General features: G+C 67.7%; 35 protein-coding genes (1 of these 35 cut by a window edge). 11 read left to right on the forward strand and 24 right to left on the reverse strand.

All coding sequences use genetic code 11. The features are described 5' to 3' along the window. Both BLT60_RS14225 and BLT60_RS14230 read right to left on the reverse strand, forming a co-directional pair. Positions 1 to 93: the beginning of a hybrid sensor histidine kinase/response regulator gene (locus BLT60_RS14225; RefSeq protein ID WP_090877111.1), read on the reverse strand. Its footprint begins 2,658 nt before the window's first position; only the first 93 of its 2,751 coding nucleotides appear in the window; it begins with the start codon at positions 91 to 93; its stop codon lies off the left edge, out of view. Further along, positions 90 to 836: a Tll0287-like domain-containing protein gene (locus BLT60_RS14230; RefSeq protein WP_090877112.1), complete on the reverse strand. Its 747-nt coding sequence runs from the start codon at positions 834 to 836 to the stop codon at positions 90 to 92. The genes BLT60_RS14225 and BLT60_RS14230 overlap by 4 nt, the downstream gene beginning before the upstream one ends. 499 nt (positions 837 to 1,335) lie before the next feature. Here BLT60_RS14230 and BLT60_RS14235 point away from each other — a divergent pair, with 499 nt between their 5' ends. The 3 genes from BLT60_RS14235 to BLT60_RS14245 all read left to right on the forward strand — a co-directional run bounded on the left by BLT60_RS14235 (position 1,336) and on the right by BLT60_RS14245 (position 4,407). Continuing rightward, entirely contained in the window at positions 1,336 to 2,322 is a 987-nt protein-coding gene (locus BLT60_RS14235) for a substrate-binding domain-containing protein (RefSeq protein ID WP_175478439.1), read from the forward strand. 79 nt (positions 2,323 to 2,401) lie between these two features. Continuing rightward, positions 2,402 to 3,559: an ABC transporter permease gene (locus tag BLT60_RS14240; protein ID WP_090877114.1), complete on the forward strand. Its 1,158-nt coding sequence runs from the start codon at positions 2,402 to 2,404 to the stop codon at positions 3,557 to 3,559. Next, positions 3,556 to 4,407, forward strand: coding sequence for an ATP-binding cassette domain-containing protein (locus BLT60_RS14245; RefSeq protein ID WP_090877115.1), 852 nt, complete (start codon positions 3,556 to 3,558; stop codon positions 4,405 to 4,407). Before BLT60_RS14240 ends, BLT60_RS14245 begins: the two co-directional genes overlap by 4 nt. Before the next feature lie 13 nt (positions 4,408 to 4,420). On the opposite strand, the gene mocR is transcribed toward BLT60_RS14245, so the two are convergent. Next, entirely contained in the window at positions 4,421 to 5,884 is a 1,464-nt protein-coding gene (mocR, locus tag BLT60_RS14250) for a rhizopine catabolism transcriptional regulator MocR (RefSeq protein ID WP_244521266.1), read from the reverse strand. A 113-nt stretch (positions 5,885 to 5,997) separates the two neighbouring features. Here mocR and BLT60_RS14255 point away from each other — a divergent pair, with 113 nt between their 5' ends. Beyond that, a complete protein-coding gene (locus BLT60_RS14255; RefSeq protein ID WP_090877116.1) occupies positions 5,998 to 6,864 on the forward strand; it encodes a ChbG/HpnK family deacetylase in 867 nt (288 codons plus the stop codon). Positions 6,865 to 6,911: 47 nt separating this feature from the next. Here BLT60_RS14255 and BLT60_RS14260 read toward each other — a convergent pair whose 3' ends face one another. From BLT60_RS14260 to BLT60_RS14320, 13 genes are all read right to left on the reverse strand, one after another. Beyond that, positions 6,912 to 8,183 carry a DegT/DnrJ/EryC1/StrS family aminotransferase gene (locus tag BLT60_RS14260; protein WP_090877117.1) on the reverse strand — a complete coding sequence of 424 codons (1,272 nt, stop codon included), beginning with the start codon at positions 8,181 to 8,183 and terminating at the stop codon, positions 6,912 to 6,914. A gap of 174 nt (positions 8,184 to 8,357) precedes the next feature. Next, positions 8,358 to 9,866: an ABC transporter substrate-binding protein gene (locus tag BLT60_RS14265; protein WP_175478440.1), complete on the reverse strand. Its 1,509-nt coding sequence runs from the start codon at positions 9,864 to 9,866 to the stop codon at positions 8,358 to 8,360. A 67-nt stretch (positions 9,867 to 9,933) separates the two neighbouring features. After that, positions 9,934 to 10,785 carry an ABC transporter permease gene (locus tag BLT60_RS14270; protein WP_090877119.1) on the reverse strand — a complete coding sequence of 284 codons (852 nt, stop codon included), beginning with the start codon at positions 10,783 to 10,785 and terminating at the stop codon, positions 9,934 to 9,936. Beyond that, entirely contained in the window at positions 10,782 to 11,726 is a 945-nt protein-coding gene (locus BLT60_RS14275; RefSeq protein ID WP_090877120.1) for an ABC transporter permease, read from the reverse strand. Before BLT60_RS14275 ends, BLT60_RS14270 begins: the two co-directional genes overlap by 4 nt. After that, the gene (locus BLT60_RS14280) at positions 11,726 to 12,793 is read right to left on the reverse strand and encodes an ABC transporter ATP-binding protein (protein WP_090877121.1); all 1,068 of its coding nucleotides are present in this window, start codon (positions 12,791 to 12,793) and stop codon (positions 11,726 to 11,728) included. The genes BLT60_RS14275 and BLT60_RS14280 overlap by 1 nt, the downstream gene beginning before the upstream one ends. Further along, positions 12,790 to 13,788: an ABC transporter ATP-binding protein gene (locus BLT60_RS14285; RefSeq protein WP_090877198.1), complete on the reverse strand. Its 999-nt coding sequence runs from the start codon at positions 13,786 to 13,788 to the stop codon at positions 12,790 to 12,792. Before BLT60_RS14285 ends, BLT60_RS14280 begins: the two co-directional genes overlap by 4 nt. 83 nt (positions 13,789 to 13,871) lie before the next feature. Next, positions 13,872 to 15,419 (reverse strand): gamma-glutamyltransferase family protein, encoded by a 1,548-nt coding sequence (locus tag BLT60_RS14290; protein ID WP_175478441.1) that lies wholly within the window; start codon positions 15,417 to 15,419, stop codon positions 13,872 to 13,874. A 247-nt stretch (positions 15,420 to 15,666) separates the two neighbouring features. Further along, a complete protein-coding gene (locus tag BLT60_RS14295; RefSeq protein ID WP_090877123.1) occupies positions 15,667 to 16,347 on the reverse strand; it encodes a sulfate transporter family protein in 681 nt (226 codons plus the stop codon). A 58-nt stretch (positions 16,348 to 16,405) separates the two neighbouring features. After that, the gene (locus tag BLT60_RS14300; protein ID WP_090877124.1) at positions 16,406 to 16,906 is read right to left on the reverse strand and encodes a formate dehydrogenase subunit gamma; all 501 of its coding nucleotides are present in this window, start codon (positions 16,904 to 16,906) and stop codon (positions 16,406 to 16,408) included. 73 nt (positions 16,907 to 16,979) lie between these two features. Continuing rightward, entirely contained in the window at positions 16,980 to 17,525 is a 546-nt protein-coding gene (locus BLT60_RS14305) for a L,D-transpeptidase (protein WP_090877125.1), read from the reverse strand. A gap of 91 nt (positions 17,526 to 17,616) precedes the next feature. Further along, on the reverse strand, positions 17,617 to 18,285 hold the full coding sequence (locus BLT60_RS14310) for an alpha/beta hydrolase family protein (protein ID WP_090877126.1): 669 nt from the start codon (positions 18,283 to 18,285) through the stop codon (positions 17,617 to 17,619). Continuing rightward, a complete protein-coding gene (locus BLT60_RS14315) occupies positions 18,282 to 19,004 on the reverse strand; it encodes an alpha/beta fold hydrolase (protein WP_090877127.1) in 723 nt (240 codons plus the stop codon). The genes BLT60_RS14310 and BLT60_RS14315 overlap by 4 nt, the downstream gene beginning before the upstream one ends. A gap of 21 nt (positions 19,005 to 19,025) precedes the next feature. Further along, positions 19,026 to 19,844 (reverse strand): lytic murein transglycosylase, encoded by an 819-nt coding sequence (locus BLT60_RS14320; RefSeq protein WP_090877199.1) that lies wholly within the window; start codon positions 19,842 to 19,844, stop codon positions 19,026 to 19,028. Positions 19,845 to 20,054: 210 nt separating this feature from the next. On the opposite strand from BLT60_RS14320, the gene BLT60_RS14325 reads away from it, so the two are divergent. Continuing rightward, the gene (locus BLT60_RS14325) at positions 20,055 to 20,741 is read left to right on the forward strand and encodes an aspartyl/asparaginyl beta-hydroxylase domain-containing protein (protein ID WP_090877128.1); all 687 of its coding nucleotides are present in this window, start codon (positions 20,055 to 20,057) and stop codon (positions 20,739 to 20,741) included. Between the two features lie 195 nt (positions 20,742 to 20,936). After that, on the forward strand, positions 20,937 to 22,229 hold the full coding sequence (hemA, locus tag BLT60_RS14330) for a 5-aminolevulinate synthase (protein ID WP_090877129.1): 1,293 nt from the start codon (positions 20,937 to 20,939) through the stop codon (positions 22,227 to 22,229). A gap of 36 nt (positions 22,230 to 22,265) precedes the next feature. Here the strand turns inward: hemA and BLT60_RS14335 are convergent, their stop codons facing one another. Continuing rightward, entirely contained in the window at positions 22,266 to 23,315 is a 1,050-nt protein-coding gene (locus BLT60_RS14335; protein WP_175478442.1) for an AbrB family transcriptional regulator, read from the reverse strand. A 218-nt stretch (positions 23,316 to 23,533) separates the two neighbouring features. Here BLT60_RS14335 and BLT60_RS14340 point away from each other — a divergent pair, with 218 nt between their 5' ends. Together BLT60_RS14340 and BLT60_RS14345 are read left to right on the forward strand one after the other, a co-directional pair. Further along, positions 23,534 to 25,192 carry a helix-turn-helix transcriptional regulator gene (locus BLT60_RS14340; protein WP_090877131.1) on the forward strand — a complete coding sequence of 553 codons (1,659 nt, stop codon included), beginning with the start codon at positions 23,534 to 23,536 and terminating at the stop codon, positions 25,190 to 25,192. A gap of 136 nt (positions 25,193 to 25,328) precedes the next feature. Further along, positions 25,329 to 26,555 carry a flavin-containing monooxygenase gene (locus BLT60_RS14345; RefSeq protein WP_090877132.1) on the forward strand — a complete coding sequence of 409 codons (1,227 nt, stop codon included), beginning with the start codon at positions 25,329 to 25,331 and terminating at the stop codon, positions 26,553 to 26,555. Here BLT60_RS14345 and BLT60_RS14350 read toward each other — a convergent pair. The 7 genes from BLT60_RS14350 to BLT60_RS14380 all read right to left on the reverse strand — a co-directional run bounded on the left by BLT60_RS14350 (position 26,552) and on the right by BLT60_RS14380 (position 36,280). Continuing rightward, positions 26,552 to 27,502 carry a 2-hydroxyacid dehydrogenase gene (locus BLT60_RS14350; RefSeq protein WP_090877133.1) on the reverse strand — a complete coding sequence of 317 codons (951 nt, stop codon included), beginning with the start codon at positions 27,500 to 27,502 and terminating at the stop codon, positions 26,552 to 26,554. The two genes, BLT60_RS14345 and BLT60_RS14350, sit on opposite strands and share 4 nt — an antisense overlap. Before the next feature lie 7 nt (positions 27,503 to 27,509). Then, positions 27,510 to 29,141, reverse strand: a complete 1,632-nt coding sequence (locus BLT60_RS14355; RefSeq protein WP_090877134.1) for an ABC transporter ATP-binding protein — start codon at positions 29,139 to 29,141, stop codon at positions 27,510 to 27,512. After that, positions 29,142 to 30,314 carry an ABC transporter permease gene (locus BLT60_RS14360; RefSeq protein ID WP_090877135.1) on the reverse strand — a complete coding sequence of 391 codons (1,173 nt, stop codon included), beginning with the start codon at positions 30,312 to 30,314 and terminating at the stop codon, positions 29,142 to 29,144. It lies immediately after the preceding gene. Position 30,315: 1 nt separating this feature from the next. After that, a complete protein-coding gene (locus BLT60_RS14365; RefSeq protein WP_090877136.1) occupies positions 30,316 to 31,422 on the reverse strand; it encodes a microcin C ABC transporter permease YejB in 1,107 nt (368 codons plus the stop codon). 9 nt (positions 31,423 to 31,431) lie between these two features. Next, positions 31,432 to 33,306 carry an extracellular solute-binding protein gene (locus BLT60_RS14370; RefSeq protein WP_244521267.1) on the reverse strand — a complete coding sequence of 625 codons (1,875 nt, stop codon included), beginning with the start codon at positions 33,304 to 33,306 and terminating at the stop codon, positions 31,432 to 31,434. After that, positions 33,303 to 35,159 carry an extracellular solute-binding protein gene (locus BLT60_RS14375; RefSeq protein WP_090877137.1) on the reverse strand — a complete coding sequence of 619 codons (1,857 nt, stop codon included), beginning with the start codon at positions 35,157 to 35,159 and terminating at the stop codon, positions 33,303 to 33,305. The genes BLT60_RS14370 and BLT60_RS14375 overlap by 4 nt, the downstream gene beginning before the upstream one ends. Positions 35,160 to 35,350: 191 nt before the next feature. Then, positions 35,351 to 36,280, reverse strand: a complete 930-nt coding sequence (locus BLT60_RS14380) for a c-type cytochrome (RefSeq protein WP_090877138.1) — start codon at positions 36,278 to 36,280, stop codon at positions 35,351 to 35,353. A 167-nt stretch (positions 36,281 to 36,447) separates the two neighbouring features. Here BLT60_RS14380 and BLT60_RS14385 point away from each other — a divergent pair, with 167 nt between their 5' ends. The 3 genes from BLT60_RS14385 (at position 36,448) to BLT60_RS14395 (ending at position 39,905) form a co-directional block, all read left to right on the forward strand. Continuing rightward, positions 36,448 to 37,185 (forward strand): 3-deoxy-manno-octulosonate cytidylyltransferase, encoded by a 738-nt coding sequence (locus BLT60_RS14385; protein WP_090877139.1) that lies wholly within the window; start codon positions 36,448 to 36,450, stop codon positions 37,183 to 37,185. A gap of 180 nt (positions 37,186 to 37,365) precedes the next feature. Continuing rightward, positions 37,366 to 38,949, forward strand: coding sequence for a serine hydrolase domain-containing protein (locus BLT60_RS14390; RefSeq protein ID WP_090877140.1), 1,584 nt, complete (start codon positions 37,366 to 37,368; stop codon positions 38,947 to 38,949). A gap of 107 nt (positions 38,950 to 39,056) precedes the next feature. Continuing rightward, on the forward strand, positions 39,057 to 39,905 hold the full coding sequence (locus BLT60_RS14395; protein WP_090877141.1) for a prephenate dehydratase: 849 nt from the start codon (positions 39,057 to 39,059) through the stop codon (positions 39,903 to 39,905). Positions 39,906 to 41,076 lie beyond the last annotated feature (1,171 nt).

Raw genomic sequence — 41,076 nt, forward strand, 5'->3', positions numbered from 1 at the left:
CAGCGGGATCGACGGCCGCCGAAGCCAGGCGATCAGGCCGCGCCGCTCGCGGCCGGATGGCAGTCCGCCTTCGGGTGCCGCCGTATCGGTCATTTGAACAGGGTGATGCTGATCGCCGCGCCGAGGTCGCCTTCCTTGCCGCCCTCCTTGGGATAGCCGGTCACGTCGACCTCGCCGGCCGGCTCGCCATGGCAGGAGAGGCAGGAGGCGCCGTAATATTCCGGCACCAGGATGCGGAAGGCGTCGCGGCCCTCGACATCGACGATCTCGGAAAAGGCCATGCCCCTCTCCCAGCCCGGCGCCAGGAAGTCCTCGGCGATGACCGTCTTCTCCCAGTCGTCGGGTCGGGCCTTGCGATTGCGCACCAACTCCGGCGGGGCGGTCACCTTGGCCATGGCGAGATCGCCGACCGCGGCGTTGAAATTCTCGTTGACCAGGCGGGCGAAGACCGCCGGGATGAAGCCCTTGAAGCCGATGCCCGGCGCATTGATGCTCGGCTGGTTCTCCGCCATGACCGCGAGGATCGCGTCCATCTGGGCCTGGAGGAGCTGTCCCTCGCGGCTGGCGGGATCGGCGTCGCGCGGATCCTCGCCGGTCTGTGCTTCGTAGATAAGGATCGCATCGGCCAGCACCTTGTCGCCGGTCAGTCCCTTGTCGCCGACGTCGGGATCGTTGATCAGCGCCTGGTTGTTCGAGATCACCGATCGGGCCGCCCGCAACAGGTTGGCGAGGCGCATGGCGACCTCGGTGTCGTCGTCGGTGGCGGCGCGCGACGCGCCTGTCGGCGACAGTGCTGCCCAGGCGATGGCCATGACGAGCAGAGTGAGGAGCGGCATTCCGAACCAGCGACGGCTGGGTCGGACATGACCGGTCGGCCCTCGTTTCATAGGTCGCATTCCTTCCGCTGAGACCGACTCATCCTAACCGGGAATTGCACTCTCCGCCGACTATTGGACCACAGCAACCTGAACAAACGTTCAACCGACCGCCACCAAATGGCCCTGTCGGAATTGCCCGGACTGGCCCTTTTCGCGGGACACGGCACCTGACAGCTTTCGACGCTGGGCTTGACGGGGGGTCGACCATGGATCGGATCGCACTGGACCGAACCGGCGCTGATGGCGCGGCCGCAAGGCATGGCTTCGCCCCTTTTCCACCACCAGCCCTTTCGCCGCCGACCGGCGACCCGGCCGCTTGTCACGGGCAACGCGGACCGGCCCCGACGGCGGACTTGCCACACCGTGCCACGACGGCAGGAGAACGATCGGCGTCGCCCGCGACGTCCGACGACACGTGCCCGGATGGCCTGCCCGTTTCGCCATGGAGGGACTTGCCATGACCACCGAACGCAACAGATCGACCATCCTGCGGGCTGCAGGAATTCTCGGCGCGGCGCTGTTCGCCCTGCCGGCGATGAATGCCGTCGCCCAGGCGCAGGATGACGACATTAACATCTACTTCGTCGGCTGCGCCGCACCGACCGGGTTTCACGGCTACCTGGCGCGCGGCGCCGAGGAAGCCGGCGACAATCTCGGCGTCAACGTCACCTATATCTATCCCGACAAGCTGACCATTCCGAACCAGGTCCAGAAGATCGAGGAGGCGATCGCCGCACAAGCCGACGGCATCGCCGTCTGCGTCTTCACCGAGGATGCCGCCTATACCGAGGTCGCGGCCGCGGCCAAGGCCGCTGGTATCGCCTTCGGCAGCGCCGCTGCGCCGCCGGCCGGCAAGCAGGTCCGCGATCCCGACGACATCTTCCTGTTCCGCACCGGCTCGGACGAGCGGGCGGCCGGCAAGCTGACCGCACAACGGCTGATCGCCATGGGCGTCACCGGTCGGGTCGTCGTCGGCGACCAGCAGCCGGGCGACGCCACCTGCCGCGACCGCGCCGACGCGCAGATCGAGGAACTCAAGGCCAACGGCATCGAGGCCGACTTCCTCGAGCTGACGATGGATCCCGGCCAGCAGTCCGAGGCGATCTTCAATTATCTCAGGCTGCATCCCGACACCGCGGCCGCGACCAGCGTCTGCGACGTCATCGACGGCTTCCTGTCCGCCAAGGCCGACAGCGGCCGCGACGACCTGATCCTGACCGGCTACGACATCGTCGCCCAGTCGCTCGAGGCGATCCGCGACGGCCGCCAGGCCTTCACCATCGACCAGCAGCAATTCTGGCGCGGCTACATGCCGATCCTGCTTCTGACCCACAACATCAAATACGGCCTGCTCGAAGCGAACTACTTCCTCACCGGCCCGACCATCGTCGACAAGGATAACGTCGAACAGGTCGCCACGCTGGTCGAGCAAGGCTACCGCTAGGCGGTGTCGCGGCGGGGTGCGGTTTTCGCCGCCCCCGCCGCGATCCGACAACTGATGCGCAGTCGACGAAGGATCCTGTATGGCTGACGGTGTCGAACAGTCCACGGCCGAAGCACGGCCGTCCCGCGGCGCCGTGCTTGGCGAGGCTTTCCGGCGCTTCATGCTGCGGCCGGAATCGACCGCGCTCGCCGCGGTCGTCATCCTCTTCATCATCTTCACTGCGCTGTCGCCGCAGCTCTTCCCGACCAAGCTCACCTATATCAGCATCATGGCGGTCGCCGCCGAGCTCGGTATCCTGAGCATCGGCGTCACGCTCCTGATGATCGGCGGGCATTTCGACCTGTCGGTCGGCGCGGTCCTCGGCCTGACCTCCTATGTCGCCGTCGTCCTGATGCGCGATTTCGGCCTGTCGCCGGTCGTCGCGACGCCGGCCGCCATCGCCGCCGGCGCCCTGCTCGGCATGATCAACGGCCTGATCGTCGTCCGCTTCCGCATCCATTCCTTCGTCGTCACCCTCGGCACGATGCTGATCTGGCGCGGCGTCGTCATCGCCCTGACCGGCGGTTTCCCGATGACCGTCGACATCCCGCCGCTGTTCAAGAGCCTGATGGCCGGGCCATTGATCGGCGGCTTCCGGATGTCGATGGTCTGGTTCCTCGTCCTCGGGCTCGCCGGCACCATCCTCCTGACCCGGACGAAATTCGGCAACTGGATCCAGGCCTGTGGGCAGAACCCGCAAGCGGCGCGCAATCTCGGCGTTCCGGTCGACCGGGTGACGGTGATCCTGTTCATGATCGCCTCGGCCGGCGCCGCGATGTCCGGGATTATCCAGGTCGCCCGCTTCGCCTCGGTCGACGCGCTGCGCGGCGAACAGATGGAGTTGCAGGCGGTCGCCGTGACGGTGATCGGCGGCACGCTGCTGTCCGGTGGCTATGGCAGCGTCGTCGGCACCGTTCTCGGCGCCATCACCTTCGGCATGATCCAGGTCGGGCTGGTGCTCGCCGGCGCGCCCGGGCATTTCTTCCGCACCCTCACCGGGCTGATCGTCGTGCTGGCGGTGATCCTCAACACTGATGTCGCCCGGCGGCTGGCCCGTTCGCGGCCGCTGGCCGGCTTCCGCCGCAGCAGCGCCGCCGCCGACGCGGCGATCGCCGGGGCCGCCGACGAAACCGATCCGGACAGGGACGACACGCCGACGCGCGACGGCGTCGCGCGACTCGGGGAGCCAAAGCAATGACCGACAAGCCGATGGATCCCCAGGCCGCCCCCCGCAGCCTGCCGGTCGGCAGCCGCTCCGACGACCTGGAACTCGCCCAGCGCGTCATCCAGCCGATCCCGCCCGACTCGGTGCCGGTGATGGAGGCGGTCAACATCTCCAAGGGCTTCGGCGCCACCACCGCCCTCGTCGACGTCTCGCTCAAGGCCTATCAGGGGCGCATCCTGGCGCTGCTCGGCGACAATGGCGCCGGCAAGTCGACGCTGATCAAGATCCTCTCCGGCGTCTTCCCGCCCGACCAGGGCGAGTTGCGCTTCCAGGGCGAGCCGGTCCGCTTCGCCAATCCCGGCGAGGCGCGCCAGCGCGGCGTCGCCACCGTCTTCCAGGACCTCGCGGTCTGCGAACTCCTGTCGGTGACCCGCAACATCGTGCTTGGCCGCGAACCGCAGAAGGGCGTCGGCCCGTTCAAATTCCTGGACCTCAAGCGCGCCGACACCATGGCCCGCTCCGCGCTGCACAAGCTCGGCGTCCGCTGGGAACGCGGCCTCGACGAACGCGGCATCAACATCTCCGGCGGCGAGCGCCAGTCGCTCGCCATCGCCCGGGCGATGTTCTTCGGCTCCGCGCTGCTGATCCTCGACGAGCCGACTTCGGCGCTGGCGGTAAGGCAGGCCGGCCGGGTGCTGGAGCATATCGCCAAGGCGCGCGACGACGGACAGGCGGTCATCCTCATCACCCACAATTTCCGCCACGCGCTGTCGGTCGCCGACGACCTGACGGTGCTCGCCCAAGGCCGGGTCGCCGGCCACTTCCGCCGCGACGAGATCGAACTCGACGACCTGACCGACCTGGTGGCGCGGGTCGCCTGACCGCGCTCCCCGATCAAACGGCGGTGACATCCTCGAAGGCCTTGCGCAGCCGCGCGATGCCGGCCCGGGTCTGGTCGCGATCGACGCCGGCATAGCCGAGGAACATGCCCTGCTGTGGCTCGGCGAAACGGTAATGCGTCGACATGCGCGAGAAGTCGACGCCGCGCTTCAGCGCCGCGGCGAGTAGCACCCCGTCGTCGATCGGCTCCTTGAACCGGCCCATCACCTGCATGCCCGTATCGGTCTCGCTCACCGTCAGCCACGGGTCGAGACGCTCGCGCGACAGGGCGACGAAGTCGCGCATCCGGCGCGCATAGAGACGCCGCATGCGCCTGAGGTGCGTGGCGAAGAATCCCTGGCCGATGAAGTCGGCGAGTGCGGCCTGCAGCAGCAGCGGCGGATATTGCCCGGTGATGCTCACCGCCGTTTTGAAGCCCTCGACGAGGCTCCTTGGCACGACGAGATAGGCGACCCGGATCGACGGGAACATCGTCTTCGACAGCGTGCCGACATAGATGACCCGGCCGCTGTCATCGAGCCCCTGCATCGCGGGGATCGGGCGACCGCGAAAGCGGTATTCGCTGTCATAGTCGTCCTCGATGATCCAGCTGTCATGGGTCTCGGCGATCTGCAGCAGCTTCAGCCGCACCTCCATCGGCATCACCAGGCCGAGCGGCCACTGGCAGGACGGGGTGACGAAGATCAGCCGTGGCGGCGGGTTGTCCCGCTCGATGTCCCAGCCGTTGGGGCCGACCGGCAGCGGCGCCGGCCTGCCGCCGGCGCTCAGGAAGGCGTTCCAGGCGCCGCCATAGCCCGGATCCTCGATCCAGAAGGTGTCTCCGGGATCCATGAAGGTGCGGCCGATCAGGTCGAGCGCCGCCTGCGCCCCGGCGACGACGATGACCTGCTCGGGATCGCAATTGACCCCGCGCGACACCGCCAGGTATTCGGCGATCGCCGTGCGCAGCCGGGGATGGCCGGCGACCAGGTGATAGCCGTAGAGATCCTCGCGGACGCTGCGCATGTTGGCAGCGACCAGCTTCGCCCAGATCGAGAAGGGAAAGGCCGGGATTTCCGGATAGCCCGGATGGAAGGCGATCTGGTTCGGGATGGTGCGGTCGCGCTGCAGGGTGGTCATCAGCTCGCCGCGTTTCGACAGCCGGGGCAGCGCCTCGGCGCGGTCCTTCGGCCGGGCGCGCGTCGGCCGCTGCGGCAGCGTCGCCACCCGCGTCCCCGATCCGGCGACCGATTCCAGGTAGCCCTCGGCGAGGAGGGCGTCATAGGCGCCGATCACCGTGTTGCGGCTGACATTGAGGTCGCCCGCCAGTTCGCGCGTCGCCGGCAGCCGCATGCGTGGCGCCAGCCGGCCGTCGAGGATGTGCAGTCGCAGGCTTTCGTAAAGCTGGCGGTAGAGCGGCACCGCCGAGGCGCGGTCGAGGGCCAGCATATCGAGGGGCAGTTCCCGCCGGCGCGCCATCAAGTGGTACCTTCCGTTCCTCGATAACCTGATCTTTACAAGGGACTGCGGGACTGGCGATCCTGCCCGGCGACCGGACATGACGGCATCGATTTCAACAAGGGGGCAGGGACATGGTGGCAACCAACGAGGCGGGACGTAAGCGCATCGTCATCCACGAGGACGACGTCGGCATGAGCCACGGGGCGAACACCGCCTTCGTCGAGCTTTCCGGCCTTGGAACCTGCAGTTCCGGCTCGGTCATGGTGCCCTGCCCGTGGTTTCCCGAAGCCGCGGAGATCGCGGCCGCCGACCCCAGCCTCGACCTCGGCGTCCACCTGACCCTGACCAGCGAGCAGACGCCCTATCGCTGGCGGCCGCTGACCGCGCCGCCGCGCTCGGCCGGGCTGACCGACGAATTCGGCTACTTCTGGCCGGACGTGCCCCGCGCCCGCAAGGCAGCGCCCGAGGCTGTCGAGGCCGAAATGCGCGCCCAGATCGAGACCGCCCAGGCCGCCGGATTCGACATCACCCATCTTGACGCCCATATGGGCACCGCCCAGATGCCGGAATTCACCGCCATCACCCGCCGCCTCGGCCAGGAACTCGGCCTGCCGGTGCTCTTCGTCAAGAGCCTCGAGGGCTACAACCCGGCGAGCTATGCCGGCCCGCTCGACACCGCGCCCTACGACGCCGAGATCGCTGCTGCGATCGCCGCCGGCGAGCCGGTCTTCGACATCGTCTGCGAGACCCCCTGGGACCGGACGAGCGATGCCGAAACCGCCTATCGCGAGATCTTCGCGGCGGTTCCCCAGGGCCTGACCTTCTTCTCCATGCATTTCAACGCGCCCGGCGACTTCGAGGTGATCAACCCGGAAGCGGCTCACATCCGCACCGAGGAATATGCCTTGTTCCGCACCGGCAAGATCGCCGAGTGGATCGCGGAATTCGATCTCGAGCTGATCGGCATGCGGGCCTTGCGCGACGCATTGCGCGGCTGAGCGCGCGCCGGCGGGGTGCACCCGCCGGCCATCTCGCATCGAAGGCGCTACGTCGCCTCCGCCGTCTCGTCTTTCGTCGACATGTCGAATTTCTGCGGATCGAAGGAACCGGTCGGCCGCAGTTCGACGTCGTCGGCGCTCATCCCGTCGAGCGCGACGCGGGCCGCCATCTCGATATTGTGGATGATGCCGTCGGTCTCGGCGTCGGTATCCGTCGGGCTGGTCGGCACCATCACCGTGCGGTTGAGGATGTCGAGCGAGCGCGCGCACATGTCCTTGCTGTATTCGGTGCGGCACTCGGCATTGTCGGGGTGGTTATACGGGTTCATCGCCGGATGGGCGGCGCCGATCCCCATCAGCACCTGGTCCCATTCGGTATAGGTGTGGCGGCCGGTCTTGCCGGCGATCACCGCCGGGAACACCTTGACGAAGGTCTGTGCCTGCTCGGCCGTCGGCATCAGGTACATGACATGGGCGGAGCAGTCGTGGTCCGGGCTGTGCGTCGGCGACAGCTTGAGGCCGAGATTGTCGAGCCGCGACGTCGCGGCGACGATCTTCTTCTTCTGCGCCCGCATCTTGGCGATCATGCCGCCGAGCCGGTCAAGCTGGACATTCAGCATCGCGCCCTGAAGCTCCGAGGCCCGCCCGCCGTTACCGGCAAAGGGCTTCATCCCGTCCTCGCGGCCGGTCCAGTAGAAGTGGCAGGGATCGATCGCGCAGCGCGCCCGCTTGGCGAGTTCCTCGTCGGAGGTCGAGATTCCGCCGCCCTCGCCCGAGGTCATGTTCTTGAAATAGTTGAAGCTGAAGGCGCCGATATGGCCGATCGAGCCGAACATCTTGCCCTCGTAGCCGCCGCCGACGCCCTGGCAGGCGTCCTCGATGACGGTCAGGCCGCGGCGCTCGGCGATCTCCATGATCGCGTTCATGTCGCAGGCGGCGCCCCAGATATGGACCGGGACGATCGCCTTGGTGCGCGGACCGATCGCCGCCTCGATCGCCTCGGGTGAAATCGTGATGCTCTCGTCGACATCGACGATGACCGGAATCGCGCCGGTGGTCAGTACCGCGGTCGCCGTCGCCATGTAGGTATGGGCGGGAATCAGCACCTCGTCGCCCGGCCCGAGGCCGACCGCGATCATCGCCGCCGAGAGCGCATAGGTGCCGCTGACCGTCAGCGCGGTGTGATCGACGCCGAGATACTCGGCATAGCGCCGCTCGAAGCGGTCGCATTCGCTCTCCCCCTCGCCATAGCGGAAAAGCTTCCCCGACCGGATCACCTGGGCAAGCGCCTCGATCTCTTCCTCACCGACGACATACATTCTTCTTCTCCACTCTGTCTTTTCGTTCGTTCGCCGACCCTACCATTTCGTGGTTCCTCCCAAAGGGCCACACAAAGCAAAACGACTGGGGCCACTCGCTGTGTGTGACCGACCCATCAGGCCAAATGGAAGGTCGATCGCGGCGGGAAGCACCCCGCCGCGATCGCTGACGGGCTATTCGGCGCTGGTCATGCCCTTGACTCGCATGATGCCGTCCGGGATCGGCGTGAAGCCGTCCAGGTTCGGGTCAAGCCCGAAGAAGCGCTTGTGGTGGTAGACGTAGATGACTGGCAGATCGACCATCCACTGGTCCGCCGCTTCCGTGTAGAGCGCATTCCGCTCGGCGACGTCGCTGACCTTCGCGGCCTGCGAGAGCGCCGCCTCGGTCTTCTCGTTGCAGTATTTGCCAAAATTCTGGCCGCCCTCGCAGCCGAGATAAGTGTAGGCGTTGGCGTCCGGATCGGCACGGCCGCTCCAGGTCGACAGCGCCGCCTCGAACTGGTCGGACTGCATGATGCTGAGCGCCGTCGGACCATCGACGGTCTGCAGCGTCACCTCGATGCCGACATCGGCGAGCATCGACTGGATCACCTGGCCGGCGCGGACGAAGGCCGGCTCGTTGTTGACGATCATCGTGAAGGACGGGCTGTCGATGCCCGATTCCGCCACCAGCGCCTTGGCTTTCTCGGCATCGCCGGCAACGACCGGATGGCTCTTGGCGTAGAAGGGCGAGGTCGGGGCAACCGGCTGGTTGCCGGCGACGAAGTTGCCGCCATAGACCACCTGGTTGACGATGTTGCGGTCGATTGCCGCGTCGATCGCCTGGCGGATCTTTTCGTTCGCCACCACCTCGTTCTTGCCGGCCACGTTGAACTGGATGTGGACATGGCCGAGGCCGGTGATGTCGGCGAGGCTGATCTTCGGCTCGTCCTTCAGCCGCTCGAGATCGCTGGTCGAGACACCCTCGATGATGTCGAGCTGGCCCGACAGCAGGTTATTGAGCCGGACAGTGGCGTCGCTCATCGGACGATAGACGATCTCGTCGAAATGGATGTTGTCCTTGTCCCAGTAGTCGGCGAAGGCCTCGACGGTGACGTGATCCTGGACGACCCGCTCCTTGAACTTGAACGGCCCGGCGCAGACCGGTGCGTTGGCGAAGGTGTTGGTATCCACCGCCGCGACCGCCGTCGGCGAAACCATCATGCCGGCGCGGTCGGCGAGCTGGGCAAGCAGCGGCGCAAAGGGTTCGCTGAGGTTGAGCTGGGCGGTGAGTTCGTCGACCGCGTCGACGCTCTCGATCGCCCGGATATCGCCCTTGCGGGCCGACTCCTCGAGGGTCAGCGACCGTTCGATATTGAACTTCACCGCTTCGGCATTGAACGGCGTGCCGTCGTGGAACATGACGTCCGGCCGCAGCTTCAGGGTGATGGTCAGGCCGTCGTCGGAGACGGTCCAGTCGGTGACGAGCTGGCCGACGATGCCGGCCGTCTCGTCGAGATCGAAGAGCTTGTCGCAGAGGGCGGCGAACATCTGCCGCCCGCCGAAGGTACGGCCCTGATCGGGATCGAGGGTGTCGGTGTCTTCGCTGAGACCGACATTGAGGGTCGCGGCGGTTGCCGGCGACGCCGCCCACACGGCGAGCGACGTGGCGACGGCAAACAGTGCTGGATGATGTCTCTTCATGGTCTTTTCCTCTCTTCTTTGGAACGGCACTTCCAGTGCGTGATGCGGCTGCGATGCCACCACAGCCTCACCGCCTCTCCAGCGACTGGCGCAAGCCATCGCCGAGCAGGCTGAATCCAACGGTTACGAGAAAGATGCAGAGCCCCGGCCAGATCGACAGCCAGGACGCCGTAGCGATGTAGTCCTTGCCAACCGTCAGCATCGATCCCCAGGAGGGAGCCGGCGGCGGCCGGCCGAGGCCGAGGAAGGACAGGCTCGCCTCGGCGATCACCGCGACCGCCATCGCCAGCGTCGCCTGGACGATGATCGGCGGCATGAGGTTCGGGAAGATGTGGACGAAGAGCAGCCGGGTATTGGCGACGCCGACCGACCGGGCCGCCTCGATATAGGGCTCGGCCCGGACCTGAAGAGTGCGGGCGCGCGACAGGCGAATGAAGGCCGGCACCGCGGCAACGGCGATCGCCAGCGTCGCGTTGATCAGGCTGCCGCCGAGAAACAGCGCCAGCGCGATCGCCAGCATGATGCCCGGCACCGCGAGCAGCGTGTCGGTCAGCCGCGAGATGACGATGTCGGCGACGCCGCCGAAATAGCCGGCTGTCATGCCGAGTGGCACGCCGACCGCCAGCGCCACGGCGACCGAGCCGACGGCGGCGAACATCGAGGATTGGGCGCCCCACAGCAGCCGGGAGAGCACGTCGCGACCGAGCTCGTCGGTGCCGAGCAGATGGGCGAGCGACGGCGGCTGGAGGACGGCGCCCCAGTCGCTGGACAGCGGATCGTAGGGCGCCAGCAACGGCGCGGTCACTGCCATCAAGACGAAGAAGATGACGATGACCGCGCCGACCCGTCCGGAGAAGGTCCGCCACAGAAGCCCGGTGACGCTGCGCCGGGCAGCGACTGTTTCGGCCGACGCGCTCATGTCGCCCCCCGTCTGGTGCGGGGATCGAGGAAGACATAGGCGATGTCGGCGAGAAGGTTGAGGGTGATGTAGATGGCGCCCGAGCACAGCACCACCGCCTGCACGATCGGGTAGTCGCGGTTGAACACCGCATCGACCAGCAGCTTGCCGATACCGGGGATGGTGAAGATCCATTCGGTCAGCACCGAACCGCCGAGCAGTTGCCCGAACTCCAGCGCGCCGAGGGTGACGACCGGCACCAGCGCGTTGCGCAACGCATGCTTGATGATGATCCGCCAGCGCGGCATGCCCTTGGCATGGGCGGTGCGCACATAGTCGGAATGCAGCACCTCGATCATCGCGCTGCGGGTATGGCGCATCAGCACCGCCGCAAGCTGGCTGCCGAGCACGAAGGCCGGCATCAGCATCGTCCGGAAGCTCTGCCACGGGTCGACGAAGGGCGACACGTAGCCGGAGGCCGGCAGCAGTCCCCATTGCACCGACACCACCATGATCAGCAGGATGCCGAGCCAGAAATTGGGGATCGAGAAACCGAGGATGCTGAAGACGCCGAGCGTCTGGTCGATCGCCGTCCCGGCGAAGACCGCGGCGATGATCCCGGAGGTGACGCCGATCAGGATGGCGAAGATCAGCGCCATGGTGGCGAGCTGGAAGGTCACCGGCAGCTTGCTCAAGACCAGCGTCGAGACCGGCTGGTTGAAGCGCATCGACATGCCGAGGTCGCCCTGCAGGGCGTTGCCGAGCCAGCGGACATATTGCACCGGGATCGGCTGGTCGAGGCCGAAGCGCTCGCTGATCGCGGCCAGCGTTTCCGGCGAGCGATCCTCGCCGGCGAGGATCGAGGCAATGTCGCCGGGCAGCAGCAGTTGCAGGCAGAAGACGACAATCGACAGCAGGAAGAGCGTCGCGACGATGCCGGCCAGCCGGCTGAGGAAGGGCATCAGGCGTCCTCCCCGGCAAGGAAGCGATCCTGCAGCCGGCGCAACCGGTCCTGCGCCGCCGCCGGCACCGGGCTGACCCCGGGCTCGAAGGGCGTCACCTCGGCGGCGCGGAAGCAGGCGCTGGCATGGTCCGGCCCGACATCGGCCAGCGGCGGGCTCGCCTCGCGGCAATGGTCCGTGACCAGCGGACAGCGGGCGGCGAAAGCGCATCCGGTACCGCTGCCGGCCCCATCGTCCGGTGGCAGCACCCGGTGGGCAGTCCGGGCGCCCGGCCGCGCCAGCGGCATCGCCTCCAGCAGTTCGCGCGTATAGGGATGTCGCGGCTCGCCGAAGACGGTCTTGACCGGCCCCATCTCGACGATGCGGCCGCGATACATCACCGCGACCCGGTCGACGATCTGCCAGACGACGCCAAGGTCGTGCGAGATGAAGACGATCGACAGGTTCGATTCCGCCCGGATGTCGGCGATCAGGTTGAGGATCTGGGCGCGCACCGAAACGTCGAGGGCCGACACCGCCTCGTCGGCGACAACCAGGTCCGGCTCGACGGCCAGTGCCCGGGCGATGGCGATGCGCTGCCGCTGTCCGCCGCTGAACTGGTGCGGATAGGAGTCGGCATGACGCGGGTTGAGGCCGACCCGTTCGAGAAGGGCGGCGACACGGATACGAGCCTCGTCGCGACCGCAGATGCCGTGGACGATCAGCGGTTCGGCCAACTGGTAGCCGATGCTCAGCCGCGGATTGAGCGAGGCGAAGGGATCCTGGAAAACCATCTGCATCCCGCCGCGCCGTGAGCGCAGTTCCGACGGCGGCAGCGTGCTGAGATCCTGGCCGTTCAGCCGGATCGTGCCGGAGGTCGGCTCGATCAGCCGCAACAGCAGCCGCGCGGTGGTCGACTTGCCCGAGCCGGACTCGCCGACAAGGCCGAGGGTCTCGCCGCGCCGCACGGAAAAGGAGACGCCGTTGACCGCCGCGACGGCGCGGATGTTGCGGCCGAACAGGCCGCCCTGCACGCGGAAGACCTTGGTCAGGTCCTTGACGTCGAGGGTGAGCGCCGGCGCGGTCACGGCTGGTCCGGATCGAGCGGCGCGCGCCAGCAGGCGGCTTCGTGAAGGGGGCCGATCTCGGCCAGCGGCGGAATCTCGCTGTTGCAGCGGTCGACGACGAAGGGACAGCGCGGCGCGAAGCGACAGCCGTCCAGTCGGTCGCCGGGCAGCGGCACGCGGCCGCGGATCGGGGTCAGGCGGCGCTTGTCCGACTGCCATTCCGGCGAGGCGCCCAGCAGGCCGATCGTATAGGGGTGCTCGGGTCTGACGAAGAGCTCGGCGATCGGCGAGCGCTCGACGATGCGCCCGGCATACATCACCACCACCTCGTCGGCCATTTCGGCGACCGCGCCGAGATCGTGGGTGATCAGCAGCAGCGCCGTCTTCGTCTCGCGCTGCAACTCGCGCAACAGGTCGAAGATCTCCGCCTGCACCGTGACGTCGAGCGCCGTCGTCGGCTCGTCGGCGATCAGCAGCGCCGGCGAACAGGCCAGCGCCATGGCGATCATCACCCGCTGGCGCATGCCGCCGGAAAAGGCGAAGGGGTAGTCGTCGATCCGCTCCGCCGCGCGCGGGATGCGCACCCGGTCGAGCAACGCGATGGCCCGCGCCCGTGCCGCCTTGCGGTCGAGCTTCAGGTGGAAGCGCAGCACCTCGGCGATCTGCTCGCCGACGGTCATCGTCGGGTTGAGCGAGGTCATCGGCTCCTGGAAGATCATGCCGATGCCGCGGCCACGCACGGACCGGAGGGCCTTGCCGCCCGGCGCCAGCAGGTCGCGGCCCTGAAAGCGGACGGCGCGGGCGGCGATCCGGCTGCGCCGCGCCTCGAGCAGGCCGAGGATCGCCATCACCGTAACGCTCTTGCCGCAACCGGATTCCCCGACCAGCGACAGGGTCTCGCCCTCGCCGATGGCGAATGAAACATCGGAGACGACGCGCGTCGGACCCGGGTCGGTCAGGAACTCGACCGACAGGCCGTCGACGCGCAGCACCGGTTCGCTCGCGATGCCCGTCATGTCCCCCCGCGCAGTTTCATCGGCCACAGTGTCGTCCAAGAGTCTCCTGTCCCTCCATGGGTTCGATGGGTGTCAATGTCCGCCTAGAGCGCCAGGGCGCAGCCATCCTTGCGGGCGTCCGAGCCGCCGGTGAGCACACCGGTCTCCCAGTCGACCGTGATGCCATGGGCGCCACCGACCGCCTGTTCGGCCGGGGCGACCGTGTGGCCGGCCTCTGCAAGGGCCGGGCCGAGGTCGGCAAGCCGTGGCTCGAGGAACAGCGTTCCGTCGCGGAAGAAGCTGCGCGGCTCGTCGATCGCCGCCTGGATATCGAGCCCGCGATCGAGCAGCGCGCTGATGATCCGCGCCTGGCCGATCGGCTGGAACGGTCCGCCGGTGACGCCGAAGGCGGCGATCACCTTGCCGTCGCGCGACACCATGCCGGGGATGATGGTGTGCAGCGGCCGCTTGCCCGGCGCCAGCGTGTTGGGATGGTCCGGCGTCAGCGTGAAGCCGATACCCCGGCAGTGGAAGGCGACCCCGGTCCCGGCATCGACCAGCCCGCAGCCGAAATTCTCGAACAGCGAACTGATCAGCGAAACGGCATTCCGCTCGCCGTCGATGACCGCGACATAGGCGGTGTCGCCCCGCGCGGGATTATCGGCGCGCGTCGCCGGCCGGGAGAGATCGCCGATGCTGGCGGCGATACCGGCGGCGCGCGCCGTATCGAGGAACCGCTCGACCGCGATCGCGCCATGGTCGGGATCGCCGATCGTGCGGTTGCGCTCCTCGAAGGCAAGCCGTGTGGCTTCGGCGAGCAGGTGATGGTAGCGAGCGCCCTCCGGCGGTTCGTCGGCGAAGCCGGCGGCGTCGAGGATGGCGAGCATCAGGAGTGTCGTCACGCCCTGCCCGTTGGGCGGGATCTGCCAGACGTCGCAGCCGTGGTAATCGAGGCTGACCGGCTCGACATAGGTGCCGCGGTGGCTGGCGAAATCCTCGGCGGCGTGATGCCCGCCCTGGTCGCGCAGGAAGGCGACCATCGAGTCGGCGACGGCGCCGGAATAGAAGGCGTCGGGTCCACCCTCGGCAATGGCGCGCAGCGTGCGACCGAGCGTCGGGCAGCGGATCACCTCGCCCGGCACCGGCGGCCGGCCGAGCGGCAGGTAGATGTCGCGCCCGCCTTCGTTGGACTTGAGCTTGGCCTCGGCGCCGGCCCATTCGAAGGCGACCTTCTGGTAGACCGGATAGCCTTCCTCGGCGTAGCGGATCGCCGGTTGAAGCGCCTCGGCCAGCGACAGCGTGCCGTGGTCGGCAAGCAACCGCGCAAGGCCCTCGACGACACCCGGAACCGTCACCGAATGGACGCTGGTCTCGGCGATGCGGTTGAGCGCGGGATCGCCGATCCCGGTTGCCGGCAGCGCCTTCGGCGAGCGGCCGCTGCCATTATAGCCGATCGGCGGGGTCGTCCCGTTCCTGCTGATCAGGGCGAAGCAGTCGCCGCCGATGCCGGTCGACTGCGGCTCGACGACGGCAAGCACCGCCGTCGCCACCACCGCGGCATCGATGGCGTTGCCGCCCGCGGTCAGGACCCGCAGCGCGGCGGCGCTGGCCAGCGGGTGCGACGAGGCAACCGCGCAGTCGCGGCCTGACACCGGAGATCGTCCTGGAAGGTAGAAATCACGCATGGCGCCGGCCCTGGTCGGCGACGATACGCAGGAAGGGCCCCCTGCCCCTCGATCCTGATGATTTCACCCGCCTGCGTCCTCCCCATCCGAGCGCCATTCGCCATCTTCGGATGCGGCTGTCCCCTTAGCTAGGGACAATTATGCGCATATGGATGGGTCCACTTCGCGGACGCCCGAAAGAGCAGGGAATCGAAGGATATCGCGGGGTTGCGGCTCACGCGGGCCGTGTTCGCACCGAACCGCTCAACCGCTTGTAGACGTGGACCATGAAGGCGGCGGCGAACAGCGGCGTGAAAAGGTTGAGGAGCGGCACGGCGAGGAAGAGCGCGATCAGCAGACCGGCAACGAAGACCGTTCCGCCATTCGCCCGCCGGAGCGCCCGCGCCTCGGCGCGACTCATGAACCGCCGGGCGGCCGCCTCGAAATATTCGCGGCCAAGCAGGTAGCCGTTGCCGACGAAGAAGGCGATCAGGTTGACCCCCGGCACCAGCAGCAGCGCCAGCGCGATCAGGTTGACGACGATGACGACGCCGGTGAAGGCGATGGTGTCGGTCAGCGCCGCGGCGATCGACAGGTCCTGCCCCGGCGGATCGGCGGGATAATGCTCCTGCTCGACGAGCGTGGCGACCTCGTCGGTGAACAGCCCGGAGAGAAGCGCCGCCGCCGGGGCGACGAGGAAGCCAAGCCCGATGAAGATTCCGACGCCGGCGATGATGGCGATCACCGTCTCGATCCACGGATAGCTCTGGATGTCGATCACCCAGCCGAGCAGGCCCTGGAGACCGAGCCAGATGACGAGGAGGACGGCGATCGTCAGGCCGAGCGACTTCCACAGCACAGAGCGGAAGGGCGGCGAGAAGATTTCCGAGAGCGCGAGGCGGGCGGCTGAGAACATGGAGCCTTAAGTGGCGATGCCGGTGCCGCCGATCAATGGCGGAAAGCGGCGTTTCGCCCTAGTCGGCAAGATCGGCGAGCAGGCCGTCGAGCGCCGCCTCGTCGAGACGACCGACCAGCCGGCCGTCGACCATCGCCGATGGCGCCACCGCGCAGAGCCCGAGGCAATAGACCGCCTCCAGCGTCACCCGGCCGTCGGCGGTTGTCCCGCCCGTGGCAATGCCGAGCCTCTGTTCCGCACGCGCCGCCAGCGCCTCGCCGCCGGTCGCCTGGCAGGCCTCGGCGCGGCAGAGCCGGACGACATGGCGGCCGGCCGGCATGCGCCGGAAGTCGTGGTAAAAGGTGACCACGCCATGGACCTCGGCGCGGGTCAGGTTGAGCACGGCGGCGATGATCGGCAGCGCCGCCTCGTCGATGTAGCCGTAGGTTTCCTGCAGGTCGTGGAGGATCGGCATCAGCGCGCCGTCGAGATGCTTCAGCGCCTCGGCGCGCGTCCGCACCGCGTCGGCATCGAAGGGTCGCAGGGCGGGCGAAACGACTGGAGACTGATCGGTTTGCATGGGCTTCCATCGGCGGGGACTGTCCGCCCATCGTCGATGGAATGATCGCGCGGGTCAATCCGCTGTGTCGGCCTCAGATGATCAGCACCTGACTGCCGACCGGCACGCGATTATAGAGATCGATGACGTGGTCGTTGATCATCCGGATACAGCCGTTGGACACCGAACGACCGATCGACGCCGGCTCGGTGGTGCCGTGGATGCGCAGCATGGTGTCGACACCGTCCTTGTAGAGGTAGAGCGCGCGGGCGCCGAGCGGGTTGTTCGGTCCGCCGGGCATGCCGCCGGCGTAGCGCGCGTATTTCTGCGGCGCGGTGCGGATCATGGTGTCGGTCGGCCGCCATGACGGCCATTCCGCCTTGCGCCCAACCACGAGCTGCCCCTTGAAGGTCAGCCCGGCACGCCCGACGCCGATGCCGTAGCGCATGGCGAAGGGTGGATCGTCCATCAGAAAGAGCAGGTGGTTACCGGTGTCGACGATGATTGAGCCGTGCGGATAGGCGCGATAATAGACCCGCTGCGGCGCGTATTTGGGATCCACCTTGAACGGCGCCGCCGACGCAAGACGCGGCGCAAGCAAGGCGGCGCATCCGAAAAGCAGCGTCCTGCGGTCGAGCATGTCGGCGGCAACCCGATTCTGGCGTCTGTCTCCCGTTCAAAGGGAGGCGAACGCCGAGAGAATCGCCGGAAGATGGCATTTTCGTGAGGGCTCAGAGGATGCCGTCGATCCACGCCGCGATGGTGGCGATCATCTCCGCGCGGACCTCGGCATCGGTCCGCCCGCTCGCCTTGCGGACGTGGAAGGAATGGTCGCCGTCCTCGAACAGGTGGAGCGTCGCCATGATGCCCAGCCGCCGGCACAGCGGCTTGAGCAGGTCCAGTTCGGCGAAGGTGTCGCGTGTTCCCTGCAGGAAGAGCATCGGCACGGCGACATCGTCGAGATGGGCGGCGCGCTCGTCGGAGGGCTTGCCGGGCGGATGCAGCGGAAAGCCGAGAAACACCAGGCCGTGCACGCCGGGCAGCGGTGCCTCGGCCTGCGCGGTCGAGGTCATCCGCCCGCCGAAGGACTTGCCGCCGGCAAGGAGGGGCAGGCCGGGCAGCCGCTTTCCCGCCTCGATCGCCGCGGCGCGCACTGTCGCGGTCGCCAGCGGCGGTCGGTCGGGGCGGCGGCTCTTCGCCTCCATGTAGGGAAAATTGTAGCGGAGCGTCGCAATCCCCTCGCCGATCAGCCCGTCGGCGATCGACGCCATGAAGGGATGGTCCATGCCGGCGCCTGCGCCATGCGCCAGCACCAGGCAGGCGCGCGGGTCGGCTGGACGGTCGAGCAGCCCCGACACCGAGCGCTCCGCGTCGACCGCGATGACGACCGCCTCGCTCATCCGACGCTGTCCCCGGCGATGATGCGATCGAGAAGATCGGCCAGCGCCTCCGGTGCGGTGATGTTCGGGGTGTGGCCGGCGTCCATCTCGTAGACGCGCCAGCCCGACCGGGCGCGGATCCGCGCGGCCATCGGAGCGAAGGGGTCTTCGTCGGTCTTGCGGGTGCAATGGATGTAGGCGCCGGTGATTCCCGCGCCGCCCCCGGTCAGCCTGAGGCGCTGCAGGAAGGCCTTGAACGGCATCCAGTTGCGCAGCGGGGTCAGCCATTCGGCGTCCTCCGGCGTGACGTCCGGCGCCAGGTCCTGGGGCGGCAGCCGCCAGCCATCGCCGAGGCGGCTGACGATCTCGCGCATCCGCTCGGCCTGGCTCGCCGGGCGAATCTCCAGGACGCTGTCGCCGTCCTCCGGCACGAAGGCGTCGAGATAGATCAGCGACTTGACCCGCTCCGGCGCGCGATCGGCGACCGCCGTGGCGACCATGCCGCCGTAGCTGTGGCCGAGCAGGACGAGGTCGCCGAGGTCCTCATATTCGAGAACGCTGAGGATATCGGCGACATGGGTCTCAAGGTCGATGGCGGGGCTGGCCAGATGGCTTCGCTCGCCGAGACCGGTATAGGTCGGCGTCAGCAACTCATGGCCGCGCGACGCCATCGGCCCGCGCATCCGCTTCCACGACCAGCCGCCCGACCAGGCGCCGTGGCAAACCAGGATTGTCGCCATTGTCCCGTCCCCGACGGCCGCCTAGCCGCCGATCTTGCCGGCGAGCACCGCGATGGTCTGCTGGTAGACCGTTGCCTTGTTCCACTTGCCGAGCACCGCGTAGTTATGCGTGCCGGGCTGGTAGGACTGGCCGGCCTTCCAGCCATAAGCCTTGAGATAATTCGCGGTGGACGCCAGTGCGTCCGGCTTGCTGCGAATCAGGTCGCGGCGGCCGTTGCCGTCATAGTCGACGGCGAATTTGAGGTAGGAGGTGGCGAGAAACTGGGTCTGGCCGAGTTCCCCGGCCCATGCGCCGATCATCTGCGAGGGCGCCATGTCGCCGCGCTGGACGATCTGCAGGGCGGCCATCAGCTCGTTGGTGAAAAAGTCGGAGCGCCGGCAGTCGTAGGCCAGCGTCGCCAGCGACCGGATGGAGCTCTTGTTGCCGGTATTGGCGCCAAAACTGGTCTCCAGCCCCCAGATCGCGACGACGACCTGACCCGGCACCCCGTAGCGCCTCTCGATCCCGTCCAAGAGCTTCCTGTTCTGCTGATAGCGGCTCTTGGCGATACCCTGGAGCGGCGCGCCGCGGCTCGCATAAAACTTATCGAAGGTGAGCTTGAAGTGCTTCTGGTTGCGATCGAGCTTGATGACGCTGGAGTCGTAGGTCACGCCCTGGAGCGCCGAATTGACGACTTTCTGTGAAATCCCGGCCCGCACCGCCTCGCCCTTGAAATCGTTCAGCCAGCGCGAAAATCCGGCGCTGTTGTTGCCGCAGCGCGCGGCATAGGCGTCACTGGCAGCGCCGGCAAAGGCGAGCACAGCGCATGACAGCACCACGGACTTCAAGAACTTCGTCATTATGGCCTCCTCGACCGGCATTCCCCCGCGGCGGGATGGTAGGCGGAGCGCCCTGTCCCGCGCAACCATCCCGCGATGACGCAATTCCGCCGGTGCGGCGCTCCGTGCCATCGGCATGAAGCCCCGATTTCGGTAGTATCCGCCCAAGATTCGCCGTCGGGCCATGATGAGCGTCGTGCAGGCAGGTTCCGGACGGGAGGCGACAACGGTATGACAAAATTCTACGACCGGGCGTCGGATGTCGTCCGCCGCATCTACGAAAAGCGCATCGACGCGCCGGCGGTGCTCGATGCCGACATCGATTTCCCCAATGCGGCGAAGTTCGCCGCGCAGTGGGAAGCCATCCGCGACGAGGCCAAGACCGCCAAGCTCGAGTCGATGCCGCGCTTCCACGACATCATGCCGGAGCAGGCCGACATCTCGGCCAATGACGGCCTCGACTGGCGGATGCTGATCCTCAAGGCCTATGGCGTCGAGGTTCCGGAGAATGTCGCGCGGATGCCGCTGCTGGCAGGCCTTCTGGCCGAATGCCCGGAGGTCAAGTCGGCCACCGTCTCATTCCTTGCCCCGCGCAAGCACATTCCGCGTCACCGCGGCCCGTTCCGCGGCGTCATGCGCTTTCACCTCGGCCTGCAGATCCCCAAGCAGGCCGACGGCAAGCCGGCGACCATCATGATGATCGACGACCAGGAATACCGCATCGCCGACGGCGACATCCTGTTGTGGGACGATACGTTTCCGCACGAAGTGATGAACAACGCCGACGAGCCGCGGATTGCCCTTCTGCTCGACGTCTGGCGGCCGCGGATGCCGGTCGACATGGAGGTGCTGTCGCGAATCATCGTCAGCGCGGTGCAGATCGGCATGCGCTACCGGGGCGTCTCCTATACCGGCTGAACGGAAACCGCGACGAAACGCCTTTTTTCCAGCCGGATCGCCCCGTCTGGGCGGCGGCAGGGCGCAAACACCCGGGGCTCGGGGATATTCGTTTGACAGGGATCAAGTAACTGTGAGGTGCGGCGCGGCAATGTGCCGGTGGACTTGCGTCGCCCCGGCGACTAACTTCGCATCATTCTAATTCAGGGTCGCTTGATGGACTACCAATCGATCTTCTCCGAGGCGATTGCCGCCCTCCACGCTGAGAAACGCTACCGCGTCTTTGCCGACCTCGAACGGATCGCGGGGCGCTTCCCTTTTGCCGTAAGCCATTCGGACGAGGGCGACCGCGAGATCGTGGTCTGGTGCTCCAACGATTATCTCGGCATGGGCCAGCATCCCGACGTCATCGCCGCGATGACCGAAGCGGCCGGCCGGATGGGTGTCGGCGCTGGCGGAACCCGCAACATTTCCGGCACCAACCACCCGCTGGTGATGCTTGAGAACGAGCTCGCCGACCTGCACGCCAAGGAAGCGGCGCTGGTCTTCACCTCGGGCTTCGTCTCCAATGAGGCGGCGATCTCGACCATCGCCAAGATGCTGCCCGACTGCGTCATCCTTTCCGACGAGTTGAACCACGCCTCGATGATCGAGGGCGTGCGGCGCTCCGGCGCGCAGAAGTTCATCTTCCGCCATAACGACCTCGACCACCTCGAGGACATCCTCAAGGCGCAGAGCCGCGTGCGGCCGAAGCTGATCGCCTTCGAGTCGGTCTATTCGATGGACGGCGACATCGCACCGATCGAGAAGATCGCCGATCTCGCCGACAAATACGGCGCGATGACCTATCTCGACGAGGTCCATGCGGTCGGCATGTACGGCCCGCGCGGTGGCGGAATCGCCGAGCGCGACGGTGTCATGGACCGGATCGACGTCATCGAGGGAACGCTGGCCAAGGCCTTCGGCACGCTCGGCGGCTATGTCGCCGCGAGCCGCGTCGTGGTCGACACCATCCGCTCCTACGCCCCGGGCTTCATCTTCACCACCGCGATGCCGCCGGCGCTCGCCGCCGCCGCGACCCGCTCGATCAGCCACCTCAAGGCTTCCTCGGCCGAGCGCGAGGGCCAACAGCGCGCCGTCGCCCGCACCAAGGCTGCACTCACCGCCGCCGGCCTGCCGGTGATGGCGTCGGACACCCACATCGTGCCGATCTTCGTCGGCAATGCCGACCAGTGCAAAAAGGCGAGCGACATCCTGCTCGAGGATCACGGCATCTACATCCAGCCGATCAACTACCCGACCGTGCAGCGCGGCGCCGAGCGCCTGCGGATCACGCCGACGCCGTTCCACGACGATGGCCTGATCGACGCTCTCGCGGTCGCGCTGGTCGATGTCTGGCAGCGCCTCGGCCTGCCCTTCTCGACCGATGGCGAGGCCGATGCGCCGCGTCAGACGGCCACTGCCGCCGGCAACACCCGCGTCGCGGTCTTCCCGCCCGCCGGCGGCTGATACCCGGCTCGTCCCGCCCTTCTTGTTCTGACCTGTTCACGCGTCGTCGCCGCTTGACTCAGCGCGACCGCGGGCCGTCGCGCGCCGCGCCAGCAACGGCAGCGTCAGGGCGATGCCGGCAAAACGGGCAAACTGGTGCGCCGCGACGAAGGCGGTGTCCATGTTGAGGGCCAGCGACAGCGACATCATCGCTTCGAGGCCGCCCGGCGCATAGGCGACGATCGCCTGGTCGACCGGCACGCCGACCACCGTGGCGATCGCCACTGCCATCGCCAGGGCAACCGCCGCGGCGACCAGGAAGGCGCCGACCGAGGCCGCGAGGATGCTGGCGATGAAGCGCAGGTTGGTTCCGGCGAACCGGCTGCCGATCAGGCCGCCGAGCATGACGAAGGCAACGATCACCAGCGGCATCGGCAGCGTTCCGCTGACGACGCCGGCGCCGTGCAGGCTCGCGCTGGCGAGAAAGCTGCCGGTGAGCAGCGCCGCCGGCAGGCCGAAGCGGCGCGCCAGCAGGCCTGCGGCGGCGCAGGCCAGCGCCATGATGCCGAGATCGGCGAGGCTGGCCACCGCCTGGATGCCGGGCGGCGGCGCCTCCGCCTCGACGGCGATGATGATGGCCGGCAGCACCGCGACCAGCAGGAAAATGCGGATGCTCTGGCAGGCGGCGACCTGTCGCAGGTCGGCCTTCGTCTCCGAGGCGACCGCCAGCACGAAGGAGAGCGCACCCGGGACCGCCGAGAAGAAGGCGGTGTCGCGATCCCAGCCGGCGACGCGCATCAGGAACAGCCGCACCGCGACGATGCAGGCGCCGACGGTCACCGCCAGCCCGGCCAGGCTGATCGGCCAGGCCAGCGCCCCTTGCAGCAGTTCCGGCGTCACCCCGGCGCCCAATGCCGCGCCGATCAGGAGAAAGCCCACATCGAGCAGCCGCACCGGCAGCCGCGTGTCCCAGCCGGCGAGCGAAGCCGCCGTCGTCGCGATCATCGCGCCGGAAAGCCACGACGCCGGCAGCCCGGCCAGTGTCGCCAGCCCGCCGCCAAGCACGGCGATCAGGATCGTGCCGGCGAGGCGCAATCGCGTGTCCAAGCGTCCTCCATGGCGGGAAGGGATCGAGGCCGACGGGCCGGGCGGGGCGAATCGCCGGCCCCGCGCATGGCGGCTCCGGCGCTCCATCCTAGCACCGGATTGGCGCGCTCGCCTCCGCCGATGCCCGCCCGGCCTGGTGGATCGATGCGGACCTGCGCATCGCCGCATTCTCCGCTAATCTCGACCGGCATCGTGCCAATCTGGATTGGGCCAAGCGGATGCCCGACACCCGCCTGCCAGGGAAACCGAGAGCACGGGCCGATCTCGCGGCCGGTCGCGAGGCCTTGGCGCGGCGTGCGTGGGACGACGCCTGGCGATCCTTCGCGGCCGCCGACGCGGCCGTACCCCTCGATGTCGAGGATCTTGACCAATGGGTGTGGTCGGCGGGCCTGACCGGGCGCGACGACGACTTCATCAGCATTCAGGAGCGCATCTATCGGGCGCGGCTCGACGCGGGTGAGACACGGCGCGCGGCGCGGGCGGCTTTCTGGCTGGGCCTGCGCCTCTTCTCTCTCGGCGAAACTGGCCGGGCGACCGGCTGGCTGTCGCGCTCCGACCACCTGATCGCCGGCAAGGATTGCGCGGAACGCGGCTACCTCCTGCTGCCGGCCATCTACCGCGACATCGCGGCGGGTGACTTCGACGGCGCCTGCAGCGCCGCGATCCAGGCGGCCGGGATCGGCAAGCGGTTCGACGAGCCCGACCTCGCCGCCTTCGCCGGCTGCCTGCACGGCAGAGCCCTGCTCCGCGGCGGGCAGCCGGCCGCAGGTCTCGCACTCCTCGACGAGGTCATGCTCGCCGTCACCGGCGGCGGCGTCTCGCCGCTGATTACCGGCCTGATCTATTGCAGCGTCATCGCAAGCTGCCAGGAGGTCTTCGCCCTCGATCGCTGCCGCGAATGGACATCGGCCCTTGCGGCGTGGTGCGATGAGCAGCCGCAAATGGTGACCTTCACCGGCGCCTGCCTCGTCCATCGCGCCGAGGTCATGCAGTTGAACGGCGCCTGGACGGACGCGATCAGCGAAGCGCGGCAGGCGACACGGCGCTTCGCCGTCGCCACTGATCCGGAAGCGGTGGCCGGTGCCTTCTACCAGCAGGCGGAAATCCACCGGCTGCGCGGCGAGTACCGCGAAGCCGAGGATGCCTATCGCCGGTCGAGCGCGGCCGGGGGCGACATCCAGCCGGGCTATTCCCTGCTGCGACTGGCCCAGGGGCGTGGCGACGCCGCCGCCAGCGGCATACGGCGGGCGGTCGGCGCGGCGACGAGCCAGGCCCGGCGGATGCGGCTCCTGCCCGCCTGCATCGAGATCATGCTGGCAACTGGTGCGGTCGACGAAGCGGACGCAGCCTCCCGCGAGATCGCCGGGATCGCCTTGACCTGTGACATGGATATCGTCTCGGCGATGGCGGACCATGCCAGGGGCGCCGTTCTGCTCGCTCGGGGCGACCCGCAAGCGGCGCTCGCACCGCTTCGCGACGCTTTCGTCGCCTGGCATCATTTCGGCGCCCCATATCTCGCCGCTCGACTCCGCGTCCTGCTGGGCACCGCCTGCCTCGCGCTCGGCGATGACGACGGCGCAGGCCTGGAATTCGATGCCGCCCGATCGGTGTTCAGCGAACTCGGCGCCGCCCCCGACCTCGCCCGCGTCGCGGCCGTGGCGAAGCCGTCCGCGCTGGCCCGGCCCGACGGACTGACGCCACGGGAGGTCGAGGTCCTGCGGCTGGTCGCGACCGGCAAGACCAACAAGGCGATCGCCAGCGAACTGGCACTGAGCGAACGGACCGTCGACCGCCACCTCAGCAACATCTTCACGAAGATCGACGTGTCGTCGCGGGCGGCGGCGACCGCCTACGCCTTCCAGCACAAGCTGGTCTGAGCCAGCCGCGCTGCTGGGTAAGATCACCCACGATCCACCGTGATGAAGGATGGGGGGTTCCCCCGAAGCGCCGCGCCTCCCACCCGGAATAGCCTTGGGTCCGCGCCGACCCGGCGCTTCGACAAGGGAGGAAGCCATGACCTCGCATCCGTCGCCGTCGCCCGCCCGCAACGGCAATCCCCTCGCCTATCTCGAGGAAGGCGCGGCCTTCGACGACATCGCCGGCCCGGCCGTTTCCGGCGGAGGCGCGCGGCCCCGGACGCGGAACGCGCCGCAACAGGTCGACGTCGTCGTCATCGGCGCTGGCCAGACCGGCCTGTCGGTTGGCTATCACCTCAAGCGGCGCGGCATTCCCTTTGTCATTCTCGACGCCAACGAGCGGATCGGCGACACCTGGCGCCGCCGCTGGGACTCGCTGCGCCTGTTCACCCCGGCCCGCTATAACGGGCTCGACGGCATGCGCTTCCCCGACAATGTCCACGTCTTTCCGACCAAGGACGCGATGGCCGACTTCCTCGAAGTCTACGCGGCGCGCTTCGACCTGCCGGTGCTGACCGGCGTCCCCGTCGACCGGGTTTCAAGGCAGAATGGCCGTTACGTCGTCCGCGCCGGCGCGCGCCGTTTCGAGGCCCCGAATGTCGTGGTGGCGATGGGGACCTTCCAGCGCCCCAAGGTCCCCGCCTTCTCCCGCGACCTCGATCCGTCGATCGTCCAGCTCCACTCCGGCGACTATCGCAGTCCGGCGCAGCTCGGCGACGGTGACGTCCTCATCGTCGGCGCCGGCAATTCCGGCTCTGAAGTGGCGCGCGAACTCGCCGCTGGCGGCCGCAAGGTGTGGATGTCCGGCCGCGACACCGGGCATATTCCCTTCCGCATCGAAGGCTTGCTCGGCCGGCATCTCATGGTCCGGCTGGTCGTCGGCTTCCTCTTTTACCGGGTGCTGACCACCTCGACGCCGGTCGGCCGCAAGGTCCGCCCGAAGGTGCTCGCCGTGGGCGGGCCGCTGATCCGCGTCAAGCCGAAAGACCTCGCCGCGCTCGGGGTCGAGCGCGTCCCGCGCACGACCGGCGTCGAAGACGGCAAGCCACACCTCGAGGACGGCCGTGTGCTCGACGTGAAGAATGTCGTCTGGTGCACGGGCTTCACCCCGGACTTCTCGTGGATCGACGTACCGATCGCTACCGACGGCCACGAACCGGCCCATCGCCGCGGCGTCGTCGCCGATGCGCCCGGGCTCTATTTCGTCGGTCTGGAGTTTCTCTATTCTCTGGCCTCGGCGATGGTGCAGGGCGCCGGCCGGGATGCCCGCTACATCGTCGACCGGATCGCCGAACGAGTGGCCAGCACGGCGACGAATGCTTAATAGCGCGCCGCGCGATCGACGAGATTCTTCAACGGTTTGCCGGCCTCGAAGGCGGCAATCTGGTCGAGGATCTGGCCTGTCAGCGCCTTCGGATCGCTGAAGGCGGCGACGTGCGGCGTGATCACCACATTGTCCAGTCCCCACAGCGGGCTGGCGGGATCGAGCGGCTCGGTCTCGAAGACGTCGAGGCTGGCGCCTTTCAGGACCCCTTGCCCGATCGCGGCGGCAATGTCGGCCTCGACCTGCAGCCCGCCACGCCCGGCATTGATCACCACCGGCCCGCCAAGCGCGCCGTCTCGCGCCAGCTTGCCGAACAGGTCCATCAACAGGATGTGCCGGGTCTCGTGGGTCAGCGGCAGCAGGCAGACGAGGATGTCGGTGCGGGCGAGAAAGGCGTCGAGCCCGTCGGCGCCTGAATAGCCCTCGACACCGGGCAGCGTCTTCGGCGAACGGCTCCACCCCGCGACCTGGAATCCGAGCCGGACCAGCGGCTCGGCGGCGTCGGCGCCGAGCACGCCAAGCCCCATCATCCCGACCCGCACCTCGGATGCCGCCGGCTGGCGAAGTTCTTCCCAGCGCCGCGCGCGCTGGAGGTCGAGATAGGCAAGTTGCCGGCGATGATGGAGCAGCACCTGGAGCACCACCCACTCGGTCATCCGCTGGGTCAGGTCGTCGCTGACGATCCGGGCGATCGGCACGTCCGGCAGGTCGTCGACGAAGACGATGCGCTCGACCCCGGCGCCCAGCGAGAAGATCGCCTTGAGGTTCGGCACCGCGCGGAAGGCCTCCGGCGGCGGCTGCCAGGCCATCAGGTAGCCGACCCTCTCCGGGTCGGGCAGGTCCGGCCAGATATGGACGGCGCGCCCTGGCGCCAGCGCCCGGACCGCCGCCGCCCACGGCACCGGATCCCACGGCCCGCTGGCAATCAGGATGGCGTCGCTGGTCATCGACGCGCTACTGCGACACGACGCCGGCCGGCGCCGCCGCGATGTCGAAGGCGGCGGCCATCAGCGCCTTGGTGTAGTCGGTCTCAGGATGGTCGAAGACCTTGGCCGAGGGGCCATGCTCGACCACCTTGCCGGCGCGCATGACGATGATGTCATTGGCCAGCGCCTTGACCACCTTGAGGTCGTGGCTGATGAACAGGTAGGCGAGGTTGTGGCGCTTCTGCAGGTCACGCAGCAGGTCGACGACCTGCGCCTGGACGCTCATGTCGAGGGCCGAAGTCGGCTCGTCGAGCATGACGAAGCGCGGTTCCAGCACCATGGCGCGGGCGACCGCGATGCGCTGGCGCTGGCCGCCGGAAAATTCGTGCGGATAGCGATGGCGGGTGGCGGGATCGAGCCCGACCTCCTCCAGCGCCTTGACCACCTTGCGATCACGCTCGGCGATCGACAGGCCAGGCGCATGGATGCGCAACCCCTCCTCGATGATGTCGGAGACCGACATGCGGGGGCTGAGCGAGCCGTAGGGGTCCTGGAAGACGATCTGCATCTCGCGGCGCAGCGGCCGCATTTCCTTGAAACTGTTGCCCTGGATCGAATCGCCGAGGAAGACGATCCGGCCCTCCGACGAGATCAGCCGCATCAGCGCCAGGCCCAGCGTCGTCTTGCCGGAACCGGACTCGCCGACGATGCCGAGCGTCTGCCCCTCGCGCACCGCGACGTCGATGCCGTCGACCGCCTTGACGTGGCCGACAACCTTGCGCAACAGGCCGCGCTTGATCGGGAACCAGACCTTGAGGTCGTCGGCGGCCATCACCACCGGCGCCTTGTCGTCGGACACCGGCGGCTCGCCCTTCGGCTCCGCCGCCAGCAGATGGCGGGTGTATTCGTGCTGCGGGTCGGCGAAGACCGCCTCGGTCTGCCCGGTCTCGACGATCTTGCCTTCGGTCATCACGCAGACCCGGTCGGCCATCTTGCGGACGATGCCGAGGTCATGGGTGATGAACAGCATCGACAGGCCGGTGCGCTTCTGGAGGTCGAGCAGCAGTTCGAGGATCTGCGCCTGCACCGTCACGTCGAGCGCCGTCGTCGGCTCGTCGGCGATGAACAGGTCGGGCTCGTTGGCCAGCGCCATGGCGATCATGACACGCTGGCGCTGGCCGCCCGACAACTGGTGCGGATAGGCGCCGAGCCGCTCCGCCGCGTTCGGGATCCCGACCTGGTCGAGCAGTTCGAGGACGCGCTTACGCGCCGCCGCTTCGCCCATCCCCTGGTGCAGCTTCAGCACCTCGCCGACCTGGCGCTCGATGGTGTGGAGCGGGTTGAGCGAGGTCATCGGCTCCTGGAAGACGATGCCGATATCGGCGCCGCGCACCCGGCGAAGCTCCGCCTCGGGTGTCGCCAAGAGGTCGGTTCCCTTGAACCTGATCTCGCCGGTCGGGTGCGAGGCGGCCGGATAGGGCAGCAGCTTCATCACCGACAGGGCGGTGACCGACTTGCCCGACCCCGACTCGCCGACCAGCGCCACGGTCTCGCCCCGCGCGATGTCGAAGCTCACCCCGCGCACCGCATGGGTGACATGGCCGCCCTGGCGAAAATCGACGCCGAGATCGCGAACGGAAAGGAGCGGTTCGCTTGTCATCTATTCGAACACCTTGCGTGGATCGAATGCGTCGCGCACGCCTTCGCCGATGAAGATCAGCAGCGACAGCATGATCGAGATGACGAAGAAGCCGGACAGGCCGAGCCATGGCGCCTGGATGTTGTCCTTGCCCTGGGCCAGCAATTCGCCGAGCGACGGCGAGCCGGGCGGCAGGCCGAAGCCGAGGAAGTCGAGCGAGGTCAGCGTGGTGATCGAGCCGTTGAGGATGAATGGCATGAAGGTGAGCGTCGCCACCATTGCGTTGGGCAACAGATGGCGGAACATGATCGTCGCGTTGCCGACGCCGAGCGCCCGGGCCGCGTTGATATATTCGAAGTTGCGGCCGCGCAGGAACTCCGCCCGCACCACGCCGACCAGCGACACCCAGGAAAAGAGCAGCAGGATGCCGAGCAGCACGAAGAAGCTCGGGGCGATCACCGAGGACAGGATCAGCAGCAGGTAGAGGGTCGGGATTGACGTCCATATCTCGATGAAGCGCTGGAAAAGGAGGTCGGTCCAGCCGCCGAAATAGCCCTGCACGGCGCCGGCCGCGACGCCGATCACCGACGAGATGATCGCCAGCGTCAGGCCGAAGAGCACCGATATCCGGAAGCCGTAGACCACCCGGGCGACGACGTCTCGGCCCTGGTCGTCGGTGCCGAGCCAGTTCCAGTTGCCGAGCGTGCAGTTGGGATCGTCGACGCCGAGCGGATAGCGCGAACAGCGCTCCTCGAGGCTCATCGTCCACCACGGCGGCGCCGGGGCCGGCGTGGCAATCTCGTTGTTGACCGTGCGGTTGGCGTAGCGGATCGGCGGCCACACCATCCAGCCGTTGGCGAGGATCTCGTCCTGGATGAAGGGATCGCGATAGTCGGTGGTCGCCAGGAAGCCGCCGAATTTCGATTCCGGATAGTTGTTGAAGACCGGGAAGAGGATCTCGTTGTTGTAGGAAACGACGATCGGCTTGTCGTTGACGATGAACTCGGCGAACAGCGAGCCGATGAACAGCACCAGGAAGATCCACAGCGACCAGTAGCCCCGGCGGTTGGCCCTGAAATTCTGCCAGCGCCGGCGGTTGAGCGGCGAGATCGTGAAGCGCCGCGGCGGCGGTTCCGCCTGTCCCGGCTCCGGGTAGATGGTCTCCAGTCTTTCCTTCTCGAGCACCTGGTCCATGTCAGACCTCGCGCGTCTCGAAGTCGATCCGCGGATCGATCACCGTGTAGGTAATGTCGGAAACCAGGTTCACCACCAGCCCCATCAGCGAGAACATGTAGAGCGTGGCGAAGACCACCGGATAGTCGCGGTTGATCACCGATTCGAAGCCGAGGAGGCCCAGCCCGTCGAGCGAGAAGATCGTCTCGATCAGCAGCGACCCGGCGAAGAAGGAAGAGATGAAGGCGCCGGGGAATCCGGCGATGACGATCAGCATCGCGTTGCGGAAGACGTGCCGGTAGAGGACGCTGCGCTCGGTCAGCCCCTTGGCCCGCGCCGTCGTCACGTATTGCTTGCGGATCTCGTCGAGGAAGGAGTTCTTGGTCAGCAGCGTCGTCGTGGCGAAGGCCGACAGCGCCATCGCCGTCAGCGGCAGCGCCAGATGCCAGAAATAGTCGAGTATCTTCTCGTACCATGGCAGCACCGACCAGTTGTCCGAGGTCAGGCCGCGCAACGGGAAGAGGTCGAAGAAGCTGCCCCCGGCGAACAGCACGATCAGCAGGATGGCGAAGAGGAAGCCGGGGATCGCATAGCCGACAATGATGACGCCGCTGGTCCAGATGTCGAAGCGCGAGCCGTCCTTCATCGCCTTGCGAATGCCGAGCGGGATCGAGATCGCGTAGGAGATCAGCGTCATCCACAGGCCGAGCGATATCGAGACCGGCAGCTTTTCAGCGATCAGTTCCAGCACCGAGATGTCGCGGAAGTAGCTCTCGCCGAAGTCGAAGCGGAAATAGTTCCACAACATCAGCCCGAAGCGCTCGATCGGCGGCTTGTCGAAGCCGAACTGCTTCTCGAGCTGGGCGATGAATTCCGGGTCGAGGCCTTGCGCGCCGCGATAGGCCGATGTCGCCTCGCCGCCACCGCCGCCCTCGGCGCCGACACCCTGGAAGTCCCCGCCGCCGCCGGTGAAGCGGTCGGTGGCGGAAACGTCGCTGCCCTGCAACTGGGCGATGATCCGCTCGATCGGGCCGCCCGGCGCGAACTGAACGACCAGGAAGCTGATCGCCATGATGCCGACCATCGTCGGGATGATCAGCAGGATCCGCCGCAGGATATATGCGCCCATGCGTCCTCTTTATCCGGCCTTGCCGATGGCCGCCGCCCTGTCGCGGTCGAACCACCAGGTGGTTTCGGGGGTGAAGGCGTAGTCCGGCTTGATGTCCGGCCAGCCAAACACGTCCCAATGCGCGACTCGGTGCTTGCCAAGATACCAGTTCGCCACCCAGTAGTGGCGGGCGCGAAGCACGCGGTCGATCGACCGGGTCAGCGCCATCAGCTCCTCGCGGGAGCGGACTTCGGTCATCCGCTCGAGCAGGGCATCGACCACCGGCTCGCTGATCCCGGCGTAATTGAAGGTGCCGGGCGTAGCGGCGGCCTGGCTCGAAAAGATCTGTTGCAACCCGTCGAGGGGCGTCGGGGTGAACTTGACCGCGAACATCACGATGTCGAAATCGAAATCGGATGTCCTGAGTTGGTACTGGGCGGGGTCGATGACGCGCAGCGAGGCGTCGACGCCGATGCGCTTGAGATTGCCGACCAGCAAGCTTGTCACCGGTTCCAGCGACGCGGTGTTGAGCAGGAATTCGACCGTGAGCCGATTACCCTCGGCATCGACGAGGAACCGGCCCTCCTGCGTCCAGCCCGCGGCGGCGAGCAGGTCCGCCGCCTGGCGCAGGATGGCCCGGTCGGTCCCCGTCCCGTCGCCGTCCGGCGGCACATAGGGTTCGCCGAAGACGTCGGCCGGCAGATCCGCCCGGAAAGGCTCCAGCAGCGCCAGTTCGTCGGAACCGGGCAGGCCGCTGGCGGCGAAGTCCGAATTCTGGAAATAGGACACCTGGCGCGCATAGGCGTCGAAGAAGAGGTTGCGGTTGGCCCACTTGAAGTCGAAGGCCAGGCCGATCGCCTGCCGGGTCCGCGGGTCGGAGAATTTCGACCGGCGGGTGTTGATCATCCAGCCCTGGATTGACGGCCGCTTCTCGCCGGGAAAATCCGACTTGACGACCTTGCCGGCGTCGACGGCCGGGAAGTTGTAGTCCTGCACCCAGGTCTTGGAGGTGAATTCTTCGCGGAAGGTGAGATCGCCCTTCTTGAAGGCCTCGAAGGCCGGCTGGCGTTCGCGGAAGAAGTCGATGCGGATGACATCGAAATTGGCGAAGCCGACATTCACCGGCAGGGCCTTGCCCCAGTAGTCGTCGACCCGCTCGAGTTCGATATAGCGGCCGGCGCTGAGATTGCCGACCTTGTAGGCGGCCGAACCGAGCGGCGGTGTCAGGGTCGCGGCGTCGAAGGCATTGTCGGTGTAGAAGGCCTTCGAGAAGATCGGCAGGTCGACGATGGTCAGGATCGTCTCACTGTTCTGGGTGCCGTCGAGCGTCACGACCACGGTGCGCGGATCGACCGCCTCGACGCTCGCCATCGGCTTGATCACCTGGGCGATGTTCGGATGCCCCTGCGCCTGGAGCAGCGTCAGCGAGAAGGCGACATCCTCCGCCGTCAGCGGCGAGCCGTCGTGGAAGCGCGGCGTGTCGCGCAGGTGGAAGGTGAAGACGTTGCCGTCGGCCGAGACGTCGACGGTCTCCGCCACCAGGCCATAGACCGCGTCCGGTTCGTCGTCCGCCCGGGCCATCAGCGTATCGAAGATCATCTCGATCCGCGGCGGCGCGTCACCGCGCAGCACGAAGCCGTTCAACGTGTTGAAGGTCTGCGGATTCTGGTTGTAGTACCAATAGGGCGGCTGAAAGACCATCCGCCCGCCCTTCGGCGCGTCGCTGTCGACATAGTCGAAATGCTTGAATTCCGGCGGGTATTTCAGGTCGCCGAAAATCGACAGCCCGTGCAGCCCGGTCTTGCCGGCCGCCCAGGCCCAGGGCGTCATCGCGGCGAAGGCGGCCGCGCCGCCCGCCAGTTGCAGCGCCGCGCGGCGGGTCAGCCCCGCCGATGCCACCGTCACTGCCGGCCTCCGACCTCGGCCGCCTTCTCGGCGTCCCACCACCAGATCGTCGGGAAGCCGATGACGAAGCGCCCGTAATCCTCGGGGTGGCCGAAGCGATTCCAATAGGCGATCCGTTCGGGCAGGATGGTGTAGCTCGGGATGATGAAGTGGTTCCACATCAGCACCCGGTCGAGGGCGCGGATCGCGGCGATCTGCTCCTCGCGATCCTTGGCGAAGATGATCCGCTTGATCAGCGCGTCGACCGCCGGGTCCTTGATGCCGGCATAGTTGCGTGACGAGTCGCGATCGGCCGCGTCCGAACTCCAGAAATCGAGCTGCTCGTTGCCCGGCGAATTGGACTGGCCCCAGCCGGTATAGATCATGTCGAAGTCGCGCGAGCGCACCCGGGTGACGAACTGGGTCGAGTCGACCGAGCGGATCGAGGCATCGATGCCGATCCGCTTCAGCGCCTGCTGGAAGGGCAACGCGACCTTCTCGAGCGTCGCGCCGTTAAGCAGGATCTCGAAGGAGACCGGGTTGCCCGACGGGTCGATCATCCGGTTGCCCTCCAGCGTGTAGCCGGCCTCCTGGAACAGCTCGACGGCCTTGCGCAGGTTCTCCCGCGACTTGGTGCGGTCACCGCCGACCGGGTTGGTGTATTCGGTGGTGAAGACCTCCGGCGGCACCTGGTCGCGCACCGTCTCGAGGATTTCCAGTTCCTTGCCCTCGGGCAGCCCCTGCCAGCCGATCGGGATGCCAAAGAAGAAGGAGTTGATCCGCTCATACTGGCCGAAGAACAGCGTCCGGTTCAGTTCCTCGAAGTCGAACGCATAGTTCAGCGCCTGGCGCACCTTTGGATCCTGGAAGACCGGCCGGCGGAGGTTGGGCACGAAGCCGACCATGACGCCGGACACCTGCTCGAGCTCGACCAGTTCCTTCTTGATCCGCCCCTGGGTGACCGCCGGAATGTCGTAGCCGGTCGCCCAGCGCTTGGCCTCGTTCTCCTGCCAGAAGTCGAAGGCGTCGGCCTTGAAGGCCTCGAACTCGACATTCAGGTCGCGATAATATTCGTAGCGGATGGTGTCGAAGTTGTTCTGGCCGATGTTGATGTTGAGGTCGGCGCCCCAGAAATCCGGCACCCGCTCGTAGGTGATGGAACGCCCGGGGCTGACGGCGGCGACCTTGTAGGGGCCGGATCCGAGCGGTGGCTCCAGTCCGCCCGAAGCGATGTCGCGCTGCTTGCCGTTGGCGTCCGTGCCTTCCCACCAATGTTTGGGCAGGATCAGGATTTCGCCGACGATCTGCGGCAATTCGCGGTTCCCGGTCTCGTCGAAGGTGAAGGTCACCTCGCGCTCGCCGGTGATCTCGGCGCCGGTGACGTGCTGGTAATAGAAGCCCTGGCTCGGGTTGAGTTCGATCAGCTTCTCGTAGGACCACACCACGTCTTCCGGCGTGATCGGCTCGCCGTCATGCCACTTCGCGTCGGGATGCAGGCGGTAGGTCACCGACGAGATGTCGTCGGGCACCCGCATCGCCTCGGCGATCTGCGGGTACTGGCCGGAAATGTCGAGTTCGTCGAGCGCCCGGATCATCAGGCTCTCGTAGATCAGGCCGAGACCGTCGGCCGGGATGCCGCGTGACAGGATCGGGTTGAGGGAATCGAAGGTCGGCGACGCGCCGGAGAGTCGCGCCGTGCCGCCCTTCGGCGCATCGGGATTGACGTAGTTGAAGTGGGGGAAGTCAGGCGGGTAGCGCGGTTCCTCGATCAGGCTCGTTGCCTTGACCCACTCGCCCTCCCCGTCGGCGGCGGCGACGGTGGCCGGGACTGCGAGGGCCGCGAGGGCGACGATCGAGGTCAGTATCCGTCGCATAGGCACGCGACTCCTTTTTCCGCGCGGCCATGGCGACCGCCTGTCCGTATCTCCGGTTATATTAAGGGCGGAGTTGCGGCAGGCACACCTCGGAAGCGCTACCTTACCGAAATTTCATGGGAAATCGGCCGCGCGCACGGTCGGCGCGCGGCCGAAGCCACAAATGCAATCATAAGTTGCGACAGTCCGGCCTATTCGGCGGCCGGTGATTCGGGCTCGGCCGGTGCCGCGTCGGTCGCCGGGGCATCGGGCTCGGCCGGCGCCATGGTTTCGGCGGGAGCCGCATCCTCGGCCGGCGCTGCCGCATCGGCAGGAGCGGCCGTGTCGTCGGCCGGAGCGGCCGCATCTGCCGGTGCAGCGTCCTCGGCGGCAGGCGCGGGGTCTTCAGCCGGCGCCATCGTCTCGGCAGGGGCCTCGGCGTCGGCCGGTGCTGCGTCCTCAGCGGGGGCAGCGGCGTCCTCGGCCGGAGTCTCAGCCGGCGCGGCGGCATCGGCCGGCGCGGTGCCCTCGGCCGGAGCGGCCATGTCCGGTTCGGGCTCCCCAGGGGTTTCCGGCTCCTGGGGAACGGCGCCGACCGGGGTCGGCAGCGGCATCGGATCGCTCGAAAGCGTGCGCAGATAGGCAATCACGTCGGCGCGCTGGTCGGGGTTCTTCAGACCGGCGAACGCCATGGCGGTGCCGGGGATGTAACCCTTGGGATTGGTCAGGAAGAGATCGAGGTCCTCGTAGCTCCAGACCGCGCCTTCGTCGTGCCTGGCCAGCAGCGCCTCGGAATAGTTGAAGCCTTCCATATGGGCGAAGGGTGCGCCGACGACGGCCCACAGGTTCGGGCCGACCTTGGCCGGGCCGCCCTCTTCAAAGGTATGGCAGGCAACGCATTTCTTGGCCTGCCCCATGCCTGCTTCGGCATCGGCGGACTGAAGACGCTCGGCGATCGAGGCGACCTCGACCACGGCCGGGCCGCCGCCATCCTCGCCTTCTCCGCCGACCACGGCGATGACATAGCCGGGCTCTTCGACATGCGGCGGGGCGTAGATGATCTCGGAGATGATGCCGAGGCCCATGACGCCGACGGCCGTGCCGAGAACCGCGCCTGCAATCTTGTTGATTTCGAAATTCATTGCTCGGTTTTCCGCCCGGCTTGCTTCGCGGGCCGGAATCGCTACGCCGGCCTGCCCGTCGGGGCGGAAACTACAGGCTTTTCGGCGGCGGAGGCAACACGTATAAGCGCCATCGCATTGAGACCTTTTGCCCCGGTCGGACCGGGCGCGGCGGAGCCCACCTGCCCATGTCACGATCCGAGACGATCATTCTCGTTCCCGCCCGCATGGCCGCCAGCCGCCTGCCCGGCAAACCGCTGGCCGACATTCACGGCGAGGCGATGATCGTCCATGTCTGGCGGCGCGCCATGGAAGCCGACCTCGGCCGGGTGGTCGTCGCCACCGACGATGCCGGCATCGCCGGCGTCGTGCGCGGCGCCGGCGGCGAGGCCGTCATCACCCGCGCCGACCACGTCAACGGCACCTCCCGCATCTTCGAGGCGCTGGCGATCGCCGACCCCGACGGCAAGGTCGAGGTCATCGTCAACCTGCAGGGCGACCTGCCGACGATCCGGCCGGAAACCGTCCGCGCAGCGCTGCTGCCGCTGGCCGATCCGGCGGTCGATATCGCCACCATTGCCACGGAAATCGTCCGCGAAGAGGAAAAGACCGCCTCAAGCGTGGTCAAGATGGTCGGAACCCCGGTCGGCGACCGGCTGTTCCGCGCCCTCTATTTCACCCGCGCCACCGCGCCGACCGGCGAGGGGCCGCTCTACCACCATATCGGCCTCTACGCCTATCGCCGCGCCGCGCTCGCCCGCTATGTCGGCCTTCCCCCCTCGCCGCTCGAGCAACGCGAGAAGCTCGAACAGCTCCGCGCCCTCGAGAACGGCATGCGGATCGACGTGGCGCTGGTCGATGCCGTGCCGCTCGGCGTCGACACCCCCGCCGATCTCGATCGCGCCCGGACGATGCTGGCGGGTTAGCCGTCCCGGCGACCCGCCTCGGCGCGGTTCGCTTGATTCCCGGCGCGATCGGCATCGCTCCGGCGAACAGCGACAGCGTTCGACGACGTTCGACTATCCTTAAGCATCCGCCGTCCTCTCGCCTGTTCAGGCGCATCGCCTGGGCTATAGTGGCCCATCACTTTCACCAGAGGATCCTCGATGACGCGGTATCTCGAAACCAGGCGCCGGACGTCCCGTCTCGCGATCGGCCGGGCGCTGCTGTTCGGTATCGCCGCGACCTTCCCGGCCGCAACCGCCCTGCACGCGGCGGAAGCCGATCCGGAAACCGTCGCCGCGGTCGAGGCGCTGGCGCCCGATCTCGAGGCCTATGTCGAAGCCGGCATGAAGGACTTCGACGTGCCGGGAACCGCCATCGGCATCGTCGTCGGCGATGAACTCGTCTATGCCAGGGGCTTCGGCGTCCGCGCCAGGAGCGGCGAGAGCGCCGTCGATCCGGCCACCATCTTCCAGATCGGCTCGACGACGAAAGCGTTCCTCGCCACGACCATGGCGATCGCCGTCGACCGGGACCTGTTCCAATGGGACGACAAGGTCGTCGACCTCTTGCCCGACTTCCAGCTCCTCGACCCGTGGGTCACCCGCGAGTTCCGGATGTTCGACCTGCTGGCCCAGCGCTCCGGCCTGCCGCCCTATGCCAATGACGACCTCGCCTCCTTCGGCTATGACGAGGATGCGAAGATCCACTCGCTGCGCTACGTCGCGCCGGTGTCGAGCTTCCGCACGACCTTCGCCTATACCAACATCACGCACCTGATCGCCGGCCGCATCGTCGCCAGCGTCGAGGGCGCGGCGGACTGGTACGCGGTTCTCCAGAAGGACATCCTCGATCCCCTCGGCATGGACCAGACGACCTATACCGCCGACGCGATCGAGGCGGCGCCCAACCACGCCAACGGGCACCGCTACCATCCCGACGGCGTCACCGAGATCCCCTTCGACCAGCTCTTCCCCTATGATTTCGGCGGCGCCGGGGCGATCAACTCGTCGGTCGAGCAACTCGTGCCCTGGCTCCGCCTGCTGCTCAACGACGGCGCCTTCGATGGCGAGGAGATCGTCTCGCCGCACAACCTCGCCGCCACCTGGATGGCGCGGGTCGCCCTGAACGACGCCGTCACCTATGCCAATGGCTGGATCAATCTCGCCAATCCCAACGGCACCGTCACCTGGCACAATGGCGGCACCGACGGCTTCGGCGCCTTCGTCGGCCTCGACCGCGTCCGCAAGATCGGCGTCGTCGTGCTGACCAACCAGACCAATGTCGGCTTCCCCGACGCCGTCGGCCTGTGGACCTTCGATCGCCTGCAGGGCAACCCCGACGTCGATCACGTCGCCAACATGCTCGAGCGCCAGGTTGCGACCTACGCGGCGCAGGACGAGACCTTCGCCAAGCCGGACGATGCGCAGCCGCCGCCGGCCTTCGGCCCCCTCGTCGGAGAGTTTGCCAGCCCGGTCTTCGGCAAGGCGACCTTGTCGCAAGCCGACGACGACCTCCTCCTTCGGCTGGCCGAAACCGGCGCCGGCATCCAGCTCTCCCCCTGGGACGGCGGCGTCTTCACCTTCAGGCTCGCGGCCGACGGCGACTTCGCCGCCATGGCCGAGATCCTCGGGCCGACGCCCCGGGGCTTTGCCGCCTTCGTCACCGGCGCCGACGGCCAGCCCGACACGCTCCGCCTGACCTTTGGCGACGGCCAGGCCTACGACTTCAGCCGCGACGAGGACTAGCCGCCGCGGCTGCGGCTCGCGCTCGGGCGGCAGGCGGAAAAAACCGCCCGCCTCCGGCCGAATACTGCTAAAGCCTCGCCATCCCCAACCGACCGGCGACACGACCCATGCCCCGCTTGAAAAAAATCGTCTTCCAGGGCGAACCCGGCGCCAACTCGCACCTTGCCTGCCAGGAGGTCCATCCCGACTACCAGGCGGTGCCCTCGCCGACCTTCGAGGACTGCTTCGGCGCGGTCGACCGGGGCGAAGCCGACCTGGCGATGATCCCGATCGAGAATTCGGTCGCCGGCCGGGTCGCCGACATCCACCACCTGCTGCCGACCTCCGGCCTTCACATCGTCGGCGAGCATTTTTTGCCGATCCGCTTCCAGCTGATGGCGCCGAAGGGCGCGAAGCTCGCCGACATCAAGACCGTCCACAGCCACATCCATGCGCTGGGCCAGTGCCGCAAGATCATCCGCGCCAACGGCTGGAAGCCGATCGTCGCCGGCGATACGGCGGGTGCGGCCCGCGAGGTCGCCGAGGCCGGCGACACGTCGCGCGCCGCGCTGGCGCCGGCGCTGGCTGCCGAGCTCTACGACCTCGCCATCCTCAAGCGCAATGTCGAGGACGAGGCCCACAACACCACCCGCTTCATCATCCTGTCGAAGAAGGACAAGCGGGCGAAGCCCGGCAACGGCCCGGTGGTCACCACCTTCGTCTTCCGCGTCCGCAACGTCCCGGCCGCCCTCTACAAGGCGCTCGGCGGCTTCGCCACCAACGGCGTCAACATGAGCAAGCTGGAGAGCTACCAGCTCAACGGCCAGTTCACCGCCACCCAGTTCTACGCCGATGTCGACGGCCACCCGAAGGACCGGCCGCTGGCGCTGGCAATGGAAGAGCTGCAATTCTTCTGCGCCGAATTCCGCGTCCTCGGCGTCTACCCCGCCAGCCCCTTCCGCGAGGGCATGGGGTAGCCGGGCCAACGCTCACCCCCAAGCCGGCCCCACCCCCAGCCGCTCATCCCCGCGAAAGCGGGGACCCAGACTCGAGCCGGAACTCGGCCGCAAGATCATCCCACTCGGGCATCACCGCCGCCGTCGCCTTCCCTCCTCCGTCATCCTCGGGCTTGACCCGAGGATCGGCCGGGGCCACGTGAGCCGCGGCCGAGCAGGTTGCGGACGCTGGTGCAACCGCCCTGCGTCGCGAAGCCGGCACCCGATCCTCGGGTCAAGCCCGAGGATGACGGTCGGTAGGTGGTTGGACGGAGTGCCTTGCGCACGAAACGCCACCCCCTCGGTTGATGTTTCCAGTGCACCCGTCAGCGCCGCGCGCCCCCTCCACCACCGCTTCGCGGCGGTCCCCCTCCCCCGCTGCGCAGGGGAGGATGAGCCCGGTCGTCCGCCGCACCAACCGTCATCGCCGGATACGCCTCCCGTCACCACCGCGATCCTCCCCCGTTCACGGAGGAGAGGGACCACCCGAAGGGTGGTGGAGGGGGCGCTCGCCCGCCAGGAGACTGGCCATCCGGTCGCGCGCCTCCCCGTCATGGCCGCGCTTGACGTGACATGCAGGCCCGCCCCCCCACCGGGCATAACAAAAATCCCATCCCCCTCGTCCGATCCGCCCGTATCCTCGTCGCATCCCCGCTCACCGAGGGGCGCCGTCCGGAGGCGTTCGTGTGGCGGAGCGGGGTGCGGTGTCCGCCGGTCGTCTCGCACACGATCGACGGAGGCTCGTAAGCCGTCAGCCGGCGCCGTCAGGCGCGCCGGCCGCGCGAGGCTCCAAAGGCTGCGCTAAAGGCGGACAGGGGTCAGCCAGGGACAGGCCGCAAAGGGGAAACCCGGACGGACATCCCTGGTGGTCTAGAGGCGCGCCGTCCCTGAGGAGCCGCCTCGCCCCCGTCAGCCCAGACGGTGCGTTCGCCCAAACCACCGCGGCGGGTGCTTCTGAAGCGCCCATATTCGGACTACCCGGTTGGCGTTGCAGCAGCACCCGCCACCCCCTCGTCTCTCAAGAGGCGAGGAGCGCCGACAGGGCGCGACAGGGACGGGACAAGAGTAGGGTGGGCAAAGCGGCAAAGCCGCGTGCCCACGCGGGATCAACCACAATCCGGAGCGGATTCGCTCGCGGCGACGAAGGCGTTTG

The sequence above is a fragment of the Bauldia litoralis genome (genome assembly GCF_900104485.1).
Lineage (GTDB): Bacteria > Pseudomonadota > Alphaproteobacteria > Rhizobiales > Kaistiaceae > Bauldia > Bauldia litoralis.

Bases quoted from the DNA above. Each gene is read 5' to 3' on its own strand.
- BLT60_RS14230 (WP_090877112.1), bottom strand. From the start codon at position 836: ATGCCGCTCCTCACTCTGCTCGTCATGGCCATCGCCTGGGCAGCACTG.
- BLT60_RS14235 (WP_175478439.1), top strand. From the start codon at position 1,336: ATGACCACCGAACGCAACAGATCGACCATCCTGCGGGCTGCAGGAATT.
- BLT60_RS14240 (WP_090877114.1), top strand. From the start codon at position 2,402: ATGGCTGACGGTGTCGAACAGTCCACGGCCGAAGCACGGCCGTCCCGC.
- BLT60_RS14245 (WP_090877115.1), top strand. From the start codon at position 3,556: ATGACCGACAAGCCGATGGATCCCCAGGCCGCCCCCCGCAGCCTGCCG.
- mocR (WP_244521266.1), bottom strand. From the start codon at position 5,884: ATGGCGCGCCGGCGGGAACTGCCCCTCGATATGCTGGCCCTCGACCGC.
- BLT60_RS14255 (WP_090877116.1), top strand. From the start codon at position 5,998: ATGGTGGCAACCAACGAGGCGGGACGTAAGCGCATCGTCATCCACGAG.
- BLT60_RS14260 (WP_090877117.1), bottom strand. From the start codon at position 8,183: ATGTATGTCGTCGGTGAGGAAGAGATCGAGGCGCTTGCCCAGGTGATC.
- BLT60_RS14265 (WP_175478440.1), bottom strand. From the start codon at position 9,866: ATGAAGAGACATCATCCAGCACTGTTTGCCGTCGCCACGTCGCTCGCC.
- BLT60_RS14270 (WP_090877119.1), bottom strand. From the start codon at position 10,785: ATGAGCGCGTCGGCCGAAACAGTCGCTGCCCGGCGCAGCGTCACCGGG.
- BLT60_RS14275 (WP_090877120.1), bottom strand. From the start codon at position 11,726: ATGCCCTTCCTCAGCCGGCTGGCCGGCATCGTCGCGACGCTCTTCCTG.
- BLT60_RS14285 (WP_090877198.1), bottom strand. From the start codon at position 13,788: ATGACGGGCATCGCGAGCGAACCGGTGCTGCGCGTCGACGGCCTGTCG.
- BLT60_RS14295 (WP_090877123.1), bottom strand. From the start codon at position 16,347: ATGTTCTCAGCCGCCCGCCTCGCGCTCTCGGAAATCTTCTCGCCGCCC.
- BLT60_RS14300 (WP_090877124.1), bottom strand. From the start codon at position 16,906: ATGCAAACCGATCAGTCTCCAGTCGTTTCGCCCGCCCTGCGACCCTTC.
- BLT60_RS14305 (WP_090877125.1), bottom strand. From the start codon at position 17,525: ATGCTCGACCGCAGGACGCTGCTTTTCGGATGCGCCGCCTTGCTTGCG.
- BLT60_RS14310 (WP_090877126.1), bottom strand. From the start codon at position 18,285: ATGAGCGAGGCGGTCGTCATCGCGGTCGACGCGGAGCGCTCGGTGTCG.
- BLT60_RS14315 (WP_090877127.1), bottom strand. From the start codon at position 19,004: ATGGCGACAATCCTGGTTTGCCACGGCGCCTGGTCGGGCGGCTGGTCG.
- BLT60_RS14320 (WP_090877199.1), bottom strand. From the start codon at position 19,844: ATGACGAAGTTCTTGAAGTCCGTGGTGCTGTCATGCGCTGTGCTCGCC.
- BLT60_RS14325 (WP_090877128.1), top strand. From the start codon at position 20,055: ATGACAAAATTCTACGACCGGGCGTCGGATGTCGTCCGCCGCATCTAC.
- hemA (WP_090877129.1), top strand. From the start codon at position 20,937: ATGGACTACCAATCGATCTTCTCCGAGGCGATTGCCGCCCTCCACGCT.
- BLT60_RS14340 (WP_090877131.1), top strand. From the start codon at position 23,534: ATGCCCGACACCCGCCTGCCAGGGAAACCGAGAGCACGGGCCGATCTC.
- BLT60_RS14345 (WP_090877132.1), top strand. From the start codon at position 25,329: ATGACCTCGCATCCGTCGCCGTCGCCCGCCCGCAACGGCAATCCCCTC.
- BLT60_RS14350 (WP_090877133.1), bottom strand. From the start codon at position 27,502: ATGACCAGCGACGCCATCCTGATTGCCAGCGGGCCGTGGGATCCGGTG.
- BLT60_RS14355 (WP_090877134.1), bottom strand. From the start codon at position 29,141: ATGACAAGCGAACCGCTCCTTTCCGTTCGCGATCTCGGCGTCGATTTT.
- BLT60_RS14360 (WP_090877135.1), bottom strand. From the start codon at position 30,314: ATGGACCAGGTGCTCGAGAAGGAAAGACTGGAGACCATCTACCCGGAG.
- BLT60_RS14365 (WP_090877136.1), bottom strand. From the start codon at position 31,422: ATGGGCGCATATATCCTGCGGCGGATCCTGCTGATCATCCCGACGATG.
- BLT60_RS14375 (WP_090877137.1), bottom strand. From the start codon at position 35,159: ATGCGACGGATACTGACCTCGATCGTCGCCCTCGCGGCCCTCGCAGTC.
- BLT60_RS14380 (WP_090877138.1), bottom strand. From the start codon at position 36,280: ATGAATTTCGAAATCAACAAGATTGCAGGCGCGGTTCTCGGCACGGCC.
- BLT60_RS14385 (WP_090877139.1), top strand. From the start codon at position 36,448: ATGTCACGATCCGAGACGATCATTCTCGTTCCCGCCCGCATGGCCGCC.
- BLT60_RS14390 (WP_090877140.1), top strand. From the start codon at position 37,366: ATGACGCGGTATCTCGAAACCAGGCGCCGGACGTCCCGTCTCGCGATC.
- BLT60_RS14395 (WP_090877141.1), top strand. From the start codon at position 39,057: ATGCCCCGCTTGAAAAAAATCGTCTTCCAGGGCGAACCCGGCGCCAAC.